General features: G+C 60.5%; 59 protein-coding genes (2 of these 59 only partly in view). 27 read left to right on the top strand and 32 right to left on the bottom strand.

What is annotated here, in order from left to right; all coding sequences use genetic code 11:
- The 5 genes from ACR0ES_RS11420 to ACR0ES_RS11400 all read right to left on the bottom strand — a co-directional run.
- Positions 1-253 carry the 5' portion of a FliM/FliN family flagellar motor C-terminal domain-containing protein gene (locus ACR0ES_RS11420; RefSeq protein WP_480870710.1) on the bottom strand. The gene continues 836 nt to the left of window position 1, outside the view, so 253 of the gene's 1,089 nt are visible here — the first part of the coding sequence; its start codon is at positions 251-253; its stop codon lies off the left edge, out of view.
- Positions 254-331: 78 nt separating this feature from the next.
- Positions 332-3,010, bottom strand: a complete 2,679-nt coding sequence (locus tag ACR0ES_RS11415) for an ATP-binding protein (RefSeq protein WP_480539504.1) — start codon at positions 3,008-3,010, stop codon at positions 332-334.
- Complete coding sequence (locus ACR0ES_RS11410) at positions 3,010-3,318, bottom strand: hypothetical protein (protein WP_480495074.1); 309 nt, start codon at positions 3,316-3,318, stop codon at positions 3,010-3,012. Before ACR0ES_RS11410 ends, ACR0ES_RS11415 begins: the two co-directional genes overlap by 1 nt.
- Positions 3,315-3,695: a response regulator transcription factor gene (locus ACR0ES_RS11405; protein WP_480473617.1), complete on the bottom strand. Its 381-nt coding sequence runs from the start codon at positions 3,693-3,695 to the stop codon at positions 3,315-3,317. Before ACR0ES_RS11405 ends, ACR0ES_RS11410 begins: the two co-directional genes overlap by 4 nt.
- 77 nt (positions 3,696-3,772) lie before the next feature.
- Complete coding sequence (locus ACR0ES_RS11400) at positions 3,773-5,065, bottom strand: helix-turn-helix domain-containing protein (RefSeq protein WP_480773889.1); 1,293 nt, start codon at positions 5,063-5,065, stop codon at positions 3,773-3,775.
- A gap of 208 nt (positions 5,066-5,273) precedes the next feature.
- Here ACR0ES_RS11400 and ACR0ES_RS11395 point away from each other — a divergent pair, with 208 nt between their 5' ends.
- The 4 genes from ACR0ES_RS11395 to aat all read left to right on the top strand — a co-directional run bounded on the left by ACR0ES_RS11395 (position 5,274) and on the right by aat (position 8,505).
- Entirely contained in the window at positions 5,274-5,810 is a 537-nt protein-coding gene (locus tag ACR0ES_RS11395) for a LuxR C-terminal-related transcriptional regulator (protein ID WP_209505755.1), read from the top strand.
- A 151-nt stretch (positions 5,811-5,961) separates the two neighbouring features.
- Positions 5,962-6,456, top strand: a complete 495-nt coding sequence (accB, locus tag ACR0ES_RS11390) for an acetyl-CoA carboxylase biotin carboxyl carrier protein (RefSeq protein WP_267364694.1) — start codon at positions 5,962-5,964, stop codon at positions 6,454-6,456.
- Positions 6,457-6,465: 9 nt separating this feature from the next.
- Positions 6,466-7,815: an acetyl-CoA carboxylase biotin carboxylase subunit gene (accC, locus tag ACR0ES_RS11385; RefSeq protein ID WP_480488403.1), complete on the top strand. Its 1,350-nt coding sequence runs from the start codon at positions 6,466-6,468 to the stop codon at positions 7,813-7,815.
- 48 nt (positions 7,816-7,863) lie between these two features.
- Positions 7,864-8,505, top strand: coding sequence for a leucyl/phenylalanyl-tRNA--protein transferase (gene aat, locus ACR0ES_RS11380; RefSeq protein ID WP_480870708.1), 642 nt, complete (start codon positions 7,864-7,866; stop codon positions 8,503-8,505).
- Here the strand turns inward: aat and ACR0ES_RS11375 are convergent.
- From ACR0ES_RS11375 to ACR0ES_RS11350, 6 genes are all read right to left on the bottom strand, one after another.
- Entirely contained in the window at positions 8,451-8,819 is a 369-nt protein-coding gene (locus ACR0ES_RS11375) for a DUF2155 domain-containing protein (protein ID WP_480546371.1), read from the bottom strand. The two genes, aat and ACR0ES_RS11375, sit on opposite strands and share 55 nt — an antisense overlap.
- Positions 8,816-9,268 carry an outer membrane lipid asymmetry maintenance protein MlaD gene (gene mlaD / locus ACR0ES_RS11370; RefSeq protein WP_267364689.1) on the bottom strand — a complete coding sequence of 151 codons (453 nt, stop codon included), beginning with the start codon at positions 9,266-9,268 and terminating at the stop codon, positions 8,816-8,818. The genes ACR0ES_RS11375 and mlaD overlap by 4 nt, the downstream gene beginning before the upstream one ends.
- Positions 9,269-9,279: 11 nt before the next feature.
- Positions 9,280-9,663: an NADH:ubiquinone oxidoreductase subunit NDUFA12 gene (locus tag ACR0ES_RS11365; RefSeq protein WP_267364687.1), complete on the bottom strand. Its 384-nt coding sequence runs from the start codon at positions 9,661-9,663 to the stop codon at positions 9,280-9,282.
- Positions 9,664-9,743: 80 nt separating this feature from the next.
- Positions 9,744-10,106: a RidA family protein gene (locus tag ACR0ES_RS11360; RefSeq protein WP_480773892.1), complete on the bottom strand. Its 363-nt coding sequence runs from the start codon at positions 10,104-10,106 to the stop codon at positions 9,744-9,746.
- A 192-nt stretch (positions 10,107-10,298) separates the two neighbouring features.
- Positions 10,299-11,567: an ATP-dependent Clp protease ATP-binding subunit ClpX gene (clpX, locus tag ACR0ES_RS11355; RefSeq protein ID WP_209505741.1), complete on the bottom strand. Its 1,269-nt coding sequence runs from the start codon at positions 11,565-11,567 to the stop codon at positions 10,299-10,301.
- A 131-nt stretch (positions 11,568-11,698) separates the two neighbouring features.
- Complete coding sequence (locus ACR0ES_RS11350) at positions 11,699-12,331, bottom strand: ATP-dependent Clp protease proteolytic subunit (RefSeq protein WP_480484514.1); 633 nt, start codon at positions 12,329-12,331, stop codon at positions 11,699-11,701.
- Between the two features lie 359 nt (positions 12,332-12,690).
- On the opposite strand from ACR0ES_RS11350, the gene ACR0ES_RS11345 reads away from it, so the two are divergent.
- The 5 genes from ACR0ES_RS11345 to ACR0ES_RS11325 all read left to right on the top strand — a co-directional run bounded on the left by ACR0ES_RS11345 (position 12,691) and on the right by ACR0ES_RS11325 (position 16,887).
- Entirely contained in the window at positions 12,691-13,032 is a 342-nt protein-coding gene (locus ACR0ES_RS11345; protein ID WP_480473625.1) for an ArsR/SmtB family transcription factor, read from the top strand.
- Positions 13,033-13,092: 60 nt separating this feature from the next.
- Complete coding sequence (locus ACR0ES_RS11340; protein WP_209505735.1) at positions 13,093-13,230, top strand: entericidin A/B family lipoprotein; 138 nt, start codon at positions 13,093-13,095, stop codon at positions 13,228-13,230.
- An 831-nt stretch (positions 13,231-14,061) separates the two neighbouring features.
- Positions 14,062-14,478, top strand: a complete 417-nt coding sequence (locus ACR0ES_RS11335) for a type II toxin-antitoxin system Phd/YefM family antitoxin (RefSeq protein WP_209598129.1) — start codon at positions 14,062-14,064, stop codon at positions 14,476-14,478.
- Between the two features lie 438 nt (positions 14,479-14,916).
- Positions 14,917-15,681: a hypothetical protein gene (locus ACR0ES_RS11330; RefSeq protein WP_480870706.1), complete on the top strand. Its 765-nt coding sequence runs from the start codon at positions 14,917-14,919 to the stop codon at positions 15,679-15,681.
- Between the two features lie 372 nt (positions 15,682-16,053).
- Positions 16,054-16,887: a hypothetical protein gene (locus ACR0ES_RS11325; RefSeq protein WP_480870704.1), complete on the top strand. Its 834-nt coding sequence runs from the start codon at positions 16,054-16,056 to the stop codon at positions 16,885-16,887.
- Between the two features lie 166 nt (positions 16,888-17,053).
- On the opposite strand, the gene lepA is transcribed toward ACR0ES_RS11325, so the two are convergent.
- Together lepA and ACR0ES_RS11315 are read right to left on the bottom strand one after the other, a co-directional pair.
- Positions 17,054-18,853, bottom strand: a complete 1,800-nt coding sequence (gene lepA, locus ACR0ES_RS11320) for a translation elongation factor 4 (RefSeq protein WP_480870702.1) — start codon at positions 18,851-18,853, stop codon at positions 17,054-17,056.
- 163 nt (positions 18,854-19,016) lie between these two features.
- Positions 19,017-20,033: a hypothetical protein gene (locus ACR0ES_RS11315; protein WP_480555988.1), complete on the bottom strand. Its 1,017-nt coding sequence runs from the start codon at positions 20,031-20,033 to the stop codon at positions 19,017-19,019.
- A 190-nt stretch (positions 20,034-20,223) separates the two neighbouring features.
- Here ACR0ES_RS11315 and ACR0ES_RS11310 point away from each other — a divergent pair, with 190 nt between their 5' ends.
- Both ACR0ES_RS11310 and ACR0ES_RS11305 read left to right on the top strand, forming a co-directional pair.
- Complete coding sequence (locus tag ACR0ES_RS11310) at positions 20,224-20,532, top strand: hypothetical protein (protein WP_480473632.1); 309 nt, start codon at positions 20,224-20,226, stop codon at positions 20,530-20,532.
- A 65-nt stretch (positions 20,533-20,597) separates the two neighbouring features.
- A complete protein-coding gene (locus ACR0ES_RS11305; protein ID WP_267365618.1) occupies positions 20,598-21,551 on the top strand; it encodes a LysR family transcriptional regulator in 954 nt (317 codons plus the stop codon).
- Here the strand turns inward: ACR0ES_RS11305 and ACR0ES_RS11300 are convergent.
- Entirely contained in the window at positions 21,548-21,991 is a 444-nt protein-coding gene (locus ACR0ES_RS11300) for a low molecular weight protein-tyrosine-phosphatase (protein ID WP_480870699.1), read from the bottom strand. The two genes, ACR0ES_RS11305 and ACR0ES_RS11300, sit on opposite strands and share 4 nt — an antisense overlap.
- A 27-nt stretch (positions 21,992-22,018) precedes the next feature.
- Between ACR0ES_RS11300 and ACR0ES_RS11295 the strand changes: the two genes are divergently transcribed.
- The gene (locus ACR0ES_RS11295) at positions 22,019-22,717 is read left to right on the top strand and encodes an NAD-dependent deacylase (protein WP_480870696.1); all 699 of its coding nucleotides are present in this window, start codon (positions 22,019-22,021) and stop codon (positions 22,715-22,717) included.
- A gap of 62 nt (positions 22,718-22,779) precedes the next feature.
- Positions 22,780-23,388 carry an HdeD family acid-resistance protein gene (locus tag ACR0ES_RS11290; RefSeq protein WP_480870694.1) on the top strand — a complete coding sequence of 203 codons (609 nt, stop codon included), beginning with the start codon at positions 22,780-22,782 and terminating at the stop codon, positions 23,386-23,388.
- A gap of 92 nt (positions 23,389-23,480) precedes the next feature.
- Here the strand turns inward: ACR0ES_RS11290 and ACR0ES_RS11285 are convergent, their stop codons facing one another.
- From ACR0ES_RS11285 to meaB, 5 genes are all read right to left on the bottom strand, one after another.
- Positions 23,481-23,954, bottom strand: a complete 474-nt coding sequence (locus ACR0ES_RS11285) for a copper chaperone PCu(A)C (RefSeq protein WP_209505710.1) — start codon at positions 23,952-23,954, stop codon at positions 23,481-23,483.
- A 38-nt stretch (positions 23,955-23,992) separates the two neighbouring features.
- A complete protein-coding gene (locus ACR0ES_RS11280) occupies positions 23,993-24,343 on the bottom strand; it encodes a hypothetical protein (RefSeq protein ID WP_480539525.1) in 351 nt (116 codons plus the stop codon).
- 69 nt (positions 24,344-24,412) lie between these two features.
- Positions 24,413-24,562, bottom strand: coding sequence for a hypothetical protein (locus ACR0ES_RS11275; protein ID WP_209505706.1), 150 nt, complete (start codon positions 24,560-24,562; stop codon positions 24,413-24,415).
- A gap of 189 nt (positions 24,563-24,751) precedes the next feature.
- On the bottom strand, positions 24,752-25,039 hold the full coding sequence (gene rpmB, locus ACR0ES_RS11270; protein ID WP_008756960.1) for a 50S ribosomal protein L28: 288 nt from the start codon (positions 25,037-25,039) through the stop codon (positions 24,752-24,754).
- A gap of 232 nt (positions 25,040-25,271) precedes the next feature.
- Entirely contained in the window at positions 25,272-26,243 is a 972-nt protein-coding gene (gene meaB, locus ACR0ES_RS11265; RefSeq protein ID WP_209598140.1) for a methylmalonyl Co-A mutase-associated GTPase MeaB, read from the bottom strand.
- A gap of 172 nt (positions 26,244-26,415) precedes the next feature.
- On the opposite strand from meaB, the gene hrpB reads away from it, so the two are divergent.
- The 3 genes from hrpB (at position 26,416) to ACR0ES_RS11250 (ending at position 31,088) form a co-directional block, all read left to right on the top strand.
- Positions 26,416-28,869, top strand: a complete 2,454-nt coding sequence (gene hrpB, locus ACR0ES_RS11260; protein ID WP_480870691.1) for an ATP-dependent helicase HrpB — start codon at positions 26,416-26,418, stop codon at positions 28,867-28,869.
- 192 nt (positions 28,870-29,061) lie between these two features.
- Positions 29,062-29,520 carry an NUDIX hydrolase gene (locus tag ACR0ES_RS11255; protein ID WP_480507833.1) on the top strand — a complete coding sequence of 153 codons (459 nt, stop codon included), beginning with the start codon at positions 29,062-29,064 and terminating at the stop codon, positions 29,518-29,520.
- A gap of 89 nt (positions 29,521-29,609) precedes the next feature.
- Positions 29,610-31,088 (top strand): inorganic phosphate transporter, encoded by a 1,479-nt coding sequence (locus ACR0ES_RS11250; protein ID WP_480773900.1) that lies wholly within the window; start codon positions 29,610-29,612, stop codon positions 31,086-31,088.
- Positions 31,089-31,097: 9 nt separating this feature from the next.
- Here ACR0ES_RS11250 and ACR0ES_RS11245 read toward each other — a convergent pair whose 3' ends face one another.
- Together ACR0ES_RS11245 and ACR0ES_RS11240 are read right to left on the bottom strand one after the other, a co-directional pair.
- Positions 31,098-32,072 carry a 2-dehydropantoate 2-reductase gene (locus ACR0ES_RS11245; protein WP_480870689.1) on the bottom strand — a complete coding sequence of 325 codons (975 nt, stop codon included), beginning with the start codon at positions 32,070-32,072 and terminating at the stop codon, positions 31,098-31,100.
- Between the two features lie 45 nt (positions 32,073-32,117).
- Positions 32,118-33,110, bottom strand: a complete 993-nt coding sequence (locus ACR0ES_RS11240; protein ID WP_480870687.1) for a pirin family protein — start codon at positions 33,108-33,110, stop codon at positions 32,118-32,120.
- Between the two features lie 176 nt (positions 33,111-33,286).
- On the opposite strand from ACR0ES_RS11240, the gene ACR0ES_RS11235 reads away from it, so the two are divergent.
- From ACR0ES_RS11235 to ACR0ES_RS11225, 3 genes are read left to right on the top strand one after another with little or no spacing between them, the layout of a single operon-like run.
- Positions 33,287-33,745: a MarR family winged helix-turn-helix transcriptional regulator gene (locus tag ACR0ES_RS11235; RefSeq protein ID WP_480484530.1), complete on the top strand. Its 459-nt coding sequence runs from the start codon at positions 33,287-33,289 to the stop codon at positions 33,743-33,745.
- The gene (locus ACR0ES_RS11230) at positions 33,742-34,119 is read left to right on the top strand and encodes a hypothetical protein (protein WP_480488439.1); all 378 of its coding nucleotides are present in this window, start codon (positions 33,742-33,744) and stop codon (positions 34,117-34,119) included. The genes ACR0ES_RS11235 and ACR0ES_RS11230 overlap by 4 nt, the downstream gene beginning before the upstream one ends.
- Before the next feature lie 38 nt (positions 34,120-34,157).
- Positions 34,158-34,472: a monooxygenase gene (locus tag ACR0ES_RS11225; RefSeq protein ID WP_480473648.1), complete on the top strand. Its 315-nt coding sequence runs from the start codon at positions 34,158-34,160 to the stop codon at positions 34,470-34,472.
- A gap of 24 nt (positions 34,473-34,496) precedes the next feature.
- Here ACR0ES_RS11225 and ACR0ES_RS11220 read toward each other — a convergent pair whose 3' ends face one another.
- The 4 genes from ACR0ES_RS11220 to ACR0ES_RS11205 all read right to left on the bottom strand — a co-directional run bounded on the left by ACR0ES_RS11220 (position 34,497) and on the right by ACR0ES_RS11205 (position 37,592).
- Positions 34,497-34,841 carry a 5-carboxymethyl-2-hydroxymuconate Delta-isomerase gene (locus ACR0ES_RS11220; RefSeq protein WP_480488441.1) on the bottom strand — a complete coding sequence of 115 codons (345 nt, stop codon included), beginning with the start codon at positions 34,839-34,841 and terminating at the stop codon, positions 34,497-34,499.
- Positions 34,842-34,899: 58 nt separating this feature from the next.
- Positions 34,900-35,826 carry an ornithine carbamoyltransferase gene (gene argF, locus ACR0ES_RS11215; RefSeq protein ID WP_480484533.1) on the bottom strand — a complete coding sequence of 309 codons (927 nt, stop codon included), beginning with the start codon at positions 35,824-35,826 and terminating at the stop codon, positions 34,900-34,902.
- A gap of 75 nt (positions 35,827-35,901) precedes the next feature.
- Positions 35,902-37,089, bottom strand: a complete 1,188-nt coding sequence (locus tag ACR0ES_RS11210; protein WP_480870685.1) for an acetylornithine transaminase — start codon at positions 37,087-37,089, stop codon at positions 35,902-35,904.
- Positions 37,090-37,331: 242 nt separating this feature from the next.
- Entirely contained in the window at positions 37,332-37,592 is a 261-nt protein-coding gene (locus tag ACR0ES_RS11205; protein WP_480773905.1) for a zinc ribbon domain-containing protein, read from the bottom strand.
- Positions 37,593-37,666: 74 nt separating this feature from the next.
- On the opposite strand from ACR0ES_RS11205, the gene ACR0ES_RS11200 reads away from it, so the two are divergent.
- The 3 genes from ACR0ES_RS11200 (at position 37,667) to ACR0ES_RS11190 (ending at position 40,311) form a co-directional block, all read left to right on the top strand.
- On the top strand, positions 37,667-38,032 hold the full coding sequence (locus tag ACR0ES_RS11200) for a MerR family transcriptional regulator (protein ID WP_480586237.1): 366 nt from the start codon (positions 37,667-37,669) through the stop codon (positions 38,030-38,032).
- 52 nt (positions 38,033-38,084) lie between these two features.
- Positions 38,085-38,969 (top strand): DMT family transporter, encoded by an 885-nt coding sequence (locus ACR0ES_RS11195; protein ID WP_480773906.1) that lies wholly within the window; start codon positions 38,085-38,087, stop codon positions 38,967-38,969.
- A gap of 106 nt (positions 38,970-39,075) precedes the next feature.
- On the top strand, positions 39,076-40,311 hold the full coding sequence (locus ACR0ES_RS11190) for an MFS transporter (RefSeq protein WP_267363481.1): 1,236 nt from the start codon (positions 39,076-39,078) through the stop codon (positions 40,309-40,311).
- Here ACR0ES_RS11190 and ACR0ES_RS11185 read toward each other — a convergent pair.
- Positions 40,308-41,111 (bottom strand): ABC transporter permease, encoded by an 804-nt coding sequence (locus ACR0ES_RS11185; protein ID WP_480870682.1) that lies wholly within the window; start codon positions 41,109-41,111, stop codon positions 40,308-40,310. The two genes, ACR0ES_RS11190 and ACR0ES_RS11185, sit on opposite strands and share 4 nt — an antisense overlap.
- Before the next feature lie 126 nt (positions 41,112-41,237).
- Here ACR0ES_RS11185 and ACR0ES_RS11180 point away from each other — a divergent pair, with 126 nt between their 5' ends.
- The gene (locus tag ACR0ES_RS11180; protein WP_267363457.1) at positions 41,238-41,807 is read left to right on the top strand and encodes a GcrA family cell cycle regulator; all 570 of its coding nucleotides are present in this window, start codon (positions 41,238-41,240) and stop codon (positions 41,805-41,807) included.
- Between the two features lie 317 nt (positions 41,808-42,124).
- Here ACR0ES_RS11180 and ACR0ES_RS11175 read toward each other — a convergent pair whose 3' ends face one another.
- From ACR0ES_RS11175 to ACR0ES_RS11160, 4 genes are all read right to left on the bottom strand, one after another.
- Positions 42,125-43,075, bottom strand: a complete 951-nt coding sequence (locus tag ACR0ES_RS11175) for a DMT family transporter (RefSeq protein ID WP_480473196.1) — start codon at positions 43,073-43,075, stop codon at positions 42,125-42,127.
- 113 nt (positions 43,076-43,188) lie between these two features.
- A complete protein-coding gene (locus tag ACR0ES_RS11170) occupies positions 43,189-43,947 on the bottom strand; it encodes an alpha/beta fold hydrolase (RefSeq protein ID WP_480508840.1) in 759 nt (252 codons plus the stop codon).
- An 89-nt stretch (positions 43,948-44,036) separates the two neighbouring features.
- Complete coding sequence (locus tag ACR0ES_RS11165; protein ID WP_209505670.1) at positions 44,037-45,113, bottom strand: DUF2235 domain-containing protein; 1,077 nt, start codon at positions 45,111-45,113, stop codon at positions 44,037-44,039.
- Positions 45,091-47,382: a xanthine dehydrogenase family protein molybdopterin-binding subunit gene (locus tag ACR0ES_RS11160; protein WP_480870679.1), complete on the bottom strand. Its 2,292-nt coding sequence runs from the start codon at positions 47,380-47,382 to the stop codon at positions 45,091-45,093. Before ACR0ES_RS11160 ends, ACR0ES_RS11165 begins: the two co-directional genes overlap by 23 nt.
- Before the next feature lie 164 nt (positions 47,383-47,546).
- On the opposite strand from ACR0ES_RS11160, the gene ACR0ES_RS11155 reads away from it, so the two are divergent.
- From ACR0ES_RS11155 to ACR0ES_RS11140, 4 genes are all read left to right on the top strand, one after another.
- Entirely contained in the window at positions 47,547-48,446 is a 900-nt protein-coding gene (locus ACR0ES_RS11155; protein ID WP_480870678.1) for a phytanoyl-CoA dioxygenase family protein, read from the top strand.
- Positions 48,447-48,540: 94 nt separating this feature from the next.
- On the top strand, positions 48,541-51,642 hold the full coding sequence (locus tag ACR0ES_RS11150; RefSeq protein ID WP_480870675.1) for a valine--tRNA ligase: 3,102 nt from the start codon (positions 48,541-48,543) through the stop codon (positions 51,640-51,642).
- Positions 51,643-51,777: 135 nt separating this feature from the next.
- Entirely contained in the window at positions 51,778-52,941 is a 1,164-nt protein-coding gene (locus ACR0ES_RS11145; RefSeq protein WP_480870673.1) for a benzoate/H(+) symporter BenE family transporter, read from the top strand.
- A 39-nt stretch (positions 52,942-52,980) separates the two neighbouring features.
- Positions 52,981-53,313: a DnaJ family domain-containing protein gene (locus tag ACR0ES_RS11140; protein ID WP_480507803.1), complete on the top strand. Its 333-nt coding sequence runs from the start codon at positions 52,981-52,983 to the stop codon at positions 53,311-53,313.
- Here ACR0ES_RS11140 and ACR0ES_RS11135 read toward each other — a convergent pair whose 3' ends face one another.
- Positions 53,314-54,096: a crotonase/enoyl-CoA hydratase family protein gene (locus ACR0ES_RS11135; RefSeq protein ID WP_480870670.1), complete on the bottom strand. Its 783-nt coding sequence runs from the start codon at positions 54,094-54,096 to the stop codon at positions 53,314-53,316. It lies immediately after the preceding gene.
- A gap of 66 nt (positions 54,097-54,162) precedes the next feature.
- A protein-coding gene (locus ACR0ES_RS11130; protein ID WP_480870667.1) for an SMP-30/gluconolactonase/LRE family protein crosses the window boundary here: on the bottom strand, positions 54,163-54,615 show its end. The gene runs 618 nt beyond the window's last position; 453 of the gene's 1,071 nt are visible here — the last part of the coding sequence; the start codon falls outside the window, past its right edge; its stop codon occupies positions 54,163-54,165.

Here is a 54,615-nt window from a genome sequence, read left to right as displayed (position 1 = left end):
AGGCCGCGGCGCGACCTTCGGGGCCGTCAAACACCAGCAGCAGCCAATCCTGCCCCGCCGCGTCCCCCGGCACCTCCTGCGACTGGTTGGATTGCTTTGCCCCGATAACCGCCAGCGGCAGGTTCAGCCGGTCGCCCGCCGCCCGTGCGAACCCAAGGCGCAGCGCCCGCAGAACCGAGCGTGGGCGATCCCCCAGATCCTTTTTCCCGACGGACAGTTTGCGCGCCAACGCGGCATTGACATCTTGTGACATGACGCCCGATCACCAATTGTTCCAGCACCTGGCAACCGGTTTACACCCGCGGGCGTTACCAAGTTCTTTATGGCCGCGTCACTGCGCCGCCTGCTGATAGGCCTGTGGCAGGCTGATCCGGAAGGCCGCGCCGCCTTGCCCCGGCAGATAGGTAATCTCACCCCCCAGCCGCTGCATGATTTCGCGGCAGATGGCCAGACCAAGCCCCGCTCCGCCAGCCTTGTCACCACCCACGCGGGCAAATTTTTCAAACACCATCGAGCGCGCACCCGGTGGGATGCCGCTGCCATTGTCGATGAAGTCGACGATGACCCGCCCACCGACATCATGGGCAGAGATGACCAGCACCGGATCGTCCGCATCGCAGTATTTCTGCGCGTTCGAGATCAGGTTGATGAACACCTGTCCCAACCGATCCAGATCCGTATGCAGAAAGATACGTTCGGCCGCGCGGGTCCGGCGGACGGTGATCTTTCGGTCCGCCCCGGCCAGAGCGCTGGGCACGGCGCGGTCCAGAACCGAGCGCAGGCTGTCATCGCTGAGATTAAGGCTGACCTGCCCGTTTTCAAGCACGCTCAGATCCAGCAGATCATCGAGCAGCCGGGTCAGGCGCAAGGCTTCGTCATGAATGATCGCGGCATAGCGGGTCTGCTCCTGGCGGCTGAGGCCATCGGTGTCGCGCATGATTTCCGAAAACGCCCGGATCGAGGTCATCGGCGTGCGCAATTCATGACTGACCTGACTCAGGAAGCTGTCCTTCTGTTCGGAAATCTGGGTGAGCTTCGCGTTGGCTTCGCGCAGCTGGCGTGCGGTTCGGCTGAGTTCGGAGGACTTTTCCTCGAGCTGGCCGGAATATTCCAGCAGCTGCGCGGATTCGTCTGCCACGGCCAGCAGATCCTCGACCGAGACCGACGATCCGCCCACGATCTGGCCGATCATCGCATGGGCCATGGCCGCGCCGACCGAGCCGCTGAGCTCGCGTTCCAGACGGTTGAGAAAGCCCGGCGTCGGTTCCGGCAGGTGCGAACGGCCACCCTGTTTTTGCGCCTCGGCCTGAAAGAATTCCTGCGTGGGGCCGGTGCCCAGAATGCGCTGCGTCATGATCATCAGGTCTTCGCTTTGCGCCACCGACCCGGACCACCCGCGCGGCGCGACCGAGTGATCAAAGACGTTGACGAACTGCGCCCCCTGCAACCGCTCCAACGGGCTAGGAAAGCTGAGCAGGGACGCGACGCAGAAAGCAAGCGTGTTCAGGGACAAGGACCACATCACCGTATGCACCATCGGATCGATCCCCTCGATCCCGAACAGGGCATGAGGGCGCAGCCAGCCAAGGCCGAACAAGCCGTTTTGCAGCACGGTTTCGGGCATCCACGCGCCGCCCATTCCCGGCAGCAGCAGGGTGTATATCCACAGCACAAAGCCAACGGTCAGCCCGACCAGCGCCCCGGTCCGGGTTGCCCTGCGCCAGAACAGCCCCCCGACCAGCGCTGGCAGGATCTGCGAGATACCGGCAAAGGCGATCAACCCGATCGAGGCCAGCGCGGCACCGCCCCCGGACAGCCGGTAGTAGAAAAAGCCCAGCGCGATGATGGCGGCAATGGAAACTCGGCGTGCCATCAGGACAATGTTGCGCACATCGCCCGACACCGAGCCGGTGCCTTCCTGCGTGTTCAGCCAGATGGGCATGACCACATGGTTCGACACCATTGTCGACAGGGCCATCGCACTGACGATGACCATCGAGGTTGCCGAGGAAAACCCGCCGATGAAGGACAGCATTGCCAGCCAGTCATTGCCTTGGGACAGCGGCACGGTCAGCACGAACAGATCGGGGTTGGCGCCCTGAGGCAGCAGGTCCAGACCGACCACGGCTATGGGCACGACAAACAGGCTCATGAACAGCAGGTAGAGCGGGAAAGCCCAGGCAGCGGTTCTGAGATGGCCTTCGTCATCGTTTTCCACCACCATCACCTGAAACATCCGGGGCAGGCAGATAAAGGCGGCGGCCGACAGAAAGATGAACGTCGTCCAACGCCCGGCATCGACGTTCCACTGGCCGATTTCCGAGGCATCGATCCGGTCCATCATCGGGCCAATGCCGCCCGCGATCCCCCACACCACGAAAACGCCCACGGCGATCAGAGCAAACAGTTTGACAACGGCCTCGACTGCGATGGCCGTGACCACACCGTGATGACGTTCGTTCACGTCCAGATTGCGGGTGCCGAACAGGATGGCAAACACGGCCAGTCCAGCCGCGACCCAGAACACGCTGGACCCTTCGCGATAGAGGCCTGACGGGTCAGCCTCGGCAAAGATCGAGAATGACAGGGTAATCGATTGCAGTTGCAGAGCGATATAGGGCGTGCCGCCGAGCACCGCCAGAATGGTCACGCAGACCGCCAGCGTATTCGACTTGCCATACCGGGACGACAGCAGGTCGGCGATCGAGGTGACCCGCTGGCTGCGCCCGACGCGCACCAGCTTGCGCAGCCCCCACCACCAGCCGACCATCACCAGCGTCGGACCGAGGTAGATGGTGACAAATTCCAGCCCCGACCGCGCGGCGTTGCCCACCGCGCCATAAAATGTCCAGGCGGTGCAATAGATCGACAGGGACAGCGTGTAGATCACGGGTGAACGCAACCATTTGCCGCGCCCGGCCGCAGCCATGCGATCCGCGGCGAAGGCCACTGCGAACAGGAAAACGACATAGGCAAGGCAAACCAGAATCAGAACGTTTATGGTGGCCATCACTCAGCGCCCGTGTCCGATCCCTCGCGCGCGGCCATGCGGCGGGCGGCCAGCCCAAAGACAAACCCGGCCAGGATCAGCGCGCCCCAGCAGAGGAATATGTAATACATCGCCGAGGACAAGGGCACCGCCGCATCCCCGCCGGACGGGTCCGGCCACAGCAACGGAAGGGCCAGCAGCGCCGCACCCAGAAAGGGCAAAATCCGGGCGGCATCCGTCAACCTGTGACGGCGATAGCTTTGACGTTCCAGAAAAAGCGAGGGGCGTGCGCCCGGTGGTTTGGTCTTGTTGCCCTCGCCGGACATCATATGCGCGTCGCCTGCGCGTGAAGATCACGCACCGCTGTCAGAACTTCGGCATTGGAAAACGGTTTGGTCATGAAGCGGCTGACGCCTGCGTTTTCGGCCATTTCCCGGTCGCGCGACTGACCCCGTGCGGTCAGCATCAGAACCGGCAAGCCTGCCAGTTCCTCCATTTTTCTGAGTTCCCGCAGGATATCCATGCCGTTCTTGCCCGGCAGCATGACATCCAGAATGACCAGATCGGGCTGCGCCCCCTGGATCACCTGAACCGCATCCGTTCCGTCGCCATGCGTTTCGACCTGCCATCCCTCGCGCGACAGCAGGAACCGGATAGCCTCGGCGATGTTCGGTTCGTCCTCAATCAGCAGAACCTTTCGGCTCATATGTTCAGTCCCTCCCATAACCGGTCTTCCATCCCGAGACCGGTTCCCGCCAGATTAAGCGGTCTGTCATGAACGTGTCAAAAACCTTCGCTCAAAATCGACGGCTCGCGCCGGGCTTTGCAATCGCGGTTTGGGCAGACACGGCAATTTGGCCCGACCTGAGTGACCGGCACCTCGTCTGACGGGTCCCTGACCGGGCGCACCACCATGACCGAGCGATAGGCCGGGTCCTGATCGTATCCCGACACCGCATGCGGCCAGGCATAAGCGACGCATTCGAACACGGCCGAGGACCTGCCGGTCAGGACGACCTGCTTGCGCACCGGCACAAGCGGACGACTGAGGGCCGTGAACAGCGGCCAGAGCGGGCAGACATCCCCGTGTCGAGGCAAAGTAAACCCCTGAATCGGCTTGAGAAACAGGATGCTTCCGGACGCGTCGCACAGCACCATGCCAACCGGTTGTGACAGGATGCCATCCGGCAGAAAAGCCAGCCGCCGGAGGACAGTCGCAATGTCGACAGACAGCCGCTGCGCCAATTCAATTGGGTCCGGTTCACCCTTCTGAACAACCGCTTTGACAGCATCCGGTGGCAGGGCCTGCGCGTCTGAGCGATAGATTCTGAGAACTTCGCGCGCAACGGTGCGCGCCGCCGAGGTATTGAGCCCGCTCAGGTCAACCGCATCCACATCGCCACCGTCTTCCAGTTCGGAAATCGTGTAGGCGCGGGCTTCAAAGAAGGCTTCGACCTCTTCCAGGGGAACGGCACGTGGATCAACCGCCGAGTCGCTTTCGTCGAGGAAGGTCACCAGTGCCTTGGAGCTGCCCGCCAGCCGTTCGGCATCCTGATGCAGGTTCTTGTGAAAACGCTCGCGCCATTCGGCCTCGATATCTTGGGTATCCGCAAGGATCGCGGCGGTCGAGCGTATCGCGGCGGCGGTTGACAGAACCTCGTGCATCGACGCGGCCAGTTGCGGGTCGTGCGTAAGGCGGTCGGACAGGGTTTCGACGTTCCGCTCCAAAGACACGACACGGCGATGCATTTGCGCCAGAACACCGGCCCAGCCGGGAAAACGCCCGGCGAATTCCTCGAGCCCGTCAACCTCGGCTTTCTGTCCGACCGCATCCTCGGCCGCCTCGCGCAGGGCGGAAACCAGAGTTGCCTCGATCCCCTGTGTCAGAACCGAAGGTTCAACGCCCAGCGCCGCCGCGATATCGACCAGCAATTTGCCCCCGATCCTGCGGCGATTGTGTTCGATCAGGTTCAGATAAGACGCCGATATTCCGGCCTGCCGCGCCAGTTCCGCCTGCCGCAGCCCGGCAATTTGCCGTCTTTCGCGAATGCGGCTGCCTGTCAACGTGTCGCGCATGTTTACTTTCCCTGAATTCAGACCCGTCGAATTTCACGATCGTTTTCTGATTATAGTATCTGTTTCTATAGGTTAATCATTTCTTTTCAGCTGGCATTTACAACTTTCACAATCTGACGCAAACCAAAGCATCCGTTTCGGGCGTCAATCTGGCGCAAGACACCGCATCCCCCTTCATTTCCGCGCGCTTTCCCGGCACCATACACGCATGAGCGACCCCGCCTTTGAATATGCGCCGATCGGGCTTGTTGAGCTGGAAAACAGGATCATCCGGCGCTGTAACCTGCAATTTGCCCGCACCTTTGGCGGAGAAGAAAACGACTATCGCAACATGCCGCTGTTGCACCTTTACCCTTCGGTCGCCGATTGGGAGAGGATCGGCGAACGCAGCCTGCAAGTGATGCGCGGCACCGGATATTACACGGATGAGCGCGTCATGCGCCGCCGTAGCGGGGATCTGTTCTGGTGCCGCGCCCGGGGCCGGTCGCTGACGCCCGACGACCCGTTCCGCCACGGTATCTGGAGCTTTTCCGACATATCCGAGGAACGACCGCTGGTTGAGCTGACCATCCGTGAACGCGAAGTGGCCATCCTGTCCTGCCGCGGCCTGTCGGCCAAGGAAATCGGAGCAGAGCTGGGCCTGAGTTACCGCACAATCGAGGCTTACCGCGCCCGTTTGCTTGAAAAATTCGGCGCACGAAAGCTGTCTGAACTGGTCGCCAAATTATCGGGGATGCCCCTGTGACGCGTTCGACCCCTTAAATTACGCGTGAAACGCATGCCAGATGGTGCGAGTCGGCGCTTTTCATGCACCGCCGCTTAGCCTATAACCCTGCGTAATTTGATCAGAGCCCGCAAGAAACAGACGGGCCAAAGGGGAACCGTCGAGGATACTCATGACAGACACCAAACACGAAGCGGATGTGGCATTCATCAAGGCTCTGGCCGAGTTGCTGCGCGAAAACGATCTGACCGAGTTGCAGGTCAAACGCGAATATGGCGAAGAAGACAGCCTGAACGTGCGCGTCAGCCGTATGACACAGACCGTGGCCGCTCCGGTTCAGATGGCTGTTCCTGCGGCAGCGCCCGCCCCTGCTGCGGCACCGGCTGCGGCCCCCGCGGCGGCCCCTGCTGCTGCCGAAGATCCGGCCAGCCATCCGGGCGCTGTCACCTCGCCCATGGTGGGCACGGTCTATATGCAGCCGGAACCCGGCGCGCCCGCGTTCATTTCCGTCGGCGCGACAGTGTCTGAAGGCGACACGCTGCTGATCGTCGAAGCGATGAAGACCATGAACCACATCCACGCCCCCAAATCGGGCACCGTCAAGCGCGTGCTGGTGGGCGATGGCGACGCTGTTGAGTTCGGCACTCCTCTGGTCATCATCGAGTAAGGCGGGCCCATGTTCGACAAGATCCTGATTGCCAACCGAGGCGAGATCGCCCTGCGCGTCATCCGCGCCGCGCGCGAGATGGGGATAAAAACGGTTGCCGTCCACTCCACCGCCGACAGCGACGCGATGCATGTGCGCATGGCGGACGAATCGGTCTGCATCGGCCCCCCGCCCAGCCCGCAAAGCTATCTGTCGGTGCCCGCGATCATTTCGGCCTGTGAGATCACCGGCGCGCAGGCGATCCATCCCGGCTATGGCTTTTTGTCCGAAAACGCCGAGTTCGTGCAGATCGTCGAAGATCATGGCATCACGTTCATCGGCCCCACCGCGGAACATATCCGCGTCATGGGCGACAAGATCACCGCCAAGGACACGATGAAGGCGCTGGGTGTGCCTTGCGTTCCCGGTTCGGACGGTGGCGTTCCCACGCTGGCCGACGCCAAGCGCATCGGTGAGGAATTCGGCTATCCCGTCATCATCAAGGCCACGGCTGGCGGCGGTGGGCGCGGCATGAAAGTCGCGATGAACGCGAACGAGATGGAAAGCGCCTTCATGACCGCACGCGCCGAAGGCAAGGCCGCCTTTGGCAATGACGAGGTCTATATCGAGAAATATCTGACCACGCCGCGCCATATCGAGATTCAGGTCTTTGGCGACGGCAAGGGCAATGCGGTGCATCTGGGCGAGCGCGATTGTTCGTTGCAGCGCCGTCACCAGAAGGTCTTTGAAGAGGCCCCCGGCCCCTGCATTACCGCCGAAGAGCGCGCCCGGATCGGCAAGATCTGCGCCGACGCGGTGGCCAAGATCAACTATATCGGCGCAGGCACCATCGAGTTCCTGTATGAAAAGGGCGAGTTCTATTTCATCGAAATGAACACCCGCCTGCAGGTGGAACACCCTGTCACCGAAGGAATTTTCGGCGTCGATCTGGTGCGCGAGCAAATTTTGGTCGCAGCGGGTGAACCGATGTCATTCGGTCAGGACGATCTGAAGATCAACGGTCACGCCATCGAGGTTCGGATCAACGCAGAAAAGCTACCGAATTTTTCGCCCTGCCCCGGCAAGATCACGGCCTATCACGCGCCGGGCGGTCTGGGCGTGCGGATGGATTCGGCGCTTTATGACGGCTATTCGATCCCGCCCTATTACGACTCGCTGATTGGCAAGCTGATCGTGCAGGGCCGCGACCGGGCCGAGGCGCTGGCGCGTCTTCAACGCGCGCTGGGAGAGTTGATCGTCGACGGTATCGACACCACCGTGCCCCTGTTCCACGCCCTGTTGCAGGAGCCCGATCTGCACAGCGGCGAGTACAACATCCACTGGCTGGAGCGCTGGCTTGCGGAGAACATGGAAAAATAAGGGCCAAGTGCCAGAGGGCCCGCGCCCTCTGGTCGCCCTATCAACGGCATGAGCCTGACCCCAGAACTGCTGCTGCACGGGTATTCCATCGGTATTTTCCCGATGGCCGAACACCGCGACGATCCTGAACTGTTCTGGGTTGATCCCAAGTTTCGCGGGATATTTCCGCTGGACGGGTTCCACATTTCGCGCAGCCTTGCGCGCCGCATCCGGAACTGCGGGTTCGAGATTTCAATCAATCGGGATTTCTCCGGCGTTGTTGATGGGTGCGCTGACCGGTCCGACACCTGGATCAACGCGGAACTGCACGCCCTTTATCGCCAGCTGCACCAATCGGGTCATGCGCATTCACTGGAAGTCTGGGACGGAGCGGCGCTGGTGGGCGGCGTTTATGGCGTGACGCTGGGGGCCGCGTTCTTTGGCGAAAGCATGTTTTCGCGCCGCACGGATGCCTCGAAAATCGCGCTCGCCTATCTTGTGGACCGGTTGCGGCAAACCGGCTTTCACCTGTTTGACACGCAGTTCCTGACCGCGCATCTGGCATCCCTTGGGGCGATCGAAATCCCGCGTGGGGCTTACAAGAAAGAACTGGAAGAAGCCCTGAACCAGAGCGCCTATTTTGCTGCGCCGATCACTCAGTCCGCAGAAGGCGTGATACAACGGATGACCCAAACGTCATACCGCGCGTGATCCAGCGCATTCAGCGCCGGAGAAGTCGCGATCATCCAACCGTCAAACAGCTGATCCGCTTTGCCCGTTTCCCAAATGGTCAGATAGGCGAAGGCATCGCCTGTCGGGTTATCCACCGGATACCGGCAATCCCCCAGCGCCACATCCAGCCCGAACACAGCTTCGGTTTGACCTGTCTGCAATTCGATATCAACCGTCTGGCCACTGACTTTGTCGAGCCCCCGCAGCATGGCGCCGGGGCCAGAGTTGACTTTCTGCTGCGCGGCGGCACCGGTTGCAGCCAGCAACAGGGCAAACAGGGCGGCGCGCATCATTCGCTGCCATCTCCGGCTACGAACTTGACCAGCAGCGAGATCAGGCTGACCGCACCCTGGGTATCCTGAATCTCATCGCCAGGTTCAAAAAAGAAGGGTGAACCGCCTGGCATAACTTCGACAAAGTTTCCACCCAACAGCCCTTCGGACGAGATCACGATGGCGCTGTCATCGGGCACAAGCACGCCTTCGGCAACAGAGAAAGTCGTGTCGGCACGATAGGTATCCGGGTTCAGCTTGACCCCGGTAACGGTGCCGATTTTCACCCCGGCAAGACGGACATCCGTGCCAACGCCGACCCCTTCCAGCGACCGGAACGAGGCGCCCAGCTCATAGCCCGCAGCACCTTGCGACAGGCCGGTTGATTGGCTGGCATAAACGCCAAACGCGATGGCACCGGCCAAAACGACGCCTCCGACAAGAACTTCGGTCCAGTTATGGGTCGACATCTTCGCCTCGTTTATTCCGGGCTCCAGGCCTCGTAATCCCTGCGCTCAACCGGCTTGGCCCGCCGCAGCGACCCGGCAGGCGCATAGGCCAGCGCCGTACCTGTCAGGTTCTCCTGATGCGGTTTTTCCCAGGCTTTGTGCGGCAGTGGTTTGTCGGTCGGGGGTTCGTCCCAGGTGCGGTGCAACCAGCCGTGCCATTCGGGGTCAACCCGGCTGGCTTCGGCCTCGCCATTGAAAATCACCCAGCGCCTGCTGTCGTCGGCGGTGCGATAAAACACATTGCCTTCATTGTCTTCGCCCACTTTCACACCCTTGCGCGCCGTATAAAGCTGCGTGTTCAGTGTTGACCCGTTCCACCAGGTCACGGCTCGTAAAAGACTGTTCAGGATTCCCATCGGCTGCCTCCGGCATTTCGGTCGAGAGAAGGTATGGACCAAAGGCTCGCCAAGGTCCAGTGCCCCTTGGGCTTCCAGTGTTACTGCGGCAGGATGGCGGTCACTTCGATCTCGATCCGGTACTTCGGATCAATCAAACCGCATTCGATCATCGTCGCAGCCGGTGGATTGGCGCCAAACGTCTCGGCCAGAACCGGCCAGCACTGCGCGAACTCATTGCGGTCCGGCAACATGTAGGTGACCCGAACCACATCTTCAAAACCCGCGCCCGCCTCAGCCAGTGCCTTGCCGATGACATCCAGCGCAGACCGGCATTGCGCCACCACGCCCTCGCCCTGCCCGACGGTCCCGGCGACATGAACCCAGCCGCCCGCAACCACTGCACGGCAATAGCCGACTTTCGCCTCAAACTCACCGCCCGAAGAAATGCGCTTCACTGTCATAACCCGTCACCTTTGTTGTTCGAAAACTTGCTTAAGCTCCCGCTGCCTGATTGCGCATGCCTTCGCGTACGAGCGACGGATCCCCAGCTTCATCTGGCTATAAATATCCCGGGGGAGATGCCCGAAGGGCAGCGGGGGCAGAGCCCCCTGAACCTGTTCAACTGAAGTCCCGCCGCCGCGAAATGACCGGCCTCAACCCGCCGAGGCCGATTCCTTGGCCGCATCGGCATAGATGAACAGCGGCTGCGCGTCGGACATCACCGCCTCTTCGTTCACCACAACTTCGCTGACATTTTTCATGCCCGGCAGTTCGAACATGGTGTCCAGCAGGATATCCTCGAGAATTGACCGCAGGCCGCGCGCACCGGTTTTGCGCTCGATGGCTTTCTTGGCAATCGCCTTCAGCGCGTCATCGGTAAAGCCCAACTCAACATCTTCCAACTCGAACAGGCGCTGGTATTGCTTGACCAGGGCGTTCTTCGGCTTGGTCAGGATGGTGACCAGTGCTTCCTCGTCCAAATCCTCCAGCGTTGCCAGAACCGGCAGACGACCGACGAATTCGGGGATCAGGCCAAATTTCAGCAGATCTTCAGGTTCCAGATCCTTGAAGATCTCGCCCACGCCGCGCTCGTCATTGTCACGCACATCGGCGCCAAAACCCATGGCCGAGCCCTTGCCGCGTTGCGCAATGATCCTGTCCAGACCCGCAAAAGCGCCGCCACAGATGAACAGGATGTTCGTGGTGTCCACCTGCAGGAATTCCTGCTGCGGGTGTTTGCGGCCGCCCTGCGGCGGAACGCTAGCCACGGTGCCTTCCATCAGTTTCAGCAGCGCTTGCTGTACACCTTCACCGGACACGTCGCGCGTGATCGACGGATTCTCGGATTTGCGGGTGATCTTGTCGACTTCGTCGATATAGACGATGCCGCGCTGCGCGCGTTCGACATTGTATTCGCTGGCCTGCAACAGCTTGAGAATGATGTTTTCAACATCCTCGCCCACGTAACCGGCTTCGGTCAGCGTGGTGGCATCGGCCATGGTAAAGGGAACATCCAGTATCCGGGCCAGCGTTTGCGCAAGCAATGTCTTGCCACAGCCGGTGGGGCCGATCAGCAGAATATTGGATTTCGCCAGTTCGATATCATTGCCCGCTTTCTGGGCGTGGTTCAGACGTTTGTAGTGGTTGTGGACCGCGACCGACAGGACGCGTTTTGCGGTGGCTTGACCGATCACATAATCGTCCAGCACCTCGCAGATATCCTTGGGCGTCGGAACGCCGTCCGAAGATTTCAGCCCGCTGGCCTTGGTCTCTTCACGGATGATGTCCATGCAAAGTTCGACACATTCATCACAGATGAAAACGGTCGGGCCTGCGATCAGCTTGCGCACCTCATGCTGGCTTTTGCCGCAGAAGCTGCAGTAGAGCGTGTTTTTCCCGTCACCGCCTGAATTCGTCGCCATGATCTACCTTTCGGGCCTCATCCCAGCACCCCCGGCGGGGATGCGTTTCGCCTGTTCGTGCAGCTTAGGCCAGCGCTTTGGCCGCTACAATCTCAAAATGGTTCCTGCACTGGTGGTGCAGGCTCCGAAACTCAGACCTCATCCGCGTCCATTTTTGCGCGGTTTTCCACGATCTCGTCGATGTGACCCCATTCCTTGGCCTCTTCCGGGCTCATGAAATTGTCACGGTCCAGCGCTTTTTCAACCGCCTTTTTTGTCTGCCCGGTATGACGCACATAGATATCATAAAGGCGATCCTTGAGCTTTTGCGTCTCGGCTGCGTGGATCATGATATCGCTGGCCTGACCCTGATATCCGCCGCTGGGCTGGTGCACCATGATCCGGCTGTTGGGCAGCGAAAAGCGCATCCCTTTCTCGCCGCCGGCCAGCAGAACCGATCCCATCGAGGCCGCCTGACCGATCACCAACGTGGAACATTTCGGCTTGATATACTGCATTGTATCGTAAATCGACAAACCGCTGGTCACCACGCCACCGGGCGAGTTGATGTAGATCGAGATTTCCTTGTTGGGGTTTTCCGCCTCAAGGTGCAGCAGCTGCGCCACAATCAGATGGCTCATGCCATCGTGAATCGGGCCGTTGATGAAGATGATCCGCTCTTTCAGCAGGCGGGAGAAAATATCATACGCGCGCTCGCCCCGGCTGGTCTGTTCAACGACCATGGGAACAAGCGTATTCATGTAGGTATCTACGGGATCGAACATTCGTAACCTGCCTGTTTTGCTGTGGATCGGGACATTATCCCAACAAGTGTTACCTGAGTCTTAGTGTTGGCTCCGGGGGGCTGCAAGGGGGTGTCGGTGAGAACGCGGAATGAATGTGGATCGCCGTCAATAAGATTGTCACACCTGCCGCTGTCCCGCAGCAGCACCCTATCCATGATTGCGCCCCGCTAAAGGGGCTGCGGGGAAAACGGCTGCGGGTTCCCCTTTTTTCATCACGGTTTTTTGATTCATACATATAGCAATAATTGATCGAAACATGTACTGAAGTGGCTCGCAGGCGACGAGCTTTACGTCACGGAAACTACGCCCGGTCAACGGGTTCACAAGGAACACATTCGATGGCACTTCCACAGCTGTCTCAGGACATGTCGCAACACGACCTGGATCGTATGGTCGATAATGCGACACGCGCGTCCAACTTCCTCAAGGCAATCAGTCACGAAGGCCGACTGATGATCCTGTGTCACCTGGTGTCCGGTGAGAAATCTGTTACCGAGTTGGAAGAGCTGTTGTCCGCCAGACAAGCCGCTGTTTCGCAACAGCTTTCCCGCCTGCGTCTGGAGGGGCTTGTGATACCGCGCAGAGAGGGCAAAACCATCTTCTACCGGTTGGCCGATGACCGCCCGCGCCGGATGCTTGAAGTGGTGTACGAGCTGTTCTGCGGTGAGGACAAAGGCTAGCTCTGGCTTGGTGTCGAGAAAGGTGCTACCGAATCCGTATCGAGCACTGAGGAGACACACATGATCCGCGTAATTCTGATTGGCCTGAGCCTGTTTGCACTGACCGCCTGCGAAACCGCCAAAGGCGCGGGCAAAGATATCGAAAAGGCCGGGGATGCAATCCAGAACGCAGCTTCGGACGTGCAGGAAAGCCTGTAAGACGCGCTTATCTTGCGGGCAACCCGGACATTAACGCAATATATGGTTGAAGAGTGCGCCCATACGCAGTAGTCTAGCCCTACAGGTGCATAGACGCGGCATTGCATATCTGACACTAAATCGGGGCTCTTTCGCGCACGCAGAAGAGCCCCGTTCCCGTTCGGCAGGGGTGAGTGGTAGCCTGTATGAAACCGAATTTCGGCAAAGGAAAAGGCGTCAGGTGCGCAGACGCGGTCTTTGCATGTACCCTTTCGGATACGCCCTGACGCCTTACCGGGTCGACGTACCCCGAGGAGCACTCCGATCCAGTCGCCCCAGCCCCCTGAGAGACTGTAGCCGCCGCTTTGTCCCCTAAGGTTCATCGCGGCATGCATAGGCCGTCTGAGAAGATGGCCACCCGACCTGGGTCTACGACCCATTTCCGGCTGATCACCTACCGGTAAGCCATTGCAGCTAAACGCAAATCCTAAGATCCGCCCTTCTCTGCTCAGACCCCCTTGGCCTTTGCGTCCCGCCCCGGTTCCGAAGACCCTGTGCGGTGAGATGACTGTTGCACCACGCCCTGCATCCGACAAGAAAATAGCACTGCAGCATGAAAATTAGACGGGGATAAGATGTTGATATCCGGCGGGAGAATTTTGTGGATAACCTGAGAAATGCCCATCCCGCGAAGGGTTGAGGGCGGAAAAATCCGGACATAATCCTGACCCCCGAAATCCGGGCGATGCTGCGGGTGCAAAACGCTCCGTGCGGACCGTTAGGCCGAAATTGTGCGATTTGTACAACGCTCGGACCCCCAATCTTACGAATCGTACAGACGGAGATTCGCCGATGCGCTGCACCATTTCCTATGCCCGCGCCCATCTGGGACCGCTGATCACCCGCGCCCAGGACCCGCGTGAGGTGATCATCTTGACCCGGCACGGCAAGCCGCTGGCCGCGCTGGTCTCGATGACCGAGGCCAACCGGATCTGGCAGTTGCAGGATGATGAGGAGATCGGATGGAAACACCCGCTGTCGGGGCTGCGGGGGATGTGGTCGAAGGGGCGCAACATCCCCGGCATGGAACCGGGACCGGACGGCCGCTATGTCACCGCGCGCGAGGCCGCGCTGAAGGTCCGCGAGATCCAGATGACCCGCGCCGAGGAACGCCGCATTCTTGCGCGGGGCGGTCTGGATCCTGTCGCAGGCGGTGAACTGGCCGCCCGGCCTGTCTCCTCACTCTGGAGACGCTGGTTCCGTTTCTGAGAAGCGTTCCGGCCCGGCGGTGGTACCAACACCCCCTCCGCCGCAATCCGTGAGCAACGGCGGCTCATACCCCTTAACAACCCGACCGGGCCGGAAACGCTTCGGTTCACCTGACGGGCCGGAACGGGGTCGAAAACAGTCCCAGTGCGCAGGCTACGGAATTCTCTGATCTGATGATCGGCACCCTTCTTTGGGGTGCGGGCCGTGCTGGCCTGTGACTGAGATTGGATGCGCGCGCGGCGGTTGCAACCTGTCTGAAGGAAACTTCATCAAGGGTTTATGCGCGGGAAAGGTGGGCAAGAAGAAAACCCCACCCCTGCCCGGTATTGCGCATCGCGTTTTTCCTTCCAACACCGCGCGCCACAACTTAAACAGGGATTTCAAATAACTGCCCTCATCCGGGGCGTCCGATCCAACTTGAAAAGCCCCAGACAGAACATGCGATTTCCAAAACGACAACATCGAGAGTTCAAGAGCGTTGTGCGCAAGTTCCGCAACGAGTTTTCACTGTTCGTGCTGGAACAAAGCCGCGGACAGGTGCTGTGCGGGCCGATGAAGGGGTTTCGCTTTGTCGAAAACGCATTCTGGGGCGGGCATTCGGATACGGCCACGAAAATCTTTGGCCTGTATGAGCAGCAGAACCTGAAGGTGCTGAGCAGCTCGGACAAGCTGGTGCTGGTGGATATCGGCGCGGCGGACGGCTTTTGGGGCGTCGGGCTGGTGGCCGCCGGGCAGTTCGAAAAAAGCGTGTGCTTTGAGGTTTCGGCAAAAGGCCGGGATGTGATCCGGGAAACAGCGGAGCATAACGGCGTGGGCGACCGTGTGACGGTGTTTGGGGATGCGCTGACGGACACGGTTGCAAATATCGCAAGCGTGGCCCCCGACCCGGCGGACATCTTCTTTCTGATCGATATCGAGGGTGTCGAATTCCGCCTGTTGACCGAAGATTTTCTGACGCATTTCCGCAGATCGGAGTTTCTGATCGAACTGCACCCCCAGATGGTGGAGGATGGCGACGCGAAACTGAAAGCGATCGAAGCGTTCTGCGCCGGGTATTTTGATGTCGCCTATGTGGACGGAAGCGTGCGCGACACGTCCGAAATGGATGAGATCATCCGGTTGGGGGATGATTTCAAATGGCCGATCCTGTCCGAAGGTCGCGGTTTTCCGATGCAATGGTTGCATCTGGTGCCGCGCGGGTGAGGTGTGATTTCGGCGGTTGACCCGCAGACCCGAGGGTGGCGAACGGCCAAAGCCCCAACGGCGCAAGCGCAGATACAACCGCCAAACCAACCCCGCCCTACGGGTGGCCGATGGAACCGAAGAGGGGCGCAAACGCTCCGCCCGTTTTGCCGGAGGCAAACCTTTGGTTTGTTTCGCCAAAGGCGAACCTTCGGTTCGACGGGCGGGTCATGCCGGAGGCATGCTTTCAGCATGACGCGGCCCGGCGGTGCGGTAGGGGGGTTGAGGTATGCACAAGAGCCATAATACTATCTCTGTATGCTGCTTCCATTCAGAAGGAGCCCAAACAAATACTTTTTTTAAATACTGTGTCTAAAAAATATGCAAAAAAGAGTGCTTGCACTGATTCCCACAGGGAAACCGGACCATCTGATCAAAGATACGGGCACATTTAGGTCACACATTGATCTCCGCCCCGCGCTTTCTTTTTTTGATGGCATAGCCACAATTAAAGAACGCTATCCACCTGCTTTTGTAAGAATAGGCTCAGGCCCCGAGCGAAGATTAGTAGAGTTCCAAAACGAAGCAGATCAGCATTTTTTAGTCCAAAGGGTTGCAGCTTTTGGTCATTACGCCGACGCAAGTTTAACACTATCCGATGCTGCTATCGACATGTGCAATCAATTCCCAAGACAGGACAACTTAGGCAATCCCAAGGTAGTTCTTCCTTCTGAATTCACTGACTGCTTTCGAGGTACTCAGCACACGGTGGTTTGCGATTTTATTGATGGGTTATCTATCGCTCCCCAAAATGCTTCTTTGGAAGACATCTTTCATTTTAAAGAAAAACGAAACGAGGAGTATCAGGCTTTTTGGGAAGTGCTTGAGGAAGTTGCTACAGATCCGATTGAAACAATAGTTAATCAATCAAAACACAATCTGGATCGACTGAAAAATGCCCTGAGTGAATATGAGAGTGTGTCCTCCGAATGTTGGGGACGACGTATCTGTAATACCGCACAGCTAAGATTTACTCTTGACGGAACGGCAATAGCAAGTTTGCTTTCCGCAGCGGCACTGCAAGCCAAACTAAACTTAGAACCGCTTGTAATAGCGGCAGGCGCATTAGGGGCCGTACGTTTTTCAATAGACTTATTACCAGCACATCCTGACTTGTCAAAAACTTCAAGTGCAATGTCATACGCTCAAAGGGTTAAGCATCTGTAAAGATGCACTTTTTACCAAGAAAGAGAACTTAGAAACCCACCTTAATGCGACGACACTGCTCAGAAGGACAGCGTTAGCTGTCCATCCGCTCTCCCAACCCACCGTGTGGGCACGCCGGTTGGCTGCGCCAACTGCTTTCGCCCACCGTCACTTAAAATGGACAGCCTTAGCTGTCCATTTTAAGTGCTGAAATAAACGCCTCCTGCGGGATATCAACTTTCCCGAACTGGCGCATCTTCTTTTTCCCCGCCTTCTGCTTGTCCAGCAGTTTGCGTTTCCGGGTGGCGTCGCCGCCGTAGCATTTGGCGGTCACGTCCTTGCGCAGGGCGGACAGGGTCTCGCGGGCGATGACCTTGCCTCCGATGGCGGCCTGGATCGGGATTTTGAACATGTGGCGCGGGATCAGGTCCTTGAGCTTTTCGCACATCGCGCGGCCCCGCATCTCGGCCCGGTCGCGGTGAACCATGGTCGACAGCGCATCGACCGGTTCGTCATTCACAAGGATCGACATCTTGACCAGCGCGTCCTGACGGTAGCCGGTCATCTGGTAGTCGAAGCTGGCGTAGCCCTTGGTCACCGATTTCAGGCGGTCGTAGAAGTCAAAGACGACCTCGTTCAGGGGCAGGTCATAGACGACCATGGCGCGCTGGCCCGCATAGGTCAGGTCCATCTGGATGCCGCGGCGGTCCTGGCAGAGTTTCAGCACGTCGCCCAGATATTCGTCGGGCACCAGAATGGTCGCCTTGATGCGCGGTTCCTCAAGGTGGTCGACCTTGGACAGGTCGGGCATGTCGGCGGGGTTGTGCAGCTCGATCATCGCGCCGTCTTTCATGTAGACGTGATAGATCACGCTGGGCGCGGTGGTGATGAGGTCGATATCGTATTCACGCTCGATCCGGTCGCGGATGACCTCGAGGTGCAGCAGGCCAAGGAAGCCGCAGCGGAAGCCAAAGCCAAGCGCGGCCGAAGTTTCCATCTCATACGAGAATGAGGCGTCGTTCAGCGCGAGCTTCTCGATCGCGTCGCGCAGGTCTTCGAATTCGGCCGAGTCCACCGGGAAGAGGCCACAGAACACCACCGGCTGCGCGGGTTTGAAGCCCGGCAGGGCGACTTCGGTGCCATTGCGGTCATTGGTGATGGTGTCGCCGACGCGGGTGTCGCGGACCTGCTTGATCGAGGCGGTGAGAAACCCGATCTCACCCGGGCCGAGGCTGTCGATCATCTGCATTTGCGGGCGGAAGACGCCGACGCGGTCGACATGGTGCAAGGTGCCGTTCGACATGAACTTGACCCGCATCCCCTTTTTCAGCGTGCCGTCCATGATGCGGACCAGAACGATGACGCCCAGATAGGCGTCGTACCACGAATCCACCAGCATCGCCTTGAGCGGCGCGTCCAGAGTGCCCTGCGGCGCGGGCAATTTGTGCACGATCGCTTCCAGCGTCTCGTGGATGCCCTGCCCGGTCTTGGCACTGACCCGGATGGCGTCGCTTGCGTCGATGCCGATCACGTCCTCGATCTGTTCGGCCACGCGGTCACAATCGGAGGCGGGCAGGTCGATCTTGTTGAGGACCGGCACGATCTCATGATCCGCGTCGATGGCCTGATAGACATTGGCCAGCGTCTGCGCCTCGACCCCCTGGGTGCTGTCCACGACCAGCAGCGAGCCCTCGACCGCGCGCATCGACCGGCTGACCTCGTAGGCGAAATCCACGTGGCCGGGGGTGTCGATCAGGTTCAGAACATATGTCTCGCCATTATCGGCGGTATAGTCGATGCGAACCGTGTTGGCCTTGATGGTGATGCCACGCTCGCGTTCGATATCCATGCTGTCGAGCAGCTGTTCCTTCATGTCACGATCCTGCACTGTCCCGGTCTCCTGGATGAGCCGGTCAGCAAGGGTGGATTTGCCATGGTCGATATGCGCGACGATGGAGAAATTGCGGATATGAGCGAGGTCTGTCATGGAGTGGGGATATGCGTCGGAAATGGGCTGTGGTCAATGGTTCAAGATGATCTGCCGCGACCAATACAACTTCATTGCCAATCGCATACAAATCGCTTCAAGGATTGTACTTAGCACCAAACTTGATGCAGGAGATAAACTTGCATTGCGGCGAAATACCGTTTCAAGGCCAATGCGCTCGCTGAAGGGCCTGCATGTTGGATGTAAAGCACTGATTGTACGTATACTCTGAAGCAAACTCCACATCCCGGATGTCAAGAATTGAACGCGCAACGTCGCCTTCAATGCGATCACTCGACCAATAGTCTTCATTGGCGATCAAGCTCTGTAGCGGGCTTCTTGGAGAATAAGGTGAGGCGAGCAACGCAGCAGCAGTGACGGTGCAATCGGGAACCTCTTCCGCACAGTAGTCACTACAAAAGTTACGAATGGGGGTCCAAGCTACTACCTCCGCGCTCAATTCAGCCGCTGCCTCTCTGATGTCGGTGTCATTTATCAATTCTCTTGGAGTGAATATGCCCCAAGCTAACTCAGCCGCTTTGAAGCGATCATCTCCAGTATTAAGCCAGGCCAGCGATGCCGAACCTCCATAATTTGGACCATCCGAACTATGTGACTGCAGGTACGACGCCCAGTACAAGAATATGCCAGCTTCTTCAGGCAATTTGCGATCCAGGCCTTGCAAAACCTCAACCAAATCAGCCCCTCTTCCATCGTAAAGCATGGATTGCGCGGCAAACATTGCTGTTATTGGCTCACCAAGTTCGACTAGCGCTGCGATAGCGGGCGCTTTATCTTCGAATTTGGCCACTTGCAGTAAAGCAAGGGCCAATGGTTCAGAGTTTTGTGCCTCTGTGAGCCATGACTTGCCCGATAGGCCACCGGGTTTTCGTAACAGAGCAATGCGGTCCTTGCGATCCATTTCAGAAGTTACATGCGCGTGAAAACTACTCTGGCTTGCAATGCTCGATAGTAATATTTGAGCCGCTGCGTTCCCCTGTTGCGCCTGTTCAGAGAAACTTTGCAATGCTGCCAAATCATCACCGTCCAACCAGGCCTTAACCGCCTCCTTGAATTCCGGCGCATCCTCGCCTTGCAAAAAAGACGTATCCGACAAGGCCGCTATCGGAGACAAACAAAGTAGCACTGACATAAAAAAAGATTTGATAGAAATCACCATCCTATCCCTTGAATTGACTGCTCATATTAACTTCCGAAGTATTTTAGTGCGTTGTTTTTATCCTCGTCAATTCAGCACCGCTTGAATTGACTGTCAAAACAATTGATCCCACCCCCCGTTTGATTCATACTCCGCCGCAGACCGAGAGGGGCATAAGACCCGTCCGGGCAGGCAAAAACGAGGCTCGAGTATGAAACAGTTCCTCATTATCGCATTTTGTGCGGCATCGCTGACGGCGGTGGCTCAGGTCGCGGATGCGGCGCAGATCAGGCAGGCGTGCATGGCGTCGGACCGCTCGGCCGCGACGCGGGACCGGTGCAGCTGCATTCAGCGCGTGGCGGATCAGGCGTTGACGCGCAGTGATCAGAAGACCGTGGCGAAATGGTTCAAGGACCCCCATCAGGCGCAGGTGCTGAAGATGTCGAAATCCGCGCGCGATGATGCGCTGTGGGATCGGTACCAGAACTTTGGCCAGATGGCGCAGGCGATCTGCAGCTAACCCGTTCAGAATGCTTGACCTGATCCACGCTGCGCCCCAGAAAGGCGCAGCGAAAGGTGTATTGCATGGTAATGAAAGGGCTGACCCTGCGGGGCCTTGAAGTGTTCGAGGCTTTGGCGCGGACGGGATCGGTGGCACAGGCTGCCGAGATCACGGGGCTCAGCCAGCCATCCGTTTCGCAGCAATTGCGCAATCTGGAAAACGCGCTGGGGACCGAATTGGTCGATCACGGGCGGCGGCCGATGCGGCTGACGCAGGCGGGGCGCAGTTTCCTTGCGCGGGCCGAGGCGGTTCTGTCCGAGCTGCACATGGCCCAGAGCGAGCTGTCGGTCATGGATCTGGGGCATCTGACCACGCTGTCGATCGGGCTGATCGATGATTTCGACAATGATCTGACGCCGCGGCTGGCCACCTTGCTGGCCGACAGCCTGACCCGGTCGAAATTCAAGCTGATCACCCTGTCGAGCCTTGATCTGTTCGAAGCCCTGGCCGAGCAGCGCCTGCATATGGCGGTCACCGCCCATAGCGGCGAAGTGCTGGAGGGGGTGGTCGAATACCCGCTGGTCCACGATCCGTTCATTCTGGTGGCACCGCAGGGATCGGGGGGCGTCGAGGCCGTGCAGGAGCGGCTGCCGTTTCTGCGCTATGCCCGCGAACAGCTGATCAGCCGCCAGATCGAGGCGCATCTGGCGCGCCGGTCGCAGGTGTTCGAGGAACGGTTCGAGATCGGCTCGCACATGGCGCTGATGGCCATGGTGGCGCGGGGTTTGGGCTGGGCGATCACCACGCCGCTGGGCTTCATGCGCGCGGCGCGGTTCCATGAGGGGCTGGAGGCGCACCCTGCCCCGTTCGGGGATTTCTCGCGCAACATATCGCTGCTGGCGCGCACCGAGTGGTCCGATCAGGTCCCGCAGGAGGTTGCGGGCATGACCCGGCGTCTGATGCAGAACCAGATCGTGGACCCGGCGCTTGCCAAGCTGCCCTGGCTGAGCGGCCAGTTGCGGGTGACCGGCGGCTAGGTGTCCAGATGGGCAGAAAGCCCGTCAACCGCTGCCTCGATCAGGTCCAGCGCACCGTCGAAATCCCGCGTGTAATACGGATCGGGTACGTGATCGGCACCGGTCTGAGGGGCGAAATCCGTTAGCAGGCGAACCGGTGTGCCGTTGCCCGGTGGGCGCAGGTCTTCGATATCGGCGATGTTTTGGTCATCCATGCCGATGATCAGGTCGAACCGGTCGAAATCCGCGACGGTGAACTGGCGCGCGCGCAGGTCGCCGAGGTCAATGCCTCTGCGGTTTGCAGCCTTCTGCATCGGGCCATAGGGCGGATTGCCCGCGTGCCAGCCCATGGTTCCGGCACTGTCGGTTGCATGATGCGGTGCGCGGGCGCGAAAGACGCCTTCGGCCGCGGGAGAGCGGCAGATATTGCCCAGGCAGACAAAGAGGATACGGTGTGTCATGGCCAAGGTGTAACGCGCGGAGGGGATATGGGAAAGATCGTCATTCTGACCGGGGCCGGGATTTCGGCTGAAAGCGGGCTGAGCACCTTCCGCGACGAAGGCGGGCTGTGGGCGCAGCACCGGATCGAGGATGTGGCCACGCCCGAGGGCTTTGCCCGCGATCCCGCCTTGGTGCAGGGGTTTTACAATGCGCGCCGCGTTCAGGCCGCCGCTGTGCAGCCCAACGCGGCCCACATGGCGCTGGCCCGATTGCAGCAGGGCTGGCCCGCAGAGGTCGTGATCGTGACCCAGAACGTCGACAGCCTGCATGAAGCGGGCGGTGCGACGGGTGTCATCCACATGCATGGCACATTGGCGGGTGCCTTGTGTTCCGGGTGTGATCATCGCTGGCCGGCACCGCCCGAGATGGCCGTTGCAGAGCCCTGCCCCGCCTGCGGCCAACCCACCGCCCGGCCCGATGTGGTCTGGTTCGGCGAGATGCCTTATTACATGGACGACATCTACGACCACCTTGCCAGCGCGTCGATCTTTGCCGCCATCGGCACCTCGGGTCAGGTCTATCCGGCGGCGGCCTTTGTCCACGAGGCGCAGGCGGCGGGTGCGCGGACGGTCGAGATCAATCTGGAGCCGAAGCCCGGGCCGTCGGGCTTTGACGAGCGCATTGTCGGCAGGGCATCCGAAACGGTTCCGCGATGGGTCGGGCAGCTTCTTGCGGGAAATTCTTAAGCTACAGACAACGCTGGCTTAATTTGTGTACACTATCTGCAATAGCGACTGGAGGATGTGCCATGACTGATCAAGACCCCCGCACCGGTGAAATCCTGGATGACAGCAGCATGGCCGGGCGTGACATGCTGGGGGAACAGCTGTCCAGCCTGTGGTGGACTTTTCTGCTGCGCGGGGTGCTGGCCGGGCTTGTGGGCATCGCGGCCCTGTTCTGGCCATCGGGCAGCATCGCGCTGCTGCTGCGGCTGGTCGGTGTATTGCTGATCCTCGACGGTGGGCTGACGCTTTTGGGTGTTGGCCGTCGCGGGGTGCTGGGAGGTGCTGCGATCGGCGCGCTTCTGATCGGGCTTGTCCTGCTGATCTGGCCGGAAGGCACGGTGAAACTGGCGTTTTTCCTGTTGGGCGCATGGGCGCTGATCATCGGGATCGGATCCCTGGCGGCTGCCGGGCAGATGCATCCAAATGACCCGCAACGCGGTTCCATGCGGGTCTCGGGATTTGTCGCGCTTGTGATCGGGCTTGTCCTGATGATCTGGCCAGCGGTGGCGCTGGTTGCGCTGGGATGGGGTATCGCATTCTCGGCGCTGGCCATGGCCGCTGTGATGTTCTGGCTGGCCTCGCGGTTCCGGCAGGCGGGCGACCGCGTCGGTATGAAAACCATCAACAAGTAGCACTATCCGCAGCCGCATGGAAAACAGGCCGGGCAAAGCCCGGCCTGACGCTTGGATGAGGGCTGCAGCGCAGCCCGAAGACAGGCGTTGCCCTAGTTCGAATGTGATCCGTGGCCGCCTTTGTCCTGACGCTCCAGATCGACGGGAATCTCGATCTCGACCTCGCCTGCCTTTTCAAAGATCAGCGTGACCGGCACCATGGCGTCCTGTTCGAACGGGGCCGTCAGACCCATGAACATCACATGGTCGCCGCCGCGTTTCAGCATGTGGGTTTCACCGGCCGGAATTGCAAAGCCTTCTTCGACATGCACCATCTTGGCCACGCCGTTTTCATCGACCTTGTGGGTGTGCAATTCCACACGCGCTGCCGCGTCCGAGGTTGCACCGATCAGCCGGTCATCGGCGTCGCCCTGATTGTGGATCATCATGAACGCGGCACCGGCGATGGCGGTCTTGCCCGAGGACCGGGCATAGGCGTCGTCAACCTTGATGGGGCCTTCGGCAAAGGCGGGGATGGCCAGCGACACGGCGGCCAGAGTTGCAAGCAGAGTGGTTTTGAGGGACATCGTGCCTCTCCTGTATAAAGGTTTGAAAAGGGTGGTTTTCAAACGCTGACAGGAGGCGCGCGGGCCGGGGTTGCGGGAACCGGCAGGGCGATCTGGTTGCCCAGATGCCGCAGCGGAGCTGGCTGCGCCCGTTCCGGCGCGGCTGGCAGTGCTGGTTGCGCGACAGCCACGGCCCCCAGCAGGGATATTGCATAGTCCGGGCAAAAATGCGGCGGTGCAGTGGGTTGCCCGTTTTCGTCAATATAGACGACGACCGGTCCGGTGCCCGTACACAGCACCATCTGACCCACGGCCTTGTCCATGCCGCGCGACATGGCCAGCCCCTGCCCGGTCAGAACCAGCAGCAGGGACAGCGCATAAGGCAGAAATCTGGTAACAACAGGTCTCATCCTGACCCAGCTATAGGTCAGCAGCGGGAAAAGCTTCAAGCGCCAAAGGGTCGCGCTTGAAGCTGTTTTTCAGTAATCCAGTCCGGGTCTTTTTACCGTGTCTGCCGTGAAGCTGGTATGGGACCGGTTCACCCAGCGCTGCATCCGCGTGCAGGTTGCAATCGCCTTGCGGAATACCGCGGCCAGAAACAGGAAAAGATAAAAACTTTTTAACGTCATAATGTGGCCCCCGCCTGATGAATGACAGTGACGTTAGGTCAGATTCGGAAACCTGTATGTGAAGAAGTTCACCAATGGCGAAAAATTAGTTCCAGATTGAGAACAATGGGGGCCGAAAGGGGCTGGCCCAACAGAAAAGGCCCCGCACCGAGAGGGTGCAGGGCCTGAAATTCTGTTGGTTGAAAGACCTTAGGCCGAAGCTTGCGCCTTGGCGATTTCTTTCTTCACTTTCAGAGCGTTTGCCGACAGCTCATCATCCTTGGCTTTAGCCAGGAACGCGTCCAGACCACCGCGGTGGTCAACCGAACGCAGCGCAGCCGCCGAGATGCGCAGCTTGACACCACGGCCCAGAGTTTCGGACTGCAGGGTAACGTCATTCAGGTTCGGCAGAAAACGACGACGAGTTCTGTTTTTGGCGTGGCTGACATTGTTGCCAGTCATCGGGCCTTTTCCGGTCAGTTCGCAACGGCGCGACATGGTTTCTTCCTTTGTTTCTGGAGGCCGGGCTGGATACCCGCGGCCAAATCACAAGGGGCGCAACCCGAAGTCGCGCCCGAAAACTGGTTGGATGCGTGTAGTGGGAATCGCGCGGGGGGTCAAGACGGGCTGCGCGAAATCTTTCAATTTGCCTGCCATGCAGGAATGGCCCGGATGGGCCATGCCGTTGGCAAGAGTATTTGGCAAAAGGTGAAACGGCCATGACGGCCCTTCAGCCGAGCGTGTCCAGAAGCTGACCGGCAGCGACCGCCGGGCTGAGTCGCCCTTGCGAGACTTCGTCGTTCAGGCGCTCCATCTCGGCGCGGGCCTGCGGTGTGTCGAGGCGGGCGAGAAGGGCGTGGCGGACCTCCTGATCGAACCAGTAGCGGGCCTGGGCGGCGCGGTTTGCCTCCCAGATACCGGTGTCGCGGCGCCATTGGGTCAGGGTTTGCATTTCGTCCCAGGCCTGTTCCAGCCCGTGTTCTTCGACAGCGGAAACGGTCATCGCCTTGGGGAAACCTTCGGGGTCCTGCGGGCGTTTGCGCAGCAGCCGCAGGGCGCCGGCATAATCCGCGCAGGTGCGGGTGGCGGTCGCTTTCAGGTCGCCATCGGCCTTGTTGACCAAAATGATGTCGGCCATTTCCATGATGCCGCGTTTGACACCCTGCAACTCGTCCCCGCCCGCCGGGGCCAGCAGCAGCAGAAACAGGTCAGACAGTTCGGACACCACCGTTTCCGACTGTCCCACGCCCACGGTTTCGATCAGCACCACGTCATAGCCTGCGGCCTCGCACAGGGCGATAGCCTCGCGGGTGCGGCGGGCGACGCCGCCAAGGTGGCTCTGGCTGGGAGAGGGCCGGATGAAGGCGTTCTGCTCGCGGCTCAGGCGTTCCATCCGGGTCTTGTCGCCCAGGATCGAGCCGCCCGACCGAGCCGAGCTGGGATCGACCGCCAGAACCGCGACCCGCAGCCCCTGCCCGGTCAGCATCATGCCAAAGCTTTCGATGAAGGTGGACTTGCCCACACCGGGCGTGCCTGACAGACCGATACGCAGCGCCTGACGCCCCGAACCGGCAAGCTGTGCCAGAAGGTCGCTGGCCTGTGCCCGGTGATCGGCGCGGTTGCTTTCAACAAGGGTGATCGCACGCGCCAGCGCCCGGCGCTCGCCCTTCAGAATTCTGTCGCTCAGGCTGTCTGTCTGCATTCTCGTCCGTTCCTAGAGGCAGGAACAGTTGCCGTGCTTGGGGGGCGTTTGTCCAGACCGGAGGCGGCAGGAAGTGCGAAGATCGCGCAGCCTGCGTCATTTCGTGCGGGGCGATTTGCCGATTTGAGCGCGGAAACTGGACGCCACCCGCGGGATCGCGGATAAGGGCCGGATGACCCTACGCCTGCCCATAGACGATGCCATACCCGGCCTGCTGGACACCCTGCGCGCGCAGGGGCGGGCCGTGCTGCAAGCGCCGCCTGGTGCGGGCAAGACCACGCGGGTTCCGCTGGCGATGCTGGAGGCGGGTTTGTGCGGCGGCAGGATCGTGATGCTGGAGCCCCGGCGGCTGGCGGCGCGGGCCGCGGCAGAGCGGATGGCAGAGACACTGGGAGAGCGCGCAGGCCAGAGTGTTGGCTATCGCGTGCGGGGCGACGCGAAAGTGTCAAAAGACACAAGGATCGAGGTGGTGACCGAGGGCATTCTGACCCGGATGCTGCAATCGGACCCTGACCTGCCGGGCATCGGGGCGGTGATCTTTGATGAATTCCACGAACGCTCACTCAACGCGGATCTGGGCTTGGCGCTGTGCCTTGAGGTCACGGGCGCGTTGCGGGACGATCTGATTCTGCTGGCCATGTCGGCCACATTGGACGCGGACCCGGTGGGGCACCTGATGGCCGCGCCGCTGGTTACGTCGGAAGGGCGGAGTTATCCCGTCGAGATGCGCTGGCTGGATCGGCCGTTGGGGCCACAGGCGCGGCGGCTGGATGCATTGGTCGATCTGGTCGTTGAGGCCGAGCGCGAGACCCGCTCCACCGGTGGCGGGATCTTGGTGTTTCTGCCCGGTGAGGGTGAAATCCGGCGGGCTGAGGCAGCCTTGACCGGACGCCTGCCCGCCAATTGCACGGTGCGCCCGCTGTTCGGGGCCATGCCCTTTGCGGCCCAGCGCGCGGCGATTGCCCCGGTTGAGACCGGACGCAAGGTGGTGCTGGCGACGTCGATTGCCGAAACCTCGCTGACGATCCCCGATATCCGGGTGGTGGTGGATATGGGGCAAGCGCGGCGGGCGCGGTTCGATCCGGGCTCGGGCATGTCCCGGCTGGTGACCGAGCGGGTAACACGGGCCGAGGCCACGCAACGCGCAGGTCGTGCGGGCCGTGTGGCCGAGGGGCTGTGTTACCGGCTGTGGTCAAAGGGGGAGGATGGCGCGCTGGCCGCGTACCCGCCTGCCGAGATCGAAGCCGCCGATTTGACCGGGCTGGCGCTGGAGCTGGCGCTGTGGGGCGCGGATGCCGCTGATCTGGCCTTTCTGACCCCGCCACCCGAAGGCGCGATGGCCGAGGCGCGCGCCCTTCTGGCGATGCTGGGCGCGCTGGACGGCAAGGGGCGGATCACCGAACACGGGCGGGCGCTGGCGGCGCTGCCGTTGCATCCCCGGCTGGGGCATATGCTGGTGCGGGCCGGACCGAGTGCCGCGCCTTTGGCCGCCTTGATGGCCGAGCGCGACCCCCTGCGCGGCGCGCCGGTGGATATCGCCTTGCGGCAAGAGGCACTGCGGGATGTGCGCACCTTTCAGCGCAACCGGGTCTGGCAGGTGAACTTGGGGGCCGTGGATCGGATCAATGCCGAGGCCAAGCGGTTGAGGAAACAGGCCGGAAGCAAGACGGATGATCTGAGCGCTGCTGCCATGGCCGCCCTCGCCTATCCCGACCGTATCGGACAGCGGCGCAAGGGCGATGCGCCGCGTTATGTGTTGTCGGGGGGTAAGGGTGTCGTGCTGGACAGCGGCGATTCGCTGGCCGCTGCGCCTTTTCTGGTTGTCACTGACACAGATGGCAACCCGCGCGAGGCAAAGGTGCGGATGGCCACCCAGATTTCGGAACGCGAGATCCGCGAACTGTTCGCCGATCAGATCGATTGGGTCGAGGTTTGCGCCTGGTCGAAACGCGAACGGCGGGTCGTGTCCCGGCAGCAGGAGCGGTTCGGGGCGATCACGCTGGACGACCGCATCTGGAAGGATGTCCCGGACGACGCCTTGGCGCGCGCGATGCTGGACGGGGTGCGCGATCTGGGGTTGCGGCTGGACGGGGCCGCCGCACGGCTGGCCGCGCGGGTAGAACTGGTGCGTGCCGACGGGGTAGACCTGCCCGACTTTTCGGTCGAGGGTCTTATGGCCGAGCTGGACGACTGGCTGTTGCCGATGCTGTCCGGTGTCAAAAGCGCAGAGGACTGGAAACGGTTTGACCCGCTGCCCGCCTTGCGCGCGCGGTTGGACTGGGCCCAGACCCAGGAGCTGGACCGCCGCGCGCCGGGATCGTTTGAAACACCGCTGGGGCGCAAGGTGCCGATCGACTATGGCGCGGCGGTCCCCGAAATCTCGGTTCGGTTGCAGGAGCTGTTCGGCGTGACCCGGCATCCGGTGGTCGGCGGACAGCCCCTGAAGATCACGCTGCTGTCGCCGGCGCAGCGCCCGATCCAGCTTACCCGCGATCTGCCGGGGTTCTGGGCCGGGTCTTATGCGGATGTGCGCAAGGATATGCGGGCGCAATACCCCAAACACCCCTGGCCCGAAGACCCGACACAGGCCGACCCGACGCTGAGGGCCAAACGCAGGCGGGATTAGACCCATTGCCGCGTCGCTTCCGGCAAGCGGCTCGGGCTTTCGGGGTTGTTGCGCGAAATCTCACAAATCACAGTAAATTGACCGAAAATCCGGTCATAATCAGAAATAAGCGGACATTTCATTGAAGTCTGGCATTATTGTTGTTACGTCACACAGGTTTCGAAGACAGAAACAGGATTTGAAGAACATCTCATGAGTGCTTGGCTGCGAAATATCTGGGAAGAGGTCGGACGCCCCTTGTTCCTGCGTCCCCAAAGGGTGCAGTTTGCGGCCCTGTGCACGCGCAAGCACGAGGATCAAGACGAGGTTCTGCTGATCACCAGCCGCGAAACCGGGCGCTGGATCATCCCGAAGGGCTGGCCTGTCAATGGTCTGGACGGGTTGGAGACGGCCCTGCTGGAGGCGTGGGAAGAGGCTGGCGTGCGTGCAGAAGCGGTCGACAAGGAGCCCATCGGCCAATTCACCTATGACAAGATCTTCAAGGGGGGATCGGCACAGTCGGTCCTGACCCGCGTCTACCGGGTTTCCGTGCGAGAACTTGCCGATGATTTTCCCGAAGTGGACAAGCGCAAACGTCAGTGGTTTTCACCGGCAGAAGCCGCCAAACGGGTGCAGGAGCCCGAGTTGCAGGCGCTGCTGCGACAGATGTAGCCGTTTCGCAACAATTTGATGGCTGCGCGCTTGCCCCTGAACCGGGAAACCGTTAGCTGCGGGCGATCTGCCAATCTTTGACCAAGCCCATGTCTGACACAAATTCAAAACCGCGCTGGCAGGCGCTTGACACCGACCTGCAACGCATCTCACGCGTCGAAATTGCCAATCTTCATGTCGCCCGCCCGCTGCTGGCGCCAGGAATTGCACTGGCGTTCATGGTGCTTGCCGGATTGATGGCGGCGGTGCTGTTTGGACGGGCCGACGGCACCTATATCGTCGTGGCTGCGGCCGCGTTCGGGGCCTATATGGCAATCAATATCGGCGCCAATGACGTGGCCAACAACATGGGTCCCGCGGTGGGTGCGAACGCGCTGACCATGGGCGGTGCCATCGTGATTGCCGCCGTTGCCGAAAGCGCGGGCGCGTTGCTTGCGGGGGGCGATGTGGTCTCGACCATCTCGAAGGGGATCATCGACCCGGCCTCGGTGCAGAACAGTAACGTGTTCATTTGGGCCATGATGGCGGCGCTGATCTCGTCCGCCATGTGGGTCAATCTGGCGACCTGGATCGGTGCGCCGGTGTCGACAACACATTCGGTTGTGGGCGGGGTCATGGGCGCGGGGATTGCCGCTGCCGGTTTGAGCGCGGTGAGCTGGGGCACGATGGGCGCGATTGCGGCCAGCTGGGTGATATCCCCGGTTCTAGGCGGCGTGATTGCGGCGGCATTCCTGGCGCTGATCAAGACCAAAATCCAGTATCAGGACGACAAGATCGCCGCCGCGCGGCGTTGGGTGCCAATCCTTGTGGCGGTGATGGCGGCAGCGTTCGCCACCTACCTGTCGGTCAAGGGTCTGAAGCGGATCGTGAAGATCGAACTGGAGGTGGCGCTGCTGATCGGTCTGGGCAGCGGTGTGCTGGTCTGGGCGCTGACGGTTCCCTGGGTGCGTCGCAAGTCCGAGGGGCTGGAGAACCGGACCCGGTCGCTGAAAACCCTGTTTGGCCTGCCATTGGTGATATCGGCCGCGTTTCTGAGCTTTGCCCACGGTGCCAATGACGTGGCCAACGCGGTCGGCCCCCTGGCGGCGATTGTCCACGCGGCGGAGTTCGGGGATTTCGCCCAAAAGGTTTCGATCCCGCTATGGGTGATGATCATCGGCGCGTTCGGGATTTCGTTCGGCCTGTTCCTGTTCGGGCCCAAGCTGATCCGGATGGTCGGCAGTCAGATCACCAAACTGAACCCGATGCGGGCGTTTTGCGTGGCGTTGTCAGCGGCGATCACGGTCATTGTCGCCAGCTGGCTGGGCTTGCCGGTCAGTTCCACGCATATCGCCGTTGGCGCAATTTTCGGCGTCGGGTTCTATCGTGAGTGGCAGTCGGATCGCAGGCGGAAACAGAACAATGGGCGAAACGCGACAGCGCAGAAGCTGGCCCCGGAAGAATACCGGCGGCGCAAGCTGGTGCGGCGGTCGCATTTCATGACGATCATTGCGGCCTGGGTCGTGACCGTGCCTGCCGCAGCCGCCATGTCGGCCGTGATTTTCTGGATATTGACCAGATTCGTCTGACGACTGCTATCAGAGCCTGATCTGTTCCGGGGACAGCGGATGATCGGGCGCGTGCTTGATCAGGTCTGACACTTTTGTGCAAAGGGGGGTGGGCACCCCGGTTTCATGCCCCAGCCGAATGATATGGCCCTGAAGGCTGTCGATTTCCGTTTGCCGCTCGGCCATCAGGTCATAGGCCATCGAGGTCCGGGCGGCAGGATCGATGGTGAGCATCCGCGCTGCGATCCGGCTGAACAAGGGTGTCGGCAGGCGCAGGATATGCGGCGTCATCCACGCCGGAAGCGGCGTTGTCGAGGCCACCGGATGCCCGGCCGCCTTGAGAACCAACAGCGCCTCGGCCATCTGATCGGCCATGAGGTTGCGCCAGTCACGGCTGAGCAGCTGATCCACAAGCGGCAGGCCCGACAGTGCGTTCAGCGCGTTGTTCAGGTTGATCACCAGCTTGCCCCATTGCACCGCCTCGATCCGGTCAGTTGCGATAACGGGCAGGTCCGGGCTGCTGAGGGCGGTGGCCAGATCGCCGGGGCCGTTCTGGATGACGATTTCGCCCGATGTGGCCCGGTGATAGCTGGCGGGGCCGTTCGGGACCACGTTGAAGGGGACCATGCCCGCGCGCACATCGCGACCGGGCAGCGCCTTGCGCAGGGTTGCCGCATTCTCGATCCCGTTTTGCCAGGACAGGACGGGTGCGTCCCAACAGGCGGCGTCCGCGATATGTCCGGCCATATCCGCCGTCGCCCCGGATTTGACGGTGACGATGACCAGTTCGGCCTGATCCAGGCAAGCAGGATCGGTGCTGAGTGTCAGGGTTTCCGCCGCAACATGGGCATTGAGGTCATCGTAATCCGTGACCGTCAGCCCATGTTCGCGAATGGGGTCCAGTACACGGGCACGACCCAGCAAGGTCACCGCATGCCCTGAGCGGGCCAGTAAACCGCCGCAGTAGCAGCCGATGCTGCCCGCGCCTGCGATGACAAGTTTCATGATACCCCCTCTGGTATACCAGAAAGGATCACCGCAAACGGACGGTTACACAAGCCCACCCGCCCCTGACGCCGCGCGCGGGCGGGCCAGCCGGGGCTTTGTACGCTCAAACTGTTCTGAAATGGCGATAAATTCGCGGTCATCCCCTGTCGGAAGGCGGAAGGCGCCATTGACCCAATCGGCGCTTTTCCACTCATGAATCGCCGTCTCGATCTTTTCTTTCGAGGATGAGACGAAGTTCCACCAGATATAGCGATCCTTGTTCAAAGTGGCGCCGCCCAGCAGCATCAGCCGCGCACCCTGCGCCCCTGCCCGGGCCGATAGCCTGTCACCGGGGCGGAACACCATCATGCGGCCTTCGTCGAACATGTCGCCTGCAATCTCGATCGATCCTTGCGTGACATAGACACCGCGATCCTCGTGGTCGTCGGGCAGCGGGAAGGACGCGCCGGGGGCAAGCTGAACATCCAGATAGAAGGTCTCGGACAGCATCGTCACGGGGCTGGTTTCGCCATAAGCGTTGCCGAGGATCAGCCGTGCGCTGACGCCCTTGTCTTGGATATGGGGCAGCGCGCCTTGCTTGTGGTGTTCGAACTCGGGGGCCATATCCTCCTGCGCTTCGGGCAGGGCAAGCCAGGTCTGAATGCCGAACAGCTTGTGGCCTTTGCCGCGCGTTTCTTCGCTGGTGCGCTCGGAATGGGTCACGCCACGGCCTGCAACCATCCAGTTGACCTCGCCGGGATAAATCATCTGGTGAGTGCCGAGGCTGTCGCGATGTTCGAATTCGCCCTGATAGAGGTAAGTGACGGTTCCCAGCCCGATATGCGGGTGCGGTCGCACGTCAATGCCACCTTCGGTGACGAATTCTGCCGGGCCGACCTGATCGAAGAAGATGAATGGGCCAACCAGTTGGCGTTTGACCGAGGGCAGCGCGCGGCGCACCTCGAACCCGCCCAGATCGCGGGCGCGGGGAATGATGAGTGTTTCCAGCGCGCCGTTTTCAGCTGCGTCGGTGGTGTGGGACGGGTTCCAGCTCACATTCGTATCCTCGGCCTTTTTGATCATCCAAAGCAGGTCTGCATTCTCTAAGTCAAAATATATGCAGGCCCGGGCCCGGCGTCAGTGCAGCCCTGCACGGGGGACGTGCATATTTGCGGCATTCGCGCGTGGTGGTGCATCTTGACATTACCCCTAACTAGGGATAAATGACAGCCATGACACACGAGACCCAAGACCGAGAAAACCAGGCCCTGGTATTGGCCCTGTTGCGCAGCCAGCAGTTGTTCATGCGTGCCATGGGGCCGGTGTTTCGCGCCGGGGGGCTGACGGCACCTCAGTGGGATGCGCTGGAGACCCTGAACACCAAAGGCGCGCTGTCGATCAATGACCTGTTGCGCCTGACGCTGTCCACATCCGGCAATCTGGATGTTGTCGTCAAAAACCTGATTCAGGCCGGTCTGGTGGAGAAGACCGTTGATGAAACCGACAAGCGCGCCCGCGTTTTACGCCTGACAGAAGCCGGAAAACAGAAAGTGGCCGCGTTCATGCCCGTCCACAATCAGGCGCTGGAACAGATATTCGGACGCCTGAGCACCGAAACCAGACGCGAGACGATCAGAACGCTCAACCAGCTTCGCAAAAAGCTGCCCCAACCACAGAAAGGCGAGACATGACCAACAAAACCTTCCTGACCGCGCATGGTGTGATCTATATGTTTTTCGCATTGGCGCTGTTTTTTGCGCCAACCATCCTTTGGCCCAACTATGGACTGCAACTGAACGATCGGTATGCCGTGTTTCTGTCGCAGCATAATGCGATCTTTCTGGGTGGCATCGGCCTAATCAGCTTCCTGTTTCGAAACACTGAAACCGGTACCGAGACAGCACAGAACATCCTGAAAGGTCTGATGGGGACCAACATATTGGGCGTTGTCATCACGCTTTATGCCTGTCTGACCGGGGTGTTCACCGGCTTTGGCTGGTCCGACCCCATCTTCTTTGCGCTGCTTGCCATTCTGAGCTTTGTGCAGCTTGGCAGGAACCGCTGACCACACCCCCTACCCCCCTGAACGTGGAGCATTTGACCATGAGTACGATGAAAATCTGGGATCTGCATCTGGCCTATGACGGACCCGTAACCGCAGAATTTCTGGCCGGAACAAAGGAACTGGCTGAAAGCATCGCCCAGGAACCCGGTGTCGTCTGGAAGATCTGGACTGTCGAAGAAGGCACGAACCATTTCGGATCGACCTATCTGTTTCGCGATCGCGCCAGTCTGGAGACCTACAAGGCGATGCACCTGAAACGCCTTGAGGCCATCGGGGTCGCAGTGACCTCGGATCATGTCTTTGACATCATGGAAGACCTCAGCGCGATCAACAACGCGCCAATACACGGCTGACGGACCCGGAGAGTACCCGCGCCATCAACCAGCCAGGCGCTTTGCATAGGTGGCGCGGGTCATCTCGACATCCTGCACGGTGATGCTGCCGACCTCGGGCATGGTCTGGGCCAGAACGTCCAGAATGATGGCGTTAAGCTCGGCCCGTGTGGCCTCATCCCGTCCGCGCATCAACAGCAGCGTGGCATGCACGAAGGTCTGCGGTTGCGTTCCGATGTAGGAATAGGCAATCGGCGCGGCGCGGATCTTGAGCGCTGAGGCGTCGATTTCATCATGTTTTGCGAGAACGGTATGCAACTGCTCGCAAATCATCTGGAAATCATGGGTGTCGTCCAGAGATTTGGAGAATTCCAGGGTAACGTGAGGCATTGAATGCTCCGGGGGTCATGAGAGAGCCTGATGGCCCTCTCGAAACTGCAAGGTGATCCTAAACGCCCAGACACCAGCGCATTACGGCCTTTTGTGCGTGCAGGCGGTTTTCGGCCTCATCGAAGATGACCGAGTTCGGGCCGTCCATGACCTCGGAGGTTGCTTCTTCCTCACGATGCGCGGGCAGGCAGTGCATGAACAGCGCGTCGGGTTTGGCATGTGACATGAGTTCCGCGTTGACCTGATAGGGGCGCAGCATGTTGTGGCGGCGTTCCTTGGCGGATTGGCTGTCATGCATCGAAACCCAGGTGTCGGCCACCACCAGATCAGCGCCCTCGACCGCTTTGTGCGGGTCCCGTTCGATGACGACTCGGGACCCCTTCTGGCGGGCAAACCCCATGAACTCTTCTTCCGGATCAAGCTGGGCCGGGCCGGAGAAGGTCAGATCGAAGCCGAACTGACCGGCGGCGTGCAGGAAGGAGGCGCAGACATTGTTGCCGTCGCCGGTCCAGACCACTTTCTTGCCCGCAATGGGGCCGCGGTGCTCCTCGAACGTCAAAACATCGGCCATGATCTGGCAGGGATGGGTGCGGTCGGTCAGGCCGTTGATGACGGGCACGTCGGAATATTCGGCCATCTCGGTCAGGATGGTTTCATCGAAGGTACGGATCATGATCATGTCGACATAGCGCGACAGCACACGGGCGGTATCGGCAATGGTTTCGCCGTGACCGAGCTGCATGTCCTTGCCCGACAGCACCATGGTCTGGCCACCCATCTGGCGCACACCCACGTCAAAGGACACGCGCGTCCGGGTCGAGGGCTTTTCGAAGATCAGCGCGACCATACGGTCTTTCAGCGGCTGTTCGTCGTCAGGGGCGGCCTTGGGACGGCCCAGACGCGCCAGTTTCATCGCGCCCGCCTGATCGATCATGGACCGCAGCGCGGTGGCATCAGTTTTGTGGATATCGAGAAAATGGTTCATATCGCTTCGCTTTTGGCTGGTCGGGCGGTGGGGGCCAGCCCCCACACCCCCGGAGTATTTGGGGAAAGATGAAGCTCAGGCAGTTGCGAGCTGGGTTTCGATCTGATTGGCGGCCTTTTCGAGGCGGATCATGGCCTGGGCGATGTCATCCTCGGTCAGGGTCAGGGGGGGCAGCAGGCGGATGACGTTGTCGGCGGCGGGGACGGTGATGACCAGATTGTCATAGCCCGCATTGACCACATCTATATTTGGCGCCTTGCATTTCAGGCCGAGCATCAGGCCCGATCCGCGCACCTCTTCGAAGACCTCGGGGTGATCGGCAACCAGGCCTTCGAGTTTCTGGCGCAACAGGCCAGCCTTGCGGTTGACACCTTCGAGAAAGGCGGGTGTGGCGACCTGGTCGATCACCGCACAGCCCACGGCGCAGCCCAGCGGGTTGCCGCCATAGGTGGAGCCATGCGTGCCTGCGGTCATACCGGATGCCGCATCTTCGGTTGCCAGCACAGCGCCGAGGGGGAAACCACCGCCGATGCCTTTGGCGACCATCATGATATCCGGGGAGATCCCCGCCCATTCATGGGCGAAGAGCCTGCCGGTCCGACCGACGCCGCATTGCACCTCGTCCAGGATCAGCAGCAGACCGTGTTCGTCGCAAATGGCGCGCAGGGCCTTGAGTTCGGCATCGGGTACGGGGCGGATGCCACCCTCGCCCTGAATCGGTTCGATCAGGATGGCTGCGGTATTTTCCGTGATGGCGTCGGTGACACCGTCGAGATCGCCAAAGGTGACGTGGACAAAGCCCGGCAAAAGCGGGCCAAAGCCTTTGGTCATCTTCTCAGACCCGGCCGCTGCGATGCCTGCCGACGACCGGCCATGGAACGAGCCGTCAAAGGTGATGATCTCAACCCGTTCGGGCTGGTCTTTGTCATAGAAATACTTGCGGGCCATTTTCACGGCCAGTTCACAGGCTTCGGTACCGGAATTCGTAAAGAATACCGTATCCGCAAAGGTGTGTTCGACCAGCTTGTCTGCCAGTGCCTGCTGTTGCGGGATGTTGTAGAGGTTCGAGACATGCCACAGCGCGTGGGCCTGTTCCGTAAGGGCGGCCACCAGTGCCGGATGGGCGTGGCCCAGTGCGTTCACCGCGATCCCTGCGCCAAGGTCCAGAAAACGTCGGCCATCCGCCTCGGTCAGCCAGGCGCCTTCGCCCTTTACAAATGACAGGGGCGCGCGGTTATAGGTCGGCAGAACGGACGGGATCATGGGATCATCCTTTTCGGGTCGTTTGAGCCTCGTGAGTGATACACGAAGGCCCGGTTCGTCAACAGATTTGGTGAGATTTGTGCCAATTTGGCAGGCACATGGGATCAAACAGGCCGATTACGCAAAGAGGCGTCGGCGTCGGAGCAGCTGGATATGTGCGCGTTTGATCATGGCCGCTCTATAGACGTGAAAAGACAGCCTGAAAACCCTATTATTGCCGCCGCGTCAAAATTACCGCCGGATCATTTCGCCGGGCGCCAGCGGTCGAGCTTGCCCATACCGCGGGTGAAAGCCCAGGCAAGGATGCGGGGCATGCCTTTGGCGACGAGGGCATCGACGCAATGAGACTGGAACTCTTCCAGCGAAGCGTCGGGATGGCGGAATGCACCGTTTTCGTAACACAGCGAGCAGTAACGCGTGCTGCGCCCGCCGTCAGCTTCGGACCCGCCGCCCTGGGGATCTTTTGACAGCGGCATGCCGCAACTTTGGCATTTGGGACCCATGGTGCATGTCCTTGCAGAGAATGACTGTCTGACATAGGATCAAAACCATGGAGTTGAGTCAACGGTTTTGAAACATGCGGATCGGGGAACTTGCGCGGCGCAGCGGGCTGAGCCGTGACACGCTGAGGTTTTATGAACGCCAAGGGCTGATCCGGTCAGGCCCGGGTCCGGACAACACCAACAGCTATCGCGACTATCCCGAAGACGCGCTGATCACGCTGGAGCAAGTTGCCGATGCACAGGCGGCAGGCATCAGCATTGCAGAACTGGTCATGTTGCTGGGGCAGTTGGAAGCCGCCGATCCCGACAGCTTTGACGGCGAGGCGTTTTTGCAGGACCGGATTGACGAGGTCGAAGCACGGATTGTGCGTGCGGAGCGGTTTCTGGACAGCCTCAAACAAGCCAAGGCGGCGCTGGCGGCCGCTCCGGTTTTGCGCTGAGCGCTGAATTGCGTCTTGCCAAGGCCCCTTTTTTGGCGCACCGCTTTCGCCCATGTTCACCCCGAAGGCGCAAAATCCTGCTTTGGCCGCAGGGCTGATCTTTGTCGCGACCGCCTTTATCGCGGCGACGACGCTGTTGGCCAAGGCCTTGGGGACGGACACACTCGGGCCACCCTTGCACGCGATGCAGATCAGTCACGGGCGGTTTCTGTTTGCCCTGCTTGCCATCCTGTCGGCGGTCGCAGTGCTTCGTCCCCGGCTGGGGCGGCCCCATTGGGGGCTGCATGTCGGGCGAACCAGCTTTGGCTGGGCCGGGGTGACGTTGATGTTCGCGTCTGTTGCGTTCATTCCGATGGCGGATGCGACGGCGATCTCCTTTCTGAACCCGGTCTTTGGCATGGTCCTGGCCATTCCGCTATTGGGGGAACGCGTCGGCCCGTGGCGCTGGCTGGCGGCGGCCGTGGCCCTTGCGGGTGCGGTGATCCTGCTGCGCCCGACACCTGCAAGTTTTCAACCCGCCGCCCTTCTGGCGCTGGCTGCGGCTGCGTTTATCGGGATGGAGCTGATCTTTATCAAGAAACTGTCGGGGCGCGAGGCCCCGATCCAGATTCTGCTGATCAACAACACGATGGGGCTGGTGATCGCCACGGTCGCGGTCAGCTTTGTGTTTCACATGCCTACGCCACAGCAATGGGTTGCGCTGGTGGGGATCGGCCTGCTGATGGCCTGCGCGCAGGTTTGTTTCATCAACGGCATGGCACGTGCGGACGCGTCATTCGTGGCCCCGATCAGCTATGCCACACTGATTTTCGCCGCGCTGTACGATTTTGCGGTGTTTGATGTGATCCCCGACCGGATCAGCCTGATTGGCGCGGTCACGATCCTGACCGGAGGGCTGATCCTGGTCTGGCGCGAGGCGGTAAACCGCCGGACCTGACAGAAAAAACCGCCCTTGCGGTTCAGGGGCGACCTTTGTGTCGCAAATCCCCATGAATGGCGAGGTGGCCGGCGCATTCTGGGCTGAGTTGATTTGCGAGTTTGTTATGCATGAACGCCGAATACCTGAATGGGTACGCCACGCGCCTGCCCCATCGGTGCGCGATTTCGGGATTCTGGCCGGAATCGAAGCCGTGGTGCGCGGTATTCTGATTTCGGTCTTTCCGCTGGCGATGTACCGGGCGCTGGGCGACGCCTCATCCGTGTCATTCCTGTATTTCCTGATTGGCATCCTGTCCCTGCTGGTCGGGTTGATGGTGCCGTTCCTGATCCGTTTTGTACCGCGCAGATGGGCCTATTCCACCGGTTGCGTCATGTTCATCTGTGGTGCATCGCTGGCGATCGTGGGCAGCCCAGAGGCCGTGGTCGGCGCATTGGCCCTGAATACCATGGCCGCGGTTGTCACTTTTATCTGCTTCAACACCTATGTGCTGGATTACATCAGCAAGATCGAACTTGGCCGGTGCGAGACCAGCCGCATGTTCTACAGCGCTTTGGGATGGACGGGCGGCCCAATGGCCGGTGTTCTGCTGATGGAGCTTTGGCGCCCTGCCCCGTTTGTCATCAGTGCCGGAGCGGCGCTGGTCATGCTGGCGCAGTTCTGGCGCATGCGTCTGGGCAATGGCAAGCTGATCACCAAGGCCCGTGGTCCGGCCAACAACCCGTTGGCCTTTCTTCCCCGGTTCTTTGTTCAACCCAGATTGGTTGCCGGATATCTGTTTGCAATGATCCGGTCCTGCGGCTGGTGGATATATGTGGTCTACCTGCCCATTTTCGCCATCCAAAACGGGCTGGGAGAACAACTGGGCGGCATCCTTCTGTCATGCACTAACGCCATGCTGCTGGCCGCCCCGTTGATCCTGCGCTGGGTCCAGACGCGGTCGCTCAGGTCGGCTGTTCGCATCGGGTTTGCAGCCGCGGGAGGCTGCTTTTTCGCAGCCGGTCTGGTGGCGGGATGGCCGGTCGCCTCGGTCGCTGCGCTGGTTCTGGGGTCTGTCTGGCTGATCGTTCTGGACATCTGCGCCGGATTGCCCTTCCTTATGGCCGTTAAACCGTCTGAGCGAACCGAGATGTCGGCGATTTATTCCAGTTACCGCGATGTCTCGGGCATTCTGACGCCCGGTGTTGCAGCTCTGGTCCTGCTGGTGGCACCGGTGGCCGGTGTGTTCGCGGCAGGCGGGATTGCCTTGTTCGGGGCATGGGCTGTCTCGGCCCGCTTGCATCCGCGGCTGGGCGAACCCAAACCTGCCCTGCCGCCCGACAGGCTGGCAGAGACCGGTTAAGCCTTAAGCCGATAACCGGTGCGCAGCATTTGCCAGGTGATCAGCCCGATGGCCAGCGTGGCAAAACCACAAACTGCCATGCCCAACCACGGTGAGCTGTCGGACACGCCGATCATGCCGTAACGCAGCCCATCGATCAGGTAGAAGACCGGGTTCAGATGGGTCAGGCGGTTCAGGACAGGAGGCAGCGCCTCGACCGAATAGAAAGTGCCTGACAGGAAAGCCAGAGGTGTGACGATGAAGTTGGTGATCGCAGCCATCTGATCGAACTTGTTTGCAAAGATCCCGGCAAACAGGCCCAGCGCGCCCATGAAGGCGCCCCCCAGAACAACAAAGATCAGCGCAATCAACGGGTGCTGGGGCGCGATGGACAGCAAAACCAGCAACGCAATCGAAATCACCAGCGCGATCATCAGGCCACGGGCGATGCCACCGGCAAGATACCCCAGCAGGATCTCGAGCGGGGACAGCGGCGGCATCAGCGTGTCGACGATATTGCCCTGCACCTTGGCAATCACCATCGAAGAGGAGGTATTGGCAAAGGCGTTCTGGATCACCGTCATCATCAGGATCCCCGGTGCCAGAAACACCACAAACGGCACGCCCATGACGTCAGGGCGGCTGGGCCCAATGGCGATTGTGAAGATCAGCAGGAACAGGCCAGCCGTGACCAGAGGCGCCAGAACGGTCTGGGTCCAGACCGAAAGAAAGCGCCGGATTTCGCGCTGCGCCAGCGTGTAAAGCCCCATCCAGTTGACCGCTCCAAAGCTGCGTGCGGTCTGTTCTGCGGGATTCTGCATGCTTTGCCCTCAACCTGATTCGAAGACAGCTTGTAACTCGGGCCGCAGTGTTTAGAATAGGGGGCTGAGACGAATTCCCAAGGCGGCCCGAATCCGGGGCCGCTTTCCGCTTTTGAAAGGCTGACGATGTCCTGGACAGACGAGCGCGTAGAACTGCTGAAGAAGATGTGGGGCGAAGGCCAGTCGGCCAGCCAGATCGCCAAGGAACTGGGTGGCGTGACCCGCAACGCGGTGATTGGCAAGGTCCACCGCCTGGGCCTGTCCAACCGGACAGCAGGCGCAGCCCCGGCCAAGTCCGAACCGAAAGAGAAACCGGCACCCGCGCCCAAGGCCGAAGCCAAGCCCAGACCCATGCCAAAGACAGAACCGGCGCGCCCGGCTGCTGCTGCCGAGGCGAAACCCGCCGTTCCGGCGCGCCGCCAGATCATCCCGGCCGGTCAGCCGCTGCCGCCGCAGCCCTCGGCCAACGAGATCAGCCCCGAGGCGCTGGCCAAGGTCAACGAGATCGAGAAGAAAGCCAAGAAGCTGACGCTGATGGAACTGACCGAGAAGACCTGCAAATGGCCCGTGGGCGACCCCGCGACCGAGGATTTCTGGTTCTGCGGCCTTCCGGTTGAGGCGGGCAAACCCTATTGCGAGGCGCATGTGGGCGTGGCCTTCCAACCCATGAGCTCGCGCCGCGACCGGCGGCGGTAATTGCGAACACCAGAACCTAAATCATGTCTATAGAACGTGAAAAGGGCGCAGGCGTTTCGCCACGCCTCTTACCGGAGGCGTTGCATAGTCAAGAACGACGCAAGACGTAACGAGCTCTTACAAAGAAAACACCCTCGCTGAATGCTGCGAAGGTGTTTTAGTTCGGAGCGTCAACTTTGCGGGACTTTGCCGCCATTCGTTTGTCTTCGCTGAATGTCCGCTACTCAAAAATAGACCCGACGCTTGGCCGGGCCTGTTGGTGACGACGGGGATCGTCACTCCTTAATGTGCTTGTAAAAAGTATTCCAGAAAGCGCCTCATTCTACTTTTTGGGGCTTGTGCCTGGCAAAGCGGGAAAAAAGCCGACCGTCGGTTACAGCAAAGCCAAGAGCAATGATGGCAAACCCGACCCAAGCTTCCGGCTCCATCTTTTCACCTAGAAACGTGACACCAAGACCGATAGCGAACGGTGGGATCAGCAGCGTAACCAAAAGAAGATTGGCGGCTCCGGCGCGCGCAAGGATTGCGAAATAAAGTACATAGGCCAGCGCTGTTGATAGAGCGGCCATCCCAATAAGCGCTGCCCATACACCAGCAGACAGAGCGAAGCTTGGAGGGCCATCCATCACAAGAACAATAGGGATCATAAGCACTGTGCTGCCGATCAGCATACCAAGTGCATTTACAAGTGGTGGTTGGCCCGAAAGAGCTGTTCTGCCCCAGACCCCAGCAAAAGCATAAGAGAGCGTCGCCCCAAGGATAGCCAGCTGTGCCAGATTGCTAGGATTAAACTCAGTTAATGCGCTTGGCCCCATAATGAAGGCCACCCCTATAATACCTAGGGCAGCACCTGCTATTTTCTTCGGAGTCAGCGGCTCATCCTTCAGAAGTAAGCCAGCCACGACCGCTGCAAACATTGCTGTTGTTGCGTTGAGGATTGAGGCCAACCCGCTGTCTATTTGCGTTTGCCCCCAGAAGATCAACGAAAATGGGATGGCATTGTTGAGCGCTCCCATAACGAGATAAGCTCCCCATACCTGAGGGGCACGTGGAACACTCAATCCTTTGAATAGGACGATGAGTGCCAGAATAGGGACTGCCCAGATCACCCTATGCAACGTTATTGTCAGCGGTGGCACTTCAGTTAGTGCAACCTCGCCGAAGAAGAACGACCCGCCCCAAACAGCCGCGAGCAGAAGCAGCATGACGCTTGCTGTAAAATCCATTGCTGGCATGGGGCGATTTGTCATGTCTTCTGGTTCCGTCACTAACTGTCACCTAACGGATTAGCTTACGTGACCCCGACACCGCGACCCGGTTCTTGCGGAAAACCATTACAAAGCCAGCTTTCATCTATCCAATTGTGAACGGCTGTATTCGTCTATCGGTGGAGTGCCTCAGCGATCATTTCTGCAAGCCTTTCGGGTTGATCAACGCTCGCCCAGTGTGTGGCCTTTTCGAGAACGATCCGATCCATCTTGTTTTCTTCCAGCCAACGGACGGTGCTGTACGGACAGTTGTCAGGATTGTAGAGATAAATCACATTTGCCGCGTTCTGCAAAAGCTCGCCGGGCACGCAGTCTGCTGAAAAATGTCGCGCGTCTGTCCCGAGTTGCCACAGCGCCAGAGTATCGGCCTTCGATACTTCACTACGATACCGTCGAATGATTGGTGCCGTTTTCGCCATTTCATCAAGCCGCTCAAGAAACGCCTCACGAAACGCAAACGGATCACTGTAGTCGGCAGCAGTTCCAGAAAAATAAGCATCCTCGGCAGTGATATTACCTTCCAATGAAATGATGGTTGTCAAAGGACAGCTTGCCCTTTTGACAGCCAGCGAAGCTATGATTGAAGCAACCGAATGAGCAACAATGATTTCGGCTCCGTGCTTGTTCGCCTCGTCGGCGACGGTTTGCGCAAGTGCTTCGAGAGTTGTTTTCTTTGCCAGAGGCTGAGCGCCAAATCCCGGAAGATTAATAGGTAGCAAACGATAGCTGTTGGCGAGGTGGGTGTCAGCCATACTTTCAAACATGCTCGCATTGTCACCAAAGCCTGCAACACAGAGAATGGCGGGCCTTTCATCGTTCGCTTGACTGGGGTGTTTGGTCATTTCGGATTCCAGAGCATCGTATGCAGACATTAACACTACTCCGCAGCAATCGACAATTTGGGCTCGAACCTGACATTGAAGTGCCGGTGATCTTGGTGTCAGTGGCACATGGTAGCCTTTCACTGCGCGGGATGTGTCGGCAGGTTCGGCATCGCCACCCAGCCCGGCAATTCATCCGGCGCGACCGAGACATGCAGGCGTTCTGACTGGTCCCGCCCGACCTTGCGGTGTTTGCGCAGCAGAAAGATCTTGCCCCAGCCGCGCCAGGTTCCAACCGATTGCGCATGGGCATCCGTCGGGAAACGGGTGCGCCAGCCTTCGGGCATCGGCAGCCCGTGCATCTCGGCCTTGTCCAGCATCCAGATCAACGAGATATTGCTGAGCGGCCGGGCCTCTTCATAGCCGTTCAGCTGGCCGCCGATATCGCCGTGGGTGCCACGGAACCAGACCTGTTCCACATGGCCGTTGAACTCGGGCTTGCATCGCCACAGAACCGGCTCGAACACCTCGCGCGTTTCGTCGAGGGCCAGCGCGTGATAGCCATGCAGAGTGGCAGGGCCCAGCTGGTGGTTGTGAAAGGCATGGCGATCCTCGGCCCAGCGCCACAGAAGCGGCAGGCGCAGGCCCAGCGCCTTGACCGTGTCCCAGACACCGACCATCTCGATCTTGACGTTGTCGTGGCAGAACTTGCGGCGGAAATCGCGGGCGGCGGTGCCGCTGACATTGCATTCATAATGGCGGTAGGCTTGCAGGATGTTCCGCTCGGTCGCGTGTTCGGCCTTGAGCAGGCCGATCATGTCGATCACCCCGGCCAGGCTGCGCACGCCGTAGGCTCCACGGGAATAGCCGATGAAATAAATCCGGTCACCGGGCTTGTAGCGCGACGCCAGATAGCCATAAGCGCGGCGAATCTGGCGGTTGATGCCCCGGCCCATCATCACGTCCATGGTGGATTTCCAGCTTTCCCACTGCACGCCTGCCTCGTAGAACACCGACACCTTGCTGCCCATTTCGCAGCACAGGCGATAGGTCTGTCCGGCATGGGTTTCGAACCCCGGTTCGAGGGTGGACATGGTGCCATCTAGGATAATGACGTGGCTGATCGGCTCGCGGTGCCGCGTTTCGGCGGAGTGCTCGGACCGTAAGGGCCGCCCGAGCCATCCCAGAACCTTCCTACTTAGCCGCGACAGATTCATGCGTCAGCAATTCCCAAACCTTGTGAGGTGTGAAAGGCATATCCGCCTGCCGCACCCCGTGATCCCAGAGCGCATCCTGAACCGCGTTCGCCACAGCGGCCAGAGCGCCCACCGTGCCGGCCTCGCCGCATCCTTTCATCCCCATCGGGTTGGAAGTTGACGGCACCGGCGCCGAGGTAAACTTTATCATGGGTATGTCCACCGCGCGGGGCAAGGCGTAATCCATAAACGATGCCGTGAGCAGCTGTCCGTGATCATCATGCACCACATGTTCCGACAGCGCCTGCCCGATGCCCTGAACCACCCCGCCATGCACCTGCCCTTCGGCCAGCATCGGGTTGATAAGATTTCCGAAATCATCAACCACGGTGTAGCGGTCCACACGGGTTTCGCCGGTGACGGAATCGATCACGACCTCGGCAACATGCGCGCCGTTGGGATAGCTGCGGGCATCCAGTTGCGCGCGGGACTCATGCGTCAGCAAGTCCACGCGCCCGTCGGCGCGCGCCATAGCCGCGGCTTCGGTCAGGGTCGGCGTCAGGTTCGAGCCCGGCGCGCGGAATGTTTCATGGTCAAATCGCACATCACTGTCCTCGACCCCCATCTTATCGGCCAGATAAGGCGTGAATGCGGCGATCATCTTGTCAATGGTGGCGAGGGTCGCGGTACTTTGCACCGTCACCGAGCGCGAGCCACCGGTTCCGCCGCCATGGCCAAGCCGGTCGGTATCGCCCTGAATGACGGTGATCCTGTCCATCGGGACGCCAGTCTGATCGGACAGGAACTGGGCATAAACCGTCTCGTGCCCCTGCCCGTTCGATTGTGTGCCGACATAAAGGTTCACCGTGCCATCCGCGCAAAACTCGACCTTCGAGTTCTCGGAAGGGTCCCCCAAAATACTTTCGATATAGTAACAAAGACCCTGCCCCCGGATCAGACCGCGTTCGGCATCGGCGGCCTTGCGGGCTTCGAACCCGCTAGTCTGGCTGGCCGCGCGGCGAAGGACCATGTCGAAATCGCCGACATCATAGGTTTCACCCGTGGCAGAGGTGTAGGGGAAATCGCCGGGTCTGATGAAGTTTTTGCGACGCAACTCCCACGGGTCAACGCCCAGTTCGCGTGCGGCGCGGTCCATCACGCGTTCCAGCACATAGATCGCCTCGGGACGTCCGGCACCGCGATAGGCGTCGACCTGTGTTGTCGTTGTATAGAACCCCTCGACCCGGAGATAGGTGGTCTGAACGTCATAGACCCCCATCAGCACCTTGCTGAACAGGCTTGTCTGGATCGCCTGCGCGAAATGGCTGTTATAGGCACCAAGGTTGACTTTGCTGTGGACGCGGTAGGCGGTGATCCGGTGGTCTGCATCAAAGGCCAGCTCGGCCAGAGAGGTCAGGTCGCGGCCGTGGTGATCGGAGAGCATTGCCTCGGACCGGTCGGACATCCAGTGCACGGGCTGGCCTAGTTTCATCGCGGCCACGGCCACGCAGAAATATTCGGGATATGGCATCACCTTCATGCCGAACCCGCCCCCCACATCCGGGGTGGTGACACGGATCGCATCCGCATCGAGTTTCAGCTTTTGCGCCAGTTGTGCCTTCATCGCCCAGACACCCTGCCCGCCATAGGAAAAGTGCAGACGCCCGCCAGACCAGTCGGCCTGACAGCCCCGCGGCTCGAGCGAGCTGATGATGACGCGGTTGTCGTGCAAGTTCAGCGACACGGTATGGGCGGCGGCCTGAAAGGCGGCTTTGGTCGCGGCCTCATCCCCCAGACCCCAATCAAACGCGCGATTGTCGGGCGCTTGCGGGTGCAGGGCCTCACCCCCCGCGTTCACGTCCAGCTTGGCGGGGCGTTCCCGGATGTCCATCCAGATCAGTTCGACCGCGTCCTGCGCCTGTACCAGTGTATCCGCGATGACAACGGCCACGGGTTCGCCCACAAAGCGCACACGGTCCTTGGCCAGCATATGCCGATCCGGCGCGGCAGAGCCGGTCCCGTCGCGGTTGGTCAAGGTTGCGGCATTCATCACCGTGTCGATGCCCGAGGCGGCAAGATCGTCCAGTGTCATGACCAGCCGCACCCCGTCAGCATCCCGCGCGGCCTCAAGATCCAGCGCGGTGATATCGCCATGGGCCGCAGGGCTGCGGAAGAAAGCGGCAAACAGCGCATTGTCGGGCACGGCATCGTCCATATAGCGCCCCTGCCCGGTCAGGAACCGCTGATCCTCGGTCCGTTTGACGGGCTGGCTTTTGCCGAATTTTTCCATGGGATGCTCCTGTCACTGCCTTGATGGCGACACTAGCCCTGCGCCCGCTTATGTCCAGCGCCTTGCTTGAAAGCGCGTGGCGACACCGATGTCGTAAACAGGATTGCGGGGGCCGCAGAGGGATTCGTAGGCTGTTTGAAGATACAGCCTGCCGGAGGTTCCCCATGCCCGAACCCATTTCCCTGACACAGGGCCGTCTGGACGCCCCATCGGTCGACGCGTATTGGCAAGACGGGTTTGCCTTTCCCATTACAGTCTTTCCACCGGATGAGACCTCACAGTTTCGGGCCGAGCTGGAGCAGATCGAGAAGACCTGGCGCGTGGCCGACCTTCCGCTGCCGCTGAACATGTACAAGCGCCTGAACGCCCATGTGGTGATACCGCTGGTCGCCCGTATCGCATTGGATCCCAGGGTTCTGGACGTCGTCGAAGGAATACTGGGACCGGACTTGCTGCTGTGGTCTGCGGAACTGTTCATCAAAGAGCCACGCACGACGCAGGTTGTTGGAATGCATCAGGACCTGACCTATTGGGGGATGGGCGAAACACCGGGTCAGATGACCGCGTGGATCGCATTGTCGCCTGCCACGGTAGCAAGCGGCTGCATGGACTTTGTCAGAGGCAGCCACAAAAACCCGATCCTGCCCCATAACGATACGTTTTCAGACAACAACCTGCTGTCGCGCGGGCAGGAGGTGGCTGTCGATGTGGCAGACGAGGACAAAACACATATTGAACTGCAGCCGGGTCAGATGTCGCTGCACCATGGCCTCACAATCCATGGCTCGGGGCCCAATACGTCGGACGATCGGCGGATCGGGCTGGCGATCCGGTATCTGAACCCGAACGCACAGCAAAAAGTGGCGGACCGCGATTACGCGGTTTTGGCGCGGGGCGAAGACCGGGTGGGCAATTTCATCCTCATCGAACCACCGACCGAGTTGTTTTCGCAGCCAGCCTTGGCGCTTCATGCCCGCATCCGGGAGGATCAGGCCAAGGCGATGACACAAGGCGCGGCACAAAGCACGCACCTGTACGGAAACGAGGCGACCGGCACGGGGTGACTTCGGCAATCGTCGCCGCACAGGGCCTTCCCCTTCCCGTCTCCATTCGCTATTGCAGGCGCTGACCCGATTTTGTTGACGCAGGACGCATCCCATGGCGATGGAAAAGACATTCAACGCGGCCGAGGCCGAGGCCCGTATCTATGAGGCCTGGGAACAGGCCGGAGCCTTCAAGGCAGGCGCGAACCGTTCGCGCGAGGAAAGCTTTACCATCATGATCCCGCCGCCCAACGTGACGGGCGCGCTGCATGTGGGTCACGCGTTCAACAACACGTTGCAGGATATCCTGATCCGCTGGCACCGGATGCGTGGTTTTGACACGCTATGGCAGCCCGGTCAGGACCACGCGGGCATTGCCACGCAGATGCAAGTGGAAAAGATGCTGGCGGCGCAGGGCAACGAAGGTCGGCGCGAGTTGGGACGCGAGAAATTCCTTGCGAAAGTCTGGGAGTGGAAGGGCGAATACGGCGGCACGATCATTGAACAACTCAAGCGTCTGGGCGCCAGCTGTGACTGGTCGCGCAATGCCTTTACCATGGCGGGCGCGCCAGGTGACCCGCGCACCGGGCACGAGAACAGCCCGAATTTCCATGATGCCGTTATCAAGGTCTTCGTCGACATGTACGAAAAGGGCCTGATCTATCGCGGCAAGCGACTGGTCAACTGGGACCCACATTTCGAGACTGCGATTTCGGACCTTGAGGTCGAGAATATTGAAACGCCGGGCCACATGTGGCACTTCAAGTACCCTTTGGCGGGCGGAGAGACATATGAGTATTTGGAAAAAGATGAAGATGGGAATGTAATCCTTCGGGAAGAGCGGGATTATATTTCGATCGCGACGACCCGCCCTGAAACCATGCTGGGCGACGGCGCGGTTGCGGTTCATCCGTCGGATGAGCGCTACGCGCCGATCGTCGGCAAACTGTGCGAAATTCCGGTTGGCCCGAAAGAGCATCGCCGCCAGATCCCGATCATCACCGATGAGTATCCCGATCCCGATTTCGGCTCGGGCGCTGTGAAGATCACCGGTGCGCATGACTTCAACGACAATATGGTGGCCAGGCGCTGCGGCATTCCGATGTACCGCCTGATGGACACCAAAGGCGCGATGCGGGCTGATGGCGCGCCTTACGCCGAAGAGGCGGGCAAGGCGCAGGAATACGCGCGCGGCAAAGCGTTCACCGAGAATGAGATCGACGCGATCAACCTGATCCCGGATCACCTGCGCGGACTGGACCGGTTCGAGGCGCGTGCCAAGGTGGTCGAAGAGATCTCCCGCGAAGGTCTGGCTGTTATGTGTCCAGCGGACGATCCGCGTCTGGGATCGAGCTGGGCTGAAGCCCGGCCTACAGAGGGCGAAGACGGTGGGCAGGACTTCAGCCCGGCACTTGTCCCACTGGTCGAGAGCAAACCGATCATGCAACCCTTTGGCGACCGCTCGAAAGTCGTCATCGAGCCGATGTTCACCGACCAGTGGTTTGTGGATGCCGAAAAGGTCGTCGGTCCTGCGCTGGATGCGGTCAAGGATGGCACGGTCAAGATTATCCCTGAATCGGGCGAGAAAACCTATTACCACTGGCTGGAAAACATCGAGCCCTGGTGCATCTCGCGCCAGCTGTGGTGGGGACATCAGATTCCGGTTTGGTATGGGCCAGGGATCAAGGATGGCACAGTCTCGCATCAAGCAGAAAGACAACCTTTTTGCGCTCCAACATTCGCAGAAGCGAAGACCAAAGCCGCCAAGTTTTATGCTGATGCGCTCGGTTATGAGATAGACTTTATCGAGATGCCGCCAATGGAAGGCTCATCACGGGGAAGCGAGGCCTTTATTGGATCTATCAACTTTGGACCGATCCAAGATGTTAGTCTCATTCGCGACCCCGACGTCCTCGACACCTGGTTCTCATCCGGCCTCTGGCCCATCGGCACGCTGGGCTGGCCCGAAGATACCGAGGAAATGCACCGCTATTTCCCGACAGACGTTCTGATCACCGGCTTCGACATCCTGTTCTTCTGGGTCGCCCGGATGATGATGATGCAACTGGCCGTAGTGAATGAAATCCCGTTCCACACCGTCTACCTGCACCAGCTCGTCCGCGACGAGAAGGGCAAGAAGATGTCCAAGACCACCGGCAACGTCATCGACCCGCTGGAAATCGTCGACGAGTTCGGTGCCGACGCGCTGCGGTTCACCAATGCCTCGATGGCGGCGATTGGCGGCGTGCTGAAACTGTCGCGTGAACGCATCACCGGCTATCGCAACTTCGGCACCAAGCTGTGGAACGCCGTCCGCTTTGCCGAGATGAACGAGGTCTTTACCGACGCCGTCCCGCAACTGGACGTGGCCGACCTGCAGCCCAAGGCCGCCGTAAACCGCTGGATCATCGGCGAAACCGCCCGTGTGCGGGCGGAGGTCGACGCGGCGCTGGAGAGCTATTGCTTCAACGATGCCGCCAACGGCCTGTACGCCTTTGTTTGGGGCAAGGTCTGCGATTGGTACGTGGAACTGTCGAAACCCCTGCTGCAGGGTGACGACGCCGAAGCACAGGCCGAAACCCGCGCCACCATGCGCTGGGTTCTGGATCAGTGCATGGTTCTGCTGCACCCGATCATGCCCTTCGTCACCGAAGAGCTGTGGGGCCTGACCGGCAACCGCGCGAAAATGGTCGTCCACGCTGACTGGCCGACCTACGGCACGGAACTGGTCGACGCCGATGCGGATCGTGAAATGAACTGGGTGATCTCGGTGATCGAGAACACCCGCTCGGCCCGTGCGCAGATGCGGGTACCTGCGGGTCTCTACGTGCCGATGCTGGTGACCGAGATCGACGCCAACGGCCAAGCCGCGTGGGACCGCAACGAGGCGCTGATCAAACGTCTGGCCCGCATCGACAGCCTGACCAGCGCGGACGCGCTGCCCAAGGGCACCATCTCGATTGCCGCTCCCGGAGCCTCCTTCGGCCTGCCGCTGGCGGATATCATCGACATTGGCGCGGAAAAGGAGCGGCTGGAGAAAGCAAAGGGCAAGCTGGCCAAGGAACTGGGTGGCTTGCGCGGGCGTCTGAACAACCCCAAATTCGTGGCCTCGGCCCCGGACGAGGTGGTCGAGGAAGCCAAAGCCAACCTCGCCGCACGCGAGGAAGAAGAAGCCAAGCTGAACGAGGCGCTGGCCCGTCTGGCCGAGATCGCCTGATCTTCATCTTTTCAAAAATACTCATACCCCGAACCCCGCCGCTGATCCGGCGGGGTTTTCTTTTGCGCGTTCAGACCTTGCCCGCCCCTGCCGCCGCTTGTTAGCAATCACCAACCCCAACCGCCCGAGGCTGTCATGACCCAGTTTGCCCCACCGCTCCAGACAGTCTCGACCGGGCTTGTTGTCGCCATTGTCGGATTCTTCAGTTCATTTCCTATCGTGTTGCAGGGGCTGGCCGCGATGGGGGCGTCTCCGGCGCAGGCGGCCTCGGGTCTGATGATGGCGGCCATCGCAATGGGACTGACCGCCATTGTGCTGAGCCTGTGGTACCGGCAACCGATCAGCGTCGCCTGGTCGACGCCAGGGGCGGCGCTGCTGGCGGTGTCCGCGACACCGGCGCTGGGGTTTGCCGAGGCAACGGGCGCCTTCCTGTGTGCAGGGGCGCTGACGGTGCTGGCCGGGCTCTGGCGGCCATTGGGGCGGCTGGCGGCCGCCATTCCGACGACTCTGGCACAGGCCATGCTGGGGGGCGTTCTGCTGCCGCTTTGCATTCTGCCCTTTCAGGCCGCAGTCGAATTGCCCGCGCAAGCCCTGCCGGTGATCCTGACATGGTTCATCGCAGGCCGGATCAACCGGCTGTTCGCTGTTCCGGCGGCCGTTTTCGCCGCCGCGCTGGTTGTCGTGCTGAACGCAGGCGACGCATCGGTGACCCCGGCGCGATGGCTGGCGGCACCGGTCTGGACCACGCCCAGTTTTTCGTTGGCCTCGACCATCGGGATCGCCATCCCGCTGTTCATCGTCACGATGGCGACCCAGAATATTCCCGGCATCGCGGTGATGCGCAGCTTTGGCTATACCCCGGCTCCGGGCAGGCTGTTTTCATCCGTGGGTGGGGCGAGCCTGTTATCGGCTCCGTTTGGTGCGCCTGCCACCTGCCTTGCGGCGATCACCGCTGCGATGTGTTCCAACGAGGACAGCCACCCCGATCCCGCGCAACGGTACTGGTCGGCCATCATGGGTGGGGTGTTCTATGGTGTATTCGGTATCTTTGCCGCGGCGATTACCGGCTTTGCATCCCATGCCGATCCGCTGTTGATGGGGACATTGACCGGTGTCGCCCTGATCGGCGTTCTGGCCAATTCGATTTTCGCAGCACTTGAGGTTCCGGCCGAGCGTGAGGCCGCGATGCTGACCTTTGCGATCACCGCATCGGGTATCTCGGTCTTTGGGCTGGGCGCGGCGGTCTGGGGCCTTCTGGTCGGCGGGCTGGCCTATCTGGTGAGCAACAGAATTCGGTAGCCGCTTTCGTATCCCGCCCTTACCGGGTATAGTTGCGCCATGTTCGGTTCACTTGGAAAACTGGTGGAGCGCCAGATCAAAAAGGCACAGGCCGAGGGGCAGTTGCAGGGCCTTGTCGGCGAAGGTCACCCCCTGCCCGACCGGTCCGGCGAGGCGCAGGGCGATCCGGCCATCGCCGCCGGGCACCGGATCATGGCGCAAGCCGGGGTTCTGCCCGAAGAGTTCGACATAAAAAAGAAACTGGATGCGGCCCGCAAAGCGTATCCGGCCCTGACCGACCCCGCGGAACGCCGGGCCGCGATGTCGGAAATCGCTGATCTGGAAATGCGTTACAACATGGCCCGCGATGCACGGCGGGCCTTCATGCGCTGATCACTTGAACTCGGGCTTGCGGCCCTGCATCTGCGCCATCACGACCTCCATCTGATGAGGCTTGCCGATCAGCTCCACCTGCTCGGCGGATTCCGCCTTGAGAACGTCCGCGCGGGGCTGGGTTTCGGCCACTTCGATCAGCCGCTTGGCGGCGCGGATAGCCGAGGGGCTTTGACCGGCGATATTCTCGGCAATGGCCAGAGCTTCGGTCAGCGGATCATCTGAAAGCTGCGTGACCAACCCCCAATCCATCGCCTGCTGCGCAGCGATGGGCCGGGCCGTGTAGGTCAGCAGACGCAGCACGTCCGAACGCACAAGCCGGGGCAGCAGAACCATGCCGCCCATATCGGGGATGATACCCCATTTCATCTCCATCACCGCCAGTTTCGCCTCGGGGTGCGCGATACGGATATCCGCGCCCAGCGCAATTTGCAGGCCACCACCATAGGCGACACCCTGAATGGCGCAGATCACCGGCACCGGTACGCGACGCCAGATCAGGGCAAGCTCCTGCATTTCGTTGGCATCTTCGTGGCTGCGGGTCATCAGCCATTCGGTGGGGTCCATATGGGCCATCTTGGCAAAGCTTGCCATGTCGAGCCCGGCGCAGAAGCTTTTCCCCTCGCCCGACAAAACCACGGCGCGGGCGTCCGAGGCGGCGACCTCTTGCCCGGCAGAGAGCAATGCCTTGACCATCGCGTCATCCAGCGCGTTCATCTTGTCACCCCGGGTCAGGGTGACATGGGCAACATGGTCTTGATAGGTAACGGATACGCGTGACATGGGGGACCTCCCGAAATTCAGTTGCGGCGACCATGCCCGGACGGGACGCCGATTTCCACTGCGACGTCAGGGCATATCGCTGACAGGCATCCGCCCGAACCAGGGGGAATCAAGCGTCATGACATAAAACTGATCGCCCACGATCCGGCCCCCTGTCGTGATGCCAATACGGCCCTGCGGATCCTGTAGCGTGCGCAGGATCGTGCCTTCACCGTCGAACTGCACCAGCATACCCCGGTGGATCGGCGCGGGGCGCACAGCCGGGCCCAGCCGCCAGACCACCTTGCGCAGGAAGGGGTATGGCATCAGCGCCTCGGACGGAACGCGCGGGCTGGCAAAGGCCATCCAGTAGGTGCCATCGCCCTGTGCTTCGAGATTGTCGGGATAGCCCGGCAGGTTGTCCAGCAAGACCTCTTGCTGACCGGCTTTCGGCCCGCTGAGCCACAGCTTGTGCACCCGTGCGCGGCCGGTTTCGGCGATCAACAGGAAATCTGCGTCAGGTGAGAGCGCAATGCCATT

Source organism: Ruegeria sp. N7 (assembly GCF_056531345.1).
Note: the sequence above shows the minus strand (reverse complement) of the source record. Positions and strands in the feature narration are given on the sequence as shown.

Coding starts and splice junctions, on each gene's coding strand:
- ACR0ES_RS11415 (WP_480539504.1), bottom strand. CDS start 3,010: ATGGCCACCATAAACGTTCTGATTCTGGTTTGCCTTGCCTATGTCGTT.
- ACR0ES_RS11410 (WP_480495074.1), bottom strand. CDS start 3,318: ATGATGTCCGGCGAGGGCAACAAGACCAAACCACCGGGCGCACGCCCC.
- ACR0ES_RS11405 (WP_480473617.1), bottom strand. CDS start 3,695: ATGAGCCGAAAGGTTCTGCTGATTGAGGACGAACCGAACATCGCCGAG.
- ACR0ES_RS11400 (WP_480773889.1), bottom strand. CDS start 5,065: ATGCGCGACACGTTGACAGGCAGCCGCATTCGCGAAAGACGGCAAATT.
- ACR0ES_RS11395 (WP_209505755.1), top strand. CDS start 5,274: ATGAGCGACCCCGCCTTTGAATATGCGCCGATCGGGCTTGTTGAGCTG.
- accB (WP_267364694.1), top strand. CDS start 5,962: ATGACAGACACCAAACACGAAGCGGATGTGGCATTCATCAAGGCTCTG.
- accC (WP_480488403.1), top strand. CDS start 6,466: ATGTTCGACAAGATCCTGATTGCCAACCGAGGCGAGATCGCCCTGCGC.
- aat (WP_480870708.1), top strand. CDS start 7,864: ATGAGCCTGACCCCAGAACTGCTGCTGCACGGGTATTCCATCGGTATT.
- ACR0ES_RS11375 (WP_480546371.1), bottom strand. CDS start 8,819: ATGATGCGCGCCGCCCTGTTTGCCCTGTTGCTGGCTGCAACCGGTGCC.
- mlaD (WP_267364689.1), bottom strand. CDS start 9,268: ATGTCGACCCATAACTGGACCGAAGTTCTTGTCGGAGGCGTCGTTTTG.
- ACR0ES_RS11365 (WP_267364687.1), bottom strand. CDS start 9,663: ATGGGAATCCTGAACAGTCTTTTACGAGCCGTGACCTGGTGGAACGGG.
- ACR0ES_RS11360 (WP_480773892.1), bottom strand. CDS start 10,106: ATGACAGTGAAGCGCATTTCTTCGGGCGGTGAGTTTGAGGCGAAAGTC.
- clpX (WP_209505741.1), bottom strand. CDS start 11,567: ATGGCGACGAATTCAGGCGGTGACGGGAAAAACACGCTCTACTGCAGC.
- ACR0ES_RS11350 (WP_480484514.1), bottom strand. CDS start 12,331: ATGTTCGATCCCGTAGATACCTACATGAATACGCTTGTTCCCATGGTC.
- ACR0ES_RS11345 (WP_480473625.1), top strand. CDS start 12,691: ATGGCACTTCCACAGCTGTCTCAGGACATGTCGCAACACGACCTGGAT.
- ACR0ES_RS11340 (WP_209505735.1), top strand. CDS start 13,093: ATGATCCGCGTAATTCTGATTGGCCTGAGCCTGTTTGCACTGACCGCC.
- ACR0ES_RS11335 (WP_209598129.1), top strand. CDS start 14,062: ATGCGCTGCACCATTTCCTATGCCCGCGCCCATCTGGGACCGCTGATC.
- ACR0ES_RS11330 (WP_480870706.1), top strand. CDS start 14,917: ATGCGATTTCCAAAACGACAACATCGAGAGTTCAAGAGCGTTGTGCGC.
- lepA (WP_480870702.1), bottom strand. CDS start 18,853: ATGACAGACCTCGCTCATATCCGCAATTTCTCCATCGTCGCGCATATC.
- ACR0ES_RS11315 (WP_480555988.1), bottom strand. CDS start 20,033: ATGGTGATTTCTATCAAATCTTTTTTTATGTCAGTGCTACTTTGTTTG.
- ACR0ES_RS11310 (WP_480473632.1), top strand. CDS start 20,224: ATGAAACAGTTCCTCATTATCGCATTTTGTGCGGCATCGCTGACGGCG.
- ACR0ES_RS11305 (WP_267365618.1), top strand. CDS start 20,598: ATGGTAATGAAAGGGCTGACCCTGCGGGGCCTTGAAGTGTTCGAGGCT.
- ACR0ES_RS11300 (WP_480870699.1), bottom strand. CDS start 21,991: ATGACACACCGTATCCTCTTTGTCTGCCTGGGCAATATCTGCCGCTCT.
- ACR0ES_RS11295 (WP_480870696.1), top strand. CDS start 22,019: ATGGGAAAGATCGTCATTCTGACCGGGGCCGGGATTTCGGCTGAAAGC.
- ACR0ES_RS11290 (WP_480870694.1), top strand. CDS start 22,780: ATGACTGATCAAGACCCCCGCACCGGTGAAATCCTGGATGACAGCAGC.
- ACR0ES_RS11285 (WP_209505710.1), bottom strand. CDS start 23,954: ATGTCCCTCAAAACCACTCTGCTTGCAACTCTGGCCGCCGTGTCGCTG.
- ACR0ES_RS11280 (WP_480539525.1), bottom strand. CDS start 24,343: ATGAGACCTGTTGTTACCAGATTTCTGCCTTATGCGCTGTCCCTGCTG.
- ACR0ES_RS11275 (WP_209505706.1), bottom strand. CDS start 24,562: ATGACGTTAAAAAGTTTTTATCTTTTCCTGTTTCTGGCCGCGGTATTC.
- rpmB (WP_008756960.1), bottom strand. CDS start 25,039: ATGTCGCGCCGTTGCGAACTGACCGGAAAAGGCCCGATGACTGGCAAC.
- meaB (WP_209598140.1), bottom strand. CDS start 26,243: ATGCAGACAGACAGCCTGAGCGACAGAATTCTGAAGGGCGAGCGCCGG.
- hrpB (WP_480870691.1), top strand. CDS start 26,416: ATGACCCTACGCCTGCCCATAGACGATGCCATACCCGGCCTGCTGGAC.
- ACR0ES_RS11255 (WP_480507833.1), top strand. CDS start 29,062: ATGAGTGCTTGGCTGCGAAATATCTGGGAAGAGGTCGGACGCCCCTTG.
- ACR0ES_RS11250 (WP_480773900.1), top strand. CDS start 29,610: ATGTCTGACACAAATTCAAAACCGCGCTGGCAGGCGCTTGACACCGAC.
- ACR0ES_RS11245 (WP_480870689.1), bottom strand. CDS start 32,072: ATGAAACTTGTCATCGCAGGCGCGGGCAGCATCGGCTGCTACTGCGGC.
- ACR0ES_RS11235 (WP_480484530.1), top strand. CDS start 33,287: ATGACACACGAGACCCAAGACCGAGAAAACCAGGCCCTGGTATTGGCC.
- ACR0ES_RS11230 (WP_480488439.1), top strand. CDS start 33,742: ATGACCAACAAAACCTTCCTGACCGCGCATGGTGTGATCTATATGTTT.
- ACR0ES_RS11225 (WP_480473648.1), top strand. CDS start 34,158: ATGAGTACGATGAAAATCTGGGATCTGCATCTGGCCTATGACGGACCC.
- ACR0ES_RS11220 (WP_480488441.1), bottom strand. CDS start 34,841: ATGCCTCACGTTACCCTGGAATTCTCCAAATCTCTGGACGACACCCAT.
- argF (WP_480484533.1), bottom strand. CDS start 35,826: ATGAACCATTTTCTCGATATCCACAAAACTGATGCCACCGCGCTGCGG.
- ACR0ES_RS11210 (WP_480870685.1), bottom strand. CDS start 37,089: ATGATCCCGTCCGTTCTGCCGACCTATAACCGCGCGCCCCTGTCATTT.
- ACR0ES_RS11205 (WP_480773905.1), bottom strand. CDS start 37,592: ATGGGTCCCAAATGCCAAAGTTGCGGCATGCCGCTGTCAAAAGATCCC.
- ACR0ES_RS11200 (WP_480586237.1), top strand. CDS start 37,667: ATGCGGATCGGGGAACTTGCGCGGCGCAGCGGGCTGAGCCGTGACACG.
- ACR0ES_RS11195 (WP_480773906.1), top strand. CDS start 38,085: ATGTTCACCCCGAAGGCGCAAAATCCTGCTTTGGCCGCAGGGCTGATC.
- ACR0ES_RS11190 (WP_267363481.1), top strand. CDS start 39,076: ATGCATGAACGCCGAATACCTGAATGGGTACGCCACGCGCCTGCCCCA.
- ACR0ES_RS11185 (WP_480870682.1), bottom strand. CDS start 41,111: ATGCAGAATCCCGCAGAACAGACCGCACGCAGCTTTGGAGCGGTCAAC.
- ACR0ES_RS11180 (WP_267363457.1), top strand. CDS start 41,238: ATGTCCTGGACAGACGAGCGCGTAGAACTGCTGAAGAAGATGTGGGGC.
- ACR0ES_RS11170 (WP_480508840.1), bottom strand. CDS start 43,947: ATGTCTGCATACGATGCTCTGGAATCCGAAATGACCAAACACCCCAGT.
- ACR0ES_RS11165 (WP_209505670.1), bottom strand. CDS start 45,113: ATGAATCTGTCGCGGCTAAGTAGGAAGGTTCTGGGATGGCTCGGGCGG.
- ACR0ES_RS11160 (WP_480870679.1), bottom strand. CDS start 47,382: ATGGAAAAATTCGGCAAAAGCCAGCCCGTCAAACGGACCGAGGATCAG.
- ACR0ES_RS11155 (WP_480870678.1), top strand. CDS start 47,547: ATGCCCGAACCCATTTCCCTGACACAGGGCCGTCTGGACGCCCCATCG.
- ACR0ES_RS11150 (WP_480870675.1), top strand. CDS start 48,541: ATGGCGATGGAAAAGACATTCAACGCGGCCGAGGCCGAGGCCCGTATC.
- ACR0ES_RS11145 (WP_480870673.1), top strand. CDS start 51,778: ATGACCCAGTTTGCCCCACCGCTCCAGACAGTCTCGACCGGGCTTGTT.
- ACR0ES_RS11140 (WP_480507803.1), top strand. CDS start 52,981: ATGTTCGGTTCACTTGGAAAACTGGTGGAGCGCCAGATCAAAAAGGCA.
- ACR0ES_RS11135 (WP_480870670.1), bottom strand. CDS start 54,096: ATGTCACGCGTATCCGTTACCTATCAAGACCATGTTGCCCATGTCACC.